Genomic DNA, 41,974 nt, shown 5'->3' on the forward strand with positions numbered 1-41,974 from the left:
CCGCCGGGCCGCGCAGCCGCTGCCGCCCGAGCAGCCGGCCCGGCCGCCGCGGCCCGCGCCGCCCGTGCGGCCGGCCCCGGGTGCCGAAGCACCCACCGAGACCACCACCCGGCTCCGTCCCGTACGGGACGACCGGCAGGCTCCGCACCGCGGCACGCCCGCGCGGCCCGCTCAGGACCGGCCCGCGCACCCCGCGCCCGCCGGCCCTCCGCCCGGTGCCGCCCCGCGCCCCGCTCCGGCGTACGCGTACGACGCCTGGGCCCTGGGCGGCGGCGTGCCCGAGGAGACCCCCGCCGAGACCACCACCCGGCTCCGGCCGATCCGGGAACGCGGCACCGGCCGGGTCGTCGCCGCCGCCGTCTGTGCCGTCCTCGCCCTCGGACTCGTCGGCGGTGCCCTCACCGGCGCCGTGCTCGCCGGTACCGGTGCCGGCGAACCCGCCGAACCGCCCGGCTTCAGCCGGGCCCGCGCGCTCTGGCACGACGCCCCGGTCGACACCCTCTTCCCGCGCACCCTCTCCGGCCCGTCCGCCGGCCCCGGCGGCGCCACCCGCACCTGGAGCCGGATCGTCGTCGCCCCCGACGCGCCCTGCACGGCCGCCGGCCTGCCCCGGGCCCTCCACACCGCCCTGAGCACCGTCGGCTGCGACCGCGTGCTGCGCGCCACCTACACCGACGCCACCTCCTCCCACGTCGTCACCGTCGCCCTCGTCTTCACCCAGGCCGATCCCGCCACCATGCGCACCCTCGGCTCCCGCGCCGCCGACGAACCGGCCCCCGCCCTCTCCGCGCCCGGCACCGTGGCGGCCCGCTTCGGCGACCGCCAGCGGGCCAGCTGGTGGCGGCACGTCCTGACCGACCTGCCCGTCGTCGTCACCGCCGTCTCCGGATTCGCCGACGGCCGCGTCGTCGGCGTGCCCGAGCACGCGGAGCGCGCCATGACGCCGAAGCGCACGACCGCCGTCGCCCAGGCGGGCCTCGGCCACGAGGCCAAGGGCGTCGCCGAGGCCGTCGAACGGTCCCTGCGCACGACCGTCGCCGCCGCCGTCCGGGAGGACGAACGGTGACCGCCCGCCCGGCCCTCCGCCGTTCCGCCGTCGCGGTCCTCGCCGCCGCCTTCGCCGTCCTCCCGGCGACGACCACGCCCGCGTACGCCGACACCATCCGCGCCCGCCAGTGGGGCCTCGAAGCCCTGCACACCGGCAAGGCCTGGCAGACCACGCGCGGCGAGGGCATCACCGTCGCCGTCCTCGACACCGGCGTCGACGCGAGCCATCCCGACCTCGAAGGCTCGGTGCTGACCGGCACCGACCTCGTCGGCTTCGGCGCGGAACGCGGCGACCGCGCCTGGGCCAGGCACGGCACCGCCATGGCCGGCATCATCGCCGGGCACGGCCACGGCCCCGGCGCCCAGGACGGCGTCCTCGGCATCGCCCCGAAGGTCCGGGTCCTGCCCGTCCGCGTCATCCTCGAAGGCACCGACAAGGCCCGGGACAAGGCGCGCAAGACCCGGGGCACCGCCCTCGCCGAAGGCATCCGCTGGGCCGCCGACCACGGCGCCGACGTCATCAACCTCTCCCTCGGGGACGACTCCGAGTCGGCCCACCCGGACGCGGGCGAGGACGCCGCCGTCCAGTACGCCCTCTCCAAGGGCGTCTCCGTGGTCGCCTCCGCGGGCAACGGGGGCGACAAGGGCGACCACATCTCGTACCCCGCCGCCTACCCCGGGGTCATCGCCGTCGCCGCCGTCGACCGCTACGGCACCCACGCCTCCTTCTCCACCAGCCGCTGGTACGCCACCGTCAGCGCCCCCGGCGTCGACATCGTCATCGCCGACCCCGACCGCCGCTACTACGAGGGCTGGGGCACCAGCGCCGCCGCCGCCTTCGTCTCCGGCGCCGTCGCGCTCGTCCGGTCCGCCCACCCCGACCTGACCCCCGCCCAGATCAAGCAGCTGCTCGTCGACACCGCGCGCAGCCGCCCCAAGGGCGGGCGCAGCGACGACAAGGGGTACGGCACGGTCGACCCCGCCGCCGCCATCGAGGCGGGCGGCAGGCTGAAGGGCGCCGATCCCAAGACCGCCGTCGCGGGCTGGAAAGGTCGCTACTTCGGGCCCGGCCCGCAGCCCGCCGCCGACGAGTCGCACCCCGTCGGCCTCCTCGCGCCGCTGGCGGGCGGCGCCGGCGTCCTCTTCCTCGCCGCCGCGGTGGCCCTCTGGCGCGGCGGCCGCACCCGCTGAACGCACCGCCGCCGCGCCCCGCGCGCGGGCGGACGACGAGGGCGGGTCGGCCCTGGTCATCCGGCCCGGGAGGCGGCGGTTAGGCTCGGGGCGTGGCGCTCAAGAACATCCCCGACCCCGGTTTCTCCGACGACGACGGCTCCGCCGACCCGCGGCTCGCCGCGGCCCTCGCGGCCTGGGCGGAGGACCGGACCGCCCACGGGCCGGTCCTGGAGGCGCTGCGCGGCGCCCGGCTGCTCGTCCCCGTCGTCGCCGTCCTCGGCGAGGTGGAGACCGACCCGGAGACCGGGCTCAAGCAGGAGAAGACCAGCGACATGGCGGTGCCGACGCTGACCGCCGGCGACCGGCGGGCGCTGCCCGCGTTCACCTCGATCGCCTCGCTGCACCTGTGGGACCCGGCCGCCCGGCCGGTCGCCGTCCCGCTGCGGCAGGCGCTCGCGGCGCTCGTCCACGAGAAGGCCGACACCCTGGTCCTGGACCTGGCCGGCCCGGTGGCGTACCAGGTGACCGGCTCGGCGCTGCTCGCGCTCGCCGAGGGCCGCAGCAGTACGGACCCGCTGGACGACCCCGCGGTGCGGGACGCGGTCCGGGCCGCCGTCGCCGCCGAGCCCGCGGTGCTCCGGGCCCACCTGGGCCCCGGCACCGCCGACGGCACCCTGGCGCTGGTCCTCGCGGAGGACGCGGCCCCGGCGGAGGCCGCCCAGCGTGTGGCCCGCGCGCTGGCCGCCGACGAAACACTGAGGGCCCGCCTGGTGCGCGGCCTCGACCTGGCACTCCTGCCGGCCTCGGCGACGCCTCCCGGCGAGCCCTTCTTCGTGAGGAACTGACTTCCGTGAGGAACTGGCTTCCGTGAGGAACTGACTTCCGTGAGGAACTGGCTTCCGTAGGGAACTGGCTTCCGCCCCCGCGGCCCTGTCGGACGGGGGCGGTGCGGCACGTCAGCCGTAGACCGGCCCCGTGTACTTCTCGCCCGGGCCCTGGCCCGGCTCGTCCGGGACGAAGCTGGCCTCGCGGAAGGCCAGCTGGAGGGACTTCAGGCCGTCGCGCAGCGGGGCCGCGTGGAAGGAGGAGATCTCCGTGACACCGGCGTCGAGCAGGCCCGCGAGGGCGTGGATCAGCTTGCGGGCCTCGTCGAGGTCCTTGTGGTCGTCGCCCTCCTCGGTGAGCCCGAGCTTCACCGCGGCGGCGCTCATCAGGTTGACGGCGACCGTCACAATCACCTCGACCGCCGGGACCTCCGCGATGTCGCGGGTCATGGCTGCGAAGTCGGGGGTCTCGTCGGACTCGTTCTGGGGCGTCTCGCTCATGCCCCCACGATAAGCGGACGTACGGTTCGCGCCGACCGGCGGGTCCTGCTAACCTTGTGTAACGACCGGCCGGACACGTGCGTGCCCGGCCCGCAAGTGGAGGCTCCGTTCTCCCACCTGGCCGCCCTGAGGGCGGCGGGTCACCGGTCAGGTGGCATCCATCGTTCCGTACGGACGATGGAGCCGCCCGATGTGCGCCCCGCGATGGTTCGCGGCGGTGCTCCGGTTTCATGGAGCCCCGCCTGTGTCCCGTCCGGGGCATTTTTCGTGCACCCGCTCGGTTGGTCTCGACAGTTCTACCGTGACGTGTCCGTCCGCCAAGGCGGTCGCGTGGTGCTACCGAGGAGGATCCATCAGCGCCGAGCCCCGCATCAACGAGCGGATTCGCGTTCCCGAGGTGCGTCTTGTCGGCCCCAGCGGCGAGCAGGTGGGCATCGTCCCCCTTGCCAAGGCCCTGGAGCTCGCGCAGGAGTACGACCTCGATCTGGTTGAGGTCGCGGCGAACGCCCGTCCGCCCGTGTGCAAGCTCATGGACTACGGGAAGTTCAAGTACGAGTCGGCCATGAAGGCCCGTGAGGCGCGCAAGAACCAGGCGCACACGGTCATCAAGGAGATGAAGCTCCGGCCGAAGATCGACCCGCACGACTACGACACCAAGAAGGGTCACGTCGTCCGGTTCCTCAAGCAGGGTGACAAGGTCAAGATCACGATCATGTTCCGTGGTCGTGAGCAGTCCCGCCCGGAGCTCGGTTACCGGCTGCTCCAGCGCCTCGCGGAGGACGTACAGGAGCTCGGCTTCATCGAGTCCAACCCGAAGCAGGACGGCCGGAACATGATCATGGTTCTCGGTCCCCACAAGAAGAAGACCGAGGCCATGGCCGAGGCGCGCGAGGCCCAGGCCGCGCGCAAGGCCGAACGCCAGGGCGGTTCCGCCGCCGCGGAGGCCCCGGCCGAGCAGGCTTCGGCCGACACGTCGGCCGAGAACGCCGAGGCGTGATCCCGCGGGGCTGCCTCACCGGGCAGCCCCAGGGTTCCGCCCGGAACCACCAAACGAAGAATTGACGCTCCCGCTTGTCCGGTGCCCGCACCGGGGGAGCGCCACTGACGAGGAGATAACGGCGCTATGCCGAAGAACAAGACGCACTCCGGTGCCAAGAAGCGCTTCAAGGTCACCGGCTCCGGCAAGATCCTGCGGGAGCGCGCCGGCAAGCGCCACCTGCTCGAGCACAAGTCGTCCAAGCTGACGCGTCGCCTCACGGGCAACGCCGAGATGGCCCCGGGTGACTCCGCCAAGATCAAGAAGATGCTGGGCATCTGATCTGATCTCCCGCCCTCGTCCGACGAGGGCATCCGGCACAGACCGGGACCCATCCGTTTTCCGGGTCGTGTGAACACACCACGGCCCCGCTACAAGGAGTTAAGAAGTGGCACGCGTCAAGCGGGCAGTCAACGCCCACAAGAAGCGCCGGGCGATCCTCGAGCAGGCCTCCGGCTACCGCGGTCAGCGTTCGCGCCTCTACCGCAAGGCCAAGGAGCAGGTCACCCACTCGCTGGTCTACAACTACAACGACCGCAAGAAGCGCAAGGGCGACTTCCGTCAGCTGTGGATCCAGCGCATCAACGCCGCTGCCCGCCTGAACGGCATGACGTACAACCGCCTCATCCAGGGTCTGAAGGCCGCCAACATCGAGGTGGACCGCAAGATCCTCGCCGAGCTGGCCGTCAACGACGCCAACGCGTTCGCCGCGCTGGTCGAGGTCGCGCAGAAGGCCCTCCCGGCCGACGTCAACGCCCCGAAGGCCGCCGCCTGATCTTCCAGGTCGCAGTACTTCTGCCCGGACCCGCAGGCCTCGTGCCTGCGGGTCCGGCGCGTTGACCGCCACCGCTGCCGTCACCGAGCCGTCGTCGAATCAGAGAGCCGCAGGCACATGTCCACCCCCGCCCCCGAGCTGATCTCCCCGCGTTCGCCGCGCGTCGTCGCCGCCCGGCGGCTCGCCAAGCGCAATTTCCGGGGCAAGGACCGCCTCTTCATCGCCGAGGGCCCGCAGGCCGTCCGCGAGGCCGTCGAGCACCGCGGCAGCACCGGACAGCCGACCCTCGTCGAGCTGTTCACCACCGTCGAGGCCGCCGAGCGCTACGCCACGATCGTCGACGCCGCCCGCGCCGCCGGGGCCCGGGTCCACCACGCCTCCGACGCCGTCCTCGCCGAGGTCTCCCAGACCGTCACCCCGCAGGGCCTCGTCGGCGTCTGCCGCTTCCTCGACTCGCCGTTCGAGGACATCATCGCCGCCCGGCCCAAGCTGGTCGCCGTCCTCGCGCACGTCCGCGACCCCGGGAACGCCGGCACCGTGCTGCGCTGCGCCGACGCCGCGGGCGCCGACGCCGTGATCCTCACCGACGCCTCCGTGGACCTGTACAACCCCAAGTCCGTGCGTGCCTCCGTCGGCTCCCTCTTCCACCTCCCGGTCGCCGTCGGCGTGCCCGTCGAGCAGGCCGTCGAAGGCCTCAAGAGCGTGGGCGTACGGATCCTCGCCGCCGACGGCGCGGGCGAGGACGACCTCGACGACGAGCTGGACGCCGGCACCATGGGCGGCCCGACCGCCTGGGTCTTCGGCAACGAGGCCTGGGGGCTGCCCGAGGAGACCCGGGCCCTCGCCGACGCCGTCGTCCGCGTCCCGATCCACGGCAAGGCGGAGAGCCTCAACCTCGCGACCGCCGCCGCCGTGTGCCTGTACGCCTCCGCGCGCGCCCAACGCCCCCGAACCACCTCCTGAAACCTCCACAGGACCCGCCCGCCTAGTAGGGTGACGCTCTCGGGGCCCACTGCGGTACACGGAGGGGTGGGATTACGGGGATGACGGTCGGCACGGGCAGTCCCGCACAGGCACGGAGCGCCGCGCCGCACGCGCCGGAGGCGCCACCGGCGCCCGCATCCGGGCAGCCCGCGCCGCTGCCCGTGTCCGAGCAGCGCGCACCCCTGCCCGTATCCGAGCAGTCCGTACCCGAGCAGCCCGCCGCCCCGGCGTACGAGGGCGACGGTACGGCCACCGGCCCCGCCGCCGGCCCGGGCTGCACGGCCGGCCTCGGGATCGATCCCGACGACCTGCCCGACGGTCTCGTCGTCGCCGACGAGACCGGCCGGATCGTCTGCTTCAACGCCGCCGCCGGCCGCATCACCGCCGTCCCGGCCGCCGCCGCGCTCGGCCGCCCGCTCGACGAGGCGCTGCCGCTGGAGGACCTCAAGGGCAGCCGCTGGTGGGCGCTCACCGACCCGTACGGCGGCCTCGCCACCCGCAGCGGCCAGCCCGAGCGCAACCTGCTGCTGCCCGGCGGGCGCGAGGTGCTCGTCTCCGCCCGCTACGTCCGCGCCCGGCCGGGCGGACCGGTGCGGCGGGTCGTGGTCTCGCTGCGCGGCACGGAGGCGCGCCGGCGCACCGAGCGCAGCCACGCCGAGCTCATCGCCACCGTCGCGCACGAGCTGCGCTCGCCGCTCACCTCCGTCAAGGGCTTCACCGCCACGCTCCTCGACAAGTGGGAGCGGTTCACCGACGACCAGAAGCGGCTGATGCTGGAGACCGTCGACGCCGACGCGGGCCGCATCAAGCGGCTGATCGCCGAGCTCCTCGACATCTCCCGGATCGACTCCGGGCGCCTGGAGGTCCGCCGCCAGCCCGTGGACATCGCCGCCGCCGTCGGCCGGCACGTGCACGCCCACACCACCGGCGGCCAGTCGCCCGACCGCTTCTTCGTCCGGGTCAGGCCCGGCCTGCCCGAGCTGTGGGCGGACCCCGACAAGATCGACCAGATCCTCGGCAACCTGCTCGAAAATGCGGTGCGCCACGGCGAGGGAACCGTCACCATCGAGGTGGCACCCACCACGGCCACCAGCGACGGAGAGAAGGGGACGGAGGTCACCGTGAGCGACGAAGGCCCCGGCATCCCCGAGGAGTCGATGGGCCGCGTGTTCACCCGCTTCTGGCGGGGCAGCAAGCGCGGCGGCACCGGGCTCGGCCTCTACATCGTCAAGGGCGTCGTCGAGGCCCACGGCGGCACGATCACCGTCGGACGCGGTCCCCGTGGCGGGGCCGAGTTCCGATTTATCCTGCCCGTCGGCACCCCGGCACACCTCCTCTGACCCGCACGCGCGTCTCGCCTGACGAGACCGTACGAGGTCGGGAGCCGCTCGGACCGCCCACGGGCTCATTCGCGTCCCCGCGCCCCGTTAGACTCGTCCTTTGGCACGTTTGCGCCCTTGACGTCGAGCTCGGGGCCGCCCAGCCAAGCCAACGGAAGCACGGGAAGAGATGTCGGCACCCAATAAGTCGTACGACCCGGTCGAGGTCGAGGCCTTGAAACCGGAAGAGATCGAGCGCATGCGGGACGAGGCGATCGCCGCCTTCGCCGCCGCAGGCGACCTCGACGCGCTCGCCCACGCGAAGACCGCGCACACCGGCGGCACCTCGCCGCTGGCGCTCGCCAACCGGGAGATCGGCGCCCTGCCCCCGCACGCCAAGGCCGCGGCCGGCAAGCTCGTGGGCCAGGCCCGCGGTGCCGTCTCCAAGGCGCTCGCCGCCCGCCAGGCCGAGCTGGAGGCCGAGCGCGACGCCCGGGTCCTCGTCGAGGAGGCCGTCGACGTCACCCTGCCGTACGACCGGATCCCGGCCGGTGCCCGGCACCCGCTGACCACCCTCATGGAGCGCGTCGCCGACGTCTTCGTGTCGATGGGCTACGAGGTCGCCGAGGGCCCCGAGGTCGAGGCCGAGTGGTTCAACTTCGACGCCCTGAACTTCGTGCCGGACCACCCGGCGCGCCAGATGCAGGACACCTTCTTCGTCCAGGGCCCGGAAGGCACCACGGGCGACGAGTCCGGCGTCGTGCTGCGCACCCACACCTCGCCGGTGCAGGCCCGCACCCTCATCGACCGGGAGCCCCCGGTCTACGTGGTGTGCCCCGGCCGCGTCTACCGCACCGACGAGCTCGACGCCACCCACACCCCGGTCTTCCACCAGATCGAGCTGCTGGCCGTCGACGAGGGTCTGACGATGGCCGACCTCAAGGGCACCCTGGACCACATGGTCCAGGCGCTCTTCGGACCCGACATGAAGACCCGGCTCCGCCCCAACTTCTTCCCCTTCACCGAGCCGTCCGCCGAGATGGACATGCTCTGCTACGTGTGCCGTGGCGAGTCCGTCGGCAACCCGGACCGTCCCTGCCGCACCTGCGGCAGCGAGGGCTGGATCGAGCTCGGCGGCTGCGGCATGGTCAACCCGAAGGTGCTCGTCGCCTGCGGTGTGGACCCCGAGAAGTACAGCGGATTCGCCTTCGGGTTCGGCATCGAGCGGATGCTGATGTTCCGCCACAACGTCGAAGACATGCGAGACATGGTCGAGGGTGACGTCCGGTTCACCCGGCCTTTCGGGATGGAGATCTGATGCGGGTCCCGCTTTCCTGGCTGCGGGAGTACGTCGACCTGCCGGCGACCGCGACCGGCCGTGACGTGCAGGCCAAGCTCATTTCGGCGGGCCTCGAGGTCGAGACCGTCGAGCAGCTCGGCGCCGGCCTCACCGGCCCGCTGGTGGTCGGCAAGGTCCTCACCATCGAGGAGCTGACCGAGTTCAAGAAGCCGATCCGCTTCTGCACCGTCGACGTCGGTCAGGCCAACGGCACCGGTGAGCCGCAGGAGATCATCTGCGGCGCCCGGAACTTCGCCGAGGGCGACAAGGTCGTCGTGGCCCTGCCCGGCGCCGTGCTGCCCGGTGACTTCCGGATCGCCGAGCGCAAGACCTACGGCAGGGTCTCGCGCGGCATGATCTGCTCGGGCGACGAGCTCGGCATGGGCGACGACGGCTCGCACGGCATCATCGTGCTGCCGCCGGAGCACGAGGTCGGCACCGACGCCACCGCGCTGCTCGAGCTGTACGACGAGGTCCTCGACATCGCCGTCACGCCGGACCGCGGCTACTGCCTGTCGATGCGCGGCGTCGCCCGCGAGGCCGCCATCGCCTACGGCCTGCCGCTGCGCGACCCGGCGCTGCTCGACGTGCCCGCGCCCAACGCGTACGGCTACCCGGTCCAGGTCGCCGACCCGATCGGCTGCGACCGTTTCGTCGCGCGCACGGTCGTCGGCCTCGACCCCGAGGCCCGCTCGCCGATCTGGATGCAGCGCCGCCTGCAGAAGGCCGGCATGCGCCCGATCTCGCTCGCCGTGGACGTCACGAACTACGTGATGATCGAGCTCGGCCAGCCGCTGCACGCCTACGACCGCAGCCGCCTCGACGGCCCCATCGGCGTCCGCCGCGCCGCCGAGGGCGAGAAGATCACCACGCTCGACGGCGCCAAGCGCGTCCTCGACTCCGGCGACCTGGTCATCACCGACAACCGCGGCCCCATCGGCATCGCGGGCGTCATGGGCGGTGCCGACACGGAGATCGCCGACCCGGTGACCGACCCCGAGACCGGCGCCCTCGCCGGCACCACCGAGGTCGTCATCGAGGCCGCGCACTTCGACGCGATCTCGATCGCGCGCACGGCCCGCCGCCACAAGCTGTCCTCGGAGGCGTCCAAGCGCTTCGAGCGCGGCGTCGACCCGCAGGCCGCCGCGGCGGCCGCGCAGCGCACGGTCGACCTGCTCGTGCTGCTCGCGGGCGGCACCGCCGAGGCCGGCGTGACCGAGGTCATCGCCCCGTCCGCGCCGCACACCATCACGATGCCGGCGAACCACCCCGACAGGGTGGCCGGCGTGGCCTACGGCCGCGAGACCGTCGTCCGCCGTCTCCAGGAGATCGGCTGCGACGTCTACGGCCAGGACGAGCTCGTCGTCACCGTCCCGTCGTGGCGTCCCGACCTCTACGTGCCGAACGACCTGGCCGAAGAGGTCATCCGCCTCGAGGGCTACGAGAACCTGCCCTCCACGCTGCCCAAGCCCCCGGCCGGCCGCGGTCTCACCGAGCGCCAGCGCGTCCACCGCCGGGTGGGCCGCGCGCTCGCCGGCGCCGGCTACGTCGAGGCGCTGAACTACCCCTTCATCGGCGAGCAGGTCTTCGACCAGCTCGGCCTGGACGCGGACGACGCCCGCCGCCGGGTCGTGAAGCTGGTCAACCCGCTCTCCGACGAGGAGCCCGCGCTCCGTACGACGCTGCTGCCCGGCCTGCTGGGCGCGCTGCGCCGCAACGACGGGCGCGGCAGCCACGACCTGGCGCTCTTCGAGACGGGCCTGGTCTTCCGTCCCACCGAGGGCCAGCCGGCCGTGGCCGTCCGCCTGGGCGTCGACGGCCGTCCGTCCGACGAGGAGATCGCCCGCGTCAACGCCGCGCTGCCCGCGCAGCCGCGCCGCGTGGCGGTCGTCCTGGCCGGCGCGCGCGAGCAGGCCGGCTGGTGGAGCAAGGGCCGCCCGGCCGACTGGGCCGACGCGATCCAGGCGGCGCGCACCGTGGCCGCCGAGGCGGGCGCGGAGCTGCTGATCGACGCCGACCAGCACGCCCCGTGGCACCCCGGCCGCTGCGCCGCGTTCCACGTGGTGATCGACGGCGTGAAGACCCTCGCGGGCCACGGCGGCGAACTCCACCCGCGCGTGGTCAAGGCGCTCGGCCTCCCGGCCCGCACCTGCGCGATGGAGCTGGACCTGGACGTCCTGGAGCGCGCGAGCGCGGGCCCGCTGAAGGCCCCGCGCATCTCCGCCTTCCCGGTCGCCACCCAGGACGTCGCGCTGGTCGTCGACCAGGACGTCCCGTCCGCGGTGGTCGAGCGGCACCTGGCCGACGGCGCGGGCGAGCTGCTGGAGTCGATCCGCCTGTTCGACGTCTACACCGGCGACCAGGTCGGCGAGGGCAAGAAGTCCCTGGCCTACGCCCTCCGCTTCCGCGCCCCCGACCGCACCCTGACGGTCGAGGAGGCCTCGGCGGCCCGCGACGCCGCGGTCGCCACGGCGGCGGAGCACACGGGCGCGGTGCTGCGCGGCGCCTGACGGCGACGCCGTACGGCGAGGAGCGAGCGAAGGGGCCCTGCCCCGGGCCGACCGGCCCGGGGCATACCGGCGGGGAGGGAGGAGGGAAGGATTCCCCTCCCTGGAACAGCCGCCCCCGCCCCAGGGCCCCTTGGCACACCCCGGCCCTCGACCTCTCCGCATGCCGGCACCCGGCCCCTCCGCCCCGCTCCCGCCTGCCGGCACCCCTGCCCCCGGCCCCGCTCCCGCCTGCCGGCGTCCCGCACTCCCGTGCGGGTTCCCGTCCGGTTGCTCACTCCTTCGGGTGAGATCTCCGGTGGGTGTCCCTCCGCGTCCCCGCGCCCCGCGAGAATCGACGCGGCCACAGGGGCGGGCCTGTGTGCCGCAGGGTCTTCGGGCGCTGGCGGGCCTCGGGAAGGGCCGTGGATGTTCCGTGACAGGTCATTGGTTGCCGAAGGCTCCTGGCTTCGGCGTACGGCTCCGCTGCTGGTCCCGGTCGTGTGGGGGGCCGTGGCCGTCGCCTGGCGGCTGTGGTGTCCGCTGGCGCGGGAGCCCGGGCTGCCGATGCGGATCGCCACCAGCGTCGTCTTCCTGACGGTCGGGATCGGGATCGTGCTCGGCGTGCGGTACGGGCTCACCCGCGAGCTGGCGCGGGTGCGGGCCGTCGCCGACGCCACCCAGCAGGTGCTGCTGCGGCCGCCGCCCGCGCGGCTCGACGGGCTCGCGGTCGCCGCGGGGCAATTGTCGGCGTCCCGGGGTGCCGTGGTCGGCGGGGACCTGTACGAGGCGGTGGCCACGCCGTACGGGGTGCGGATCGTGATCGGGGACGTGCGGGGGCACGGGCTCGCCGCGCTCGGGGCGGTGGTCGCCCTCCTCGGGAGCTTCCGCGAGGCCGCGCACGACGAGGCCGAACTGGCCGGTGTGCTCAGGAGGCTGGAGCGGGCGCTCGGGCGGCACCTGTGCGAGCGGGCCCGCGAGGAGCACCCGGCCAGGGGCGGGCGGGCGCCCGAGCATCCCGCGGCCGAGGAGTTCGTGACGCTGCTGCTTCTGGAGATCCGGCCCGACGGCCTCGTCGAGGTCCTGGACTGCGGTCACCCCGGGCCGTACCGGATCGGCGGCCGCCGCGTCGAACCCGTGCCCGTCGGCGAGCCGCTGCCGCCGCTCGGTGCCTTCCCGCTGCCCGCCGACCTCGTGCCGTACCCGGCGACCCGGCTGCTGCCCGGCGAGACCCTGGTGCTCCACACCGACGGTGCCGAGGAGGCCCGGGACCGTCTGGGCCGGTTCTTCCCGCTGCCCGCCGTCCTCGCCGGGGCGGCGCGCGAGGCCCCCGCCGTGCTCGTGCGGCGGGTCCACGCGGCGCTGCTGCGCCACACGGGCGGCCGGCTCGCCGACGACGTCGCCCTGCTCGTCGTCCGCAACGACCGGGTGCGGGTACCGGCGCAGCCCGCCGAACCCGGGCTGCGCCGTACCCGGCCCGCGCCCTCCCCGCACTAGTGTCCGCACCAGTGAGACAGGAAAGGGCAGTTGGCCGGCGCCGTCCGCGCTGCCACGGAGTGTCGGGCAGATCAACAGCACGGACGGCGCACGCGACCGGGCGACCGCACTGTACGAGGGGGAGCCGGCGGCCCGGTCCTCGCCTTTCGGCGAGGGACCCAAGTCAACCCGTACCGGGGCGACTTCGGCAGCGCGCGCGGAACGGAAGAACGAGCACGTCGTTCACACCCCGTGCGAAAGCGTCCTTTCACTAGTCTGAGCGCACCGAATCACCGGAGCGGTCCCATGCAGCCCACGCCCCAGCCCAACACCCTCCTCGACGCACTGCTCGCCGAGGCGGGCATCTCGAACGCCGGCCTCGCCGCGCGCGTGAACCAGGCCGGCCGGGCCCGCGGCCTCGCGCTGCGCTATGAACACACCGCGGTGGCCCGCTGGTTGAAGGGCCAGCGGCCGCGCGGCCAGGTGCCCGACCTGATCTGCGAGGTGCTGGCCGGCCGGCTGCGCCGCCAGGTCACCCTCGACGACATCGGGCTCGGCGTGCCCGGCACGCTGCTGCCCGCCCCCGGCACACCGCTCTCCGGCTTCGTCGACCGGGCCACCGCCCTGTGGCGCTCCGACGAGCAGGGGCGCGGCAACGTGCTCGCCGCGCAGGCGGTGACCGGCACCCCCGCGGTGATGCCGGTGTGGGAGTGGGAGAACCCGCCGGAGGACGTCGACGTCTCCCACGAGGGCCGTACGCGGGTCTCGGCCGCCGACGTCTCGATGCTCACCGCCGCCCGCGCCCACTACGAGCAGATGTACCGCAAGGCGGGCGGCATGGCGACGCGCGCCCGGATCGTCGGCTTCCTCGGCTCCGGGACCGCGCCGCTGCTGCGCGGCGCGTACGGGGACGCGCTCGGGCGGCGGCTGCACCGGGCGGCCGGCGGCCTGGTGGCGGTCGCCGGCATCTGCGCGTACGACTCCGACGCCCAGGGCCTCGCCCAGCGCTACTTCCACCAGGCGCTGCGGCTCGCCAAGGCGAGCGGTGACCGCGGCCTCGGCGCTTACGTGGTGGCCCTGCTCGTCAACCAGTCGCTGTTCATGGGGGAGTACCGCCAGGCCGTGGCGTTCGCGGAGGCCGCGCTGCGCTCGGCGGGGCGGGAGATCACGCCCGCGCTCGCCGCCGATCTGACGGCGATGCAGGCGAAGGCGTACGCGCACCTCGGCGACGGGGCCGCGGCGCTCGCCTGCATCCTGCGGGCGGAGGCGGAGGCCGAGCGGATCAGCCCGGGCCGCGAGCCGGCCGAGACGGGTTACGTCCAGCCCGGTCTGGTCAATGTGCAGGTCGCCGAGGCCCTGCTCAGTCTGGGTGAACTCGCGGCGGCCCACGAGCACGCGGCGGCGGCGGTGGGGACTCCGGCCCACGACCGGGGGCGGGTGCACCGGCTCGCCATGCTGTGCCAGATCGAGCTGCGGCAGGGGGAGCCGGACCGGGCGGCGCGCACGGCCGAGCAGATGACCGAGCAGGCGCGCGGGATGGAGTCGCGGCGGCTGCGGGACCGGCTCCGGCTGGTGCGGGAGCAGTTGCTGGCCAGCGGGGGCGAGGAGGCGCGCCGGGCGGCCGAAATCGTCGACAGTGCGCTGCGCGTGCCCCTGTGAGCGATTCCTTGCGACCTGGCGCCTGCTGCGATATTGCCACCAAGTAATCACCGACCTGTCGGAAGGTGGCAAAAACGTGCAGTGGACGAAACTAAGTGAACAGCCGGTCTACGAGAACCGCTGGTTCCGGGTCAATCTCGCGGACGTCGAACTCCCCGACGGCCGCCGGCTCGACCACTATCTGATCCGGCTCCGCCCGGTCGCCGCCGCGACCGCCGTCAACGACGCCGACGAGGTCCTGCTGCTGTGGCGCCATCGCTTCATCACCGACAGCTGGGGCTGGGAGCTGGCCGCCGGGGTCGTCGAGGACGGCGAGGAGATCGAGGCCGCCGCGGCCCGTGAGATGGAGGAGGAGACCGGCTGGCGCCCCGGGCCGCTGCGCCCGCTGCTCACCGTCGAGCCCTCCAACGGCCTCACCGACGCCCGCCACCACCTCTACTGGACCGAGGAGGCGACCTGGACGGGCCCGCCGCAGGACGCCTTCGAGTCCTCGCGCCTGGAATGGGTCCCGCTCAAGCTCGTCCCCGACATGATCGCCCGCGGCGAGGTCCCGGCCGCGAACATGGCGGCCGGGCTGCTCATGCTGCGCCACCTGAGGCTGGGCTGACCAGGGGGCCGCGAAAAGGGCGGACGGCCCGTACCTGTGCGGTGTACGGGCCGTCCTCTCGGCAGCGGAGCCGAGGTCTTCAGGAGTACGGGTAGAAGCCCGAACCCGTCTTGCGGCCGAGACGGCCGGCGTCGACCATCCGCTGGAGCAGCGGCGGCGCGGCGTACAGCGGCTCCTTGTACTCGGCGTACATCGAGTCGGCGATGGAGGCGATGGTGTCCAGGCCGATCAGGTCGGACAGCTTCAGCGGTCCCATCGGGTGGGCGCAGCCGAACTCCATGCCGTTGTCGATGTCCTCGCGGCTCGCGATGCCCGACTCGAACATCCGGATCGCGGAGAGCAGGTACGGCACGAGCAGCGCGTTCACCACGAAGCCCGAGCGGTCCTGGGCGCGGATCGCGTGCTTGCCGAGGGTCTTCTCGGCGAACAGCTGGGCCCGGCTGATCGTGCCCTCGGAGGTGGTGAGGGCGGGGATCAGCTCGACCAGCTTCTGCACCGGCGCGGGGTTGAAGAAGTGGATGCCGATGACCTGGTCGGGGCGGGAGGTCGCCACCGCCAGCTTCACCAGCGGGATGGACGAGGTGTTGGAGGCCAGGATGGCGTCCGGCCGGGTGACCACCTGGTCGAGGACCTGGAAGATCTCGGTCTTGACCTGCTCGTTCTCCACGACGGCCTCGATCACGAGGTCGCGGTCGGCGAACTCGCCCAGGTCGGTGGTGAAGCTGAGCCGCGCGAGGGTCGCGTCGCGCTCCTCCTCGCTGATCTTGCCGCGTTCGGCGGCCTTGGCGAGCGAGTTGTAGAGCCGCGTGCGGCCGATCTCCAGCGCCTCGCCGGTGGTCTCGGCGACCCTCACGTCAAGACCGCTGCGGGCGCACACCTCCGCGATGCCCGCGCCCATCTGGCCGCAGCCGACCACTCCGACGCGCTCAATGTCGGCCATGGAGTCCGTCACCTCGTGCCTTTCGCTCTCTGCTGGCGGCGGGGGCCCGTGTGATTCCGGTGCGTCCGCCTCGACTCCCCGACGTTACTCCCGACACGCCCGATGATCGATCGTTCTGGGTGGGCATGCTGTCCGATGGGCTGTGACGTATCCGATAGCGAGGGGTGACAAATGCCGCCGATCGGTAGAAGAGGGTTCATGGCCGGGGCGGGGGCCGCGCTCACGGGCCTCGGTCTCGGTCTCGCGGGGAAGCCGGCGGCCGCCTCCGGAAGCGTCGAGAACACGGAAGCCGCGGAGGCCGGGGAGCCCCGGGAAGCGGCGGAGGGGGCGGAGGCCGTGGAGGCGGTCGAGGCCGACGGTGCCGCGTTCCGCGGCATGTGGATCGCCACCGTCACCAACCGCGACTTCCCCTCCCGGCCCGGACTGGGCGCCGCCGAGCAGCGCGCCGAACTCGTCGCCCTGCTCGACCTGGCCGTACGGCGCCGGATGACCGCCGTCCTGTTCCAGGTCCGGCCCTCCGCCGACGCCCTGTGGCCCTCGCCGTACGAGCCCTGGGCCCAGTGCCTCACCGGCGTCCAGGGCGCCGACCCGGGCTGGGACCCGCTCGGCACGGCCGTCACCGAGGCCCACGCGCGCGGCCTCGAACTGCACGCCTGGTGCAACCCGTACCGCGTCGCGAACCACACCGACCCGGCGCGACTGGCGGAGAACCATCCGGTGCGGCTCCACCCGGAGTGGGCGCTCGCCTATGACGGGCGGCTGCTCTACAACCCGGGCCTGCCGGAGGTCCGGCGGCACGTCCAGGACGCCATGCTCGACGCCGTGAGCCGCTACGACGTCGACGCCCTGCACTGGGACGACTATTTCTACCCGTATCCGGTCGCGGGTCAGCGCCTCGACGACGACGAGGCCTTCGCGCGGCACGGGGCGGGATTCGCCGACCGGGCCGCCTGGCGGCGCAACAACATCGATCTGCTCGTCTCCGAGACGGCCGAACGGATCAGGCAGACCAGGCCCGGCGTCGCCTTCGGCATCAGCCCCTTCGGCGTCTGGCGCCACGCCACCACCGACCCGGCGGGCTCCGACACCGCCCTGGCCGTGCAGACCTACGACGACCTGTACGCCGACACCCGGCGCTGGATCACCGAGCGCTGGATCGACTACGTGATGCCCCAGCTCTACTGGCACATCGGCTTCCCGTCCGCCGACTACGCCAAGCTCGTGCCGTGGTGGGAGCGGACCGCGCGCGGCACCGGCGTACGGCTCTACCTCGGAGAGGCGCTGTACAAGGTGGGCGATCCCGCCCAGCCGGCGGCGTGGCAGGACCCGGGGGAGCTCGCCCGCCACGTGGAACTCGCCCGCCGCTACCCGGGCGTCGGCGGGCACTGCTACTTCGCGGCCCGCGAGGTCGCGAAGGACCCGCTGGGCGCGCTCACCGCCGTCCTCGCCGACGACTGACGCCTGCTCGCTTCCCGTGCGTGTCCGACGGAGCGGCCGCCCGGGGGCTACGTGCTCCCGGGCTCCCCGTGGCGGCGTACGACGGTGTCGGGGCCCGGCGACATCAGGGCCTCGTGACCGTCGTCGTCGAACCTGACGCGGTACGGGGGAGAACCGTTCTCGCCCTTCACCTCAAGGACCTCGGCCGTACGGTCGTGCTGACCGACGGTCCGGCCGTGCACCAGCAGTTTGTCGCCCACGCTCGCACGCATCGGCGTGACCTCCTCGCGGCCGGGTTCGCCCCCGGCTCGTCCTGCTGACGAGCCCGCGTCTGCCTACGTCTGCCATTGTGACCTGGCTCTCAGCTCTTCGCCCGCTGGGTCACCGCGATGCAGACCAGCACCGCCACGGCCGCCGCCGGCGCCGCGGGGGCCAGGTCCTCGCCGAGCACGGTCACCGACCAGAAGAGCGTGAGCAGCGGCTGGGCGAGCTGGAGCTGGCTGGCGCGCGGGATGCCGATCACGGCCATGCCGCGGTACCAGACGTACAGACCGAAGAAGGTGGATCCGGCGGCCACCCACACCAGGCCCGCGACGCCGTGCGCGGTGAGGTGCACCGGCTCGTACGACAGGGCCACGGCCACGCCCGCCGTCATCAGCGGGAGGCACAGCACCAGCGCCCAGCCGATCACCTGCCAGCCCGGCATCAGCCGGGCGAGCCGTCCGCCCTCCGTGTAGCCGGCGGCGCACACCAGCAGGGCCCCGAACAGGTAGAGGTCTCCGGTCGACAGCGCGCCGCCGCTCTGCTGGAGCGTGAAGGCGAGCACGACGACCGCTCCGGACACGGCCGCGATCCAGAACGTACGGGACGGGCGCCGGCCCGTGCGGATCGCGGCGAACGTCGCCGTCGTCAGCGGCAGCAGGCCCACCACGACGGCGGCGTGCGAGGTGGTGGAGGTCTGCAGGGCGAGCGAGGTCAGCAGCGGGAAACCGACCACCACTCCGCCCGCGACGACCGCGAGCCCCGCCCAGTGCCGCCGGTCCGGCAGCGGCACCCGGCCCGCGAGCAGGAAGGCGCCCGCGAGGAGCGCGGCGAGCACCGAGCGGACGGCGACGAGCGACCACGGCCCGAAGCTCTCCAGGCCCCACGCGGTGGACGGGAAGGTCAGCGAGAAGGACACCACTCCGAGCGCGGCGAGCAGGGTGCCGCTCCGCGCGGCCGGAGCGGCACCGCCCCGGGCCTCGGCCGCGGAGGCGGCGCCGGCGGGGGCGGGGCTCGCGGGGGCGGGGCTCGTGGGGGCCGTGCCCGCGGGGGTCCTGCCCGCGAGGGCCGTGCCCGCCGAGGTGGCGACCGCTATCGTGTTCGGAGTAGTAGCGCTATTCTGTGCTGTCATGCACGAGCGTAGCAGTGTCGCCGACCTGGCCAACACCCTGAGAGCGGAGCTCAACCGCTACTCACCCGGAGAGAAGCTGCCGTCGAGCCGGGCCCTCGTCGAGCGCCATCGCGTCTCCCCGGTCACCGTCACCCGCGCACTCGCCCAGCTCGCCGCCGAAGGGCTCGTCGTCACCCGCCCCGGCGCCGGCGCCTACCGGGCCGAACCGCGCGCCGCCGCACCCGCCGCCGGTGACACCTCCTGGCAGGAGCTCGCCCTCAGCGCCGACACCGCCACCGAACTCGTCCCGCGCGCCGTCGACGCCTCCGGCGTCCTCGTCACGCTCGCCGCGCCGCCGCCCGGGGTCGTCGAGTTCAACGGCGGCTACCTCCACCCGTCGCTCCAGCCCGAGCGGGCCCTCGCCGCCGCCCTCGCCCGGGCCGGCCGCAGACCCGGCGCCTGGGGCCGCCCGCCCGCCGACGGACTGCCCGAACTGCGCGAGTGGTTCGCCCGCGAGATCGGCGGCAGCGTCACCGCCGCCGAGATCCTCATCACCGCCGGCGGCCAGTCCGCCATCACCACCGCGCTGCGCGCCCTCGCGCCGCCCGGCACCCCCGTCCTGGTCGAGTCGCCCACCTACCCCGGCATGCTCGCCGTCGCCCGCGCCGCCGGCCTGCGGCCGGTACCCGTGCCCACCGACGCCGACGGCGTCCGGCCCGAGCTGCTCGAAGCGGCGTTCCGCGCCACCGGCGCCCGGGTGTTCGTGTGCCAGCCGCTCTTCCAGAACCCCACCGGCGCCGCACTCGCCGCCGGACGCCGGTCCGCCGTCGTCCGCATCGCCCGCGCCGCCGGCGCCTTCGTCGTCGAGGACGACTTCGCCCGCCGCCTCGTCCACGCCGACGCCGGCCCGCTGCCCGGAACGCTCGCCGCCGACGACCCCGACGGCGTCGTCGTCCACGTCTGCTCCCTCACCAAGATCACCTCGGCGAGCCTCCGGGTCGGCGCGCTCGCCGCCCGCGGACCCGTCCTCGAACGGCTCCGCGCCATCCAGGTCGTCGACAGCTTCTTCGTCCCCCGGCCACTCCAGGAGACCGCCCTCGAACTCGTCGGCTCGCCCGCCTGGAACCGTCATCTGCGTGCCGTCTCCCAGGAGCTGAAGAGCCGTCGCGACACGATGACCGGCGCCCTCGCGCACCACCTGCCCGAGTTCGCCCTGCCGCACATCCCGTCCGGCGGCTACCACCTGTGGCTCCGGCTCCCCGACACCCTCCCCGAAGCCGGTCTGCTCGCGGCCGCCCTGCGCGCCGGAGTCGCCGCCGCTCCCGGCCGCCCCTACTTCTGCGCCGAGCCGCCCGCCGGCCACATCCGGCTGAGTTTCGCGGGTGTCGCGGGCGCCACGGAGATCGCGGAGGGCGTGCGGCGGCTGCGCGCGGCCGTCGACGAGCTCACCGCGTGACCCGCCGGGCGCGCGGAAGGCCCCCGGGGCCGGCCGCGCGCCCGGCCCACGCCCGGGGCACATTCGCCTGACACGGGACGGCGCTCCTGGCAGCCTGTCGCCATGAACCACACCGCCGCCTCCGGCGCCGCCGTCATGCACGGGGCGTACGAGATCTCAGCCGACCCGGCCCGCATAGACGCCGCCCGCGTTCACCACTGGCTCTCCACCGACGCCTACTGGGCCATGGGGCGACCTCGGGAGAAGCAGGACGCGGCCATCGCCGGCTCCCTCAACTTCGGCGCGTACGACCGCGAGAGCGGCGCCATGGCCGCGTACGCCCGGGTCGTCACCGACTACGCCACCTTCGCCTGGCTCTGCGACGTCTACGTCGACCGGAGCGCCCGCGGCACCGGCCTCGGCACCGCCCTCGTCGCCGCGGTCCGCGACCACCTCGAGCCGTACGGGCTGCGCCGCATCATGCTCGCCACCGCCGACGCGCACGGCGTCTACGAGAAGGTCGGTTTCACGCCACTGCAGAATCCGGACAAGTGGATGGCACTCGGACAGCACTGAGCCGGGACCCCTCGCGCCCCCGTCATCGACCCCTTGACCTGCGGGGCCACCGGCCTCACGATCGCGGCCATGGGTCTTCGGGTCACGCTCGTCGCGGCGGCGCGCAGCTCCTCCCTGCTCGCCGAACGCTTCGACGACGACCGGCCGCTCGACGAGGCCGGCTGGTACGAGGTGCAGCTCGCCGCGCCGCGGCTGATTCCGCTCGGTGCCGCCGAGCTCCGCTACTGCTCCCCGACGCCCCGCAGCCGCGCCACCGGCACCGCCCTCGGCTACGCGCCGCTCGCCCAGCCGGCCCTCCGCGACTGCGACATGGGCCGCTGGCGCGGCCTCACCCTGGCCGAGGTGGCCGCGCTCGAACCCGCCGCGGTCGACGCCTGGCTCACCGATCCACGGACCGCGCCACACGGTGGAGAAACGCTTCTGTCGTTCATCACGCGGGTCGGCGGCTGGCTCGACACCCGCCCCGCCGACGACGGCGCCATCGTCGCCGTCGCCGAGCCGGCCGTCGTCCGCGCCGCCCTCGTCTACGCGCTGAAGGCCCCGCCCGCCACGTACTGGAACGTCGACGTGCGCCCGCTGTCCACGGTCACCCTCACCGGCCGCCCCGGACTGTGGCACCTTCAGCTGGCGGCGGCCGTGTCCTGACCGGCTAGCCTGGTGGCACGATGAACCGTCTGACCACGTCATGGGGCACTTTCCCGCTCACCCGCTTCCCCGCCGACCCGCGTGACCCGCTGCGCGCCTGGGACGCGGCGGACGAGTACCTGCTGAACCACCTCGCCGAGTCCGGCACCGGTCTGTCCGGGGCCGTCGCCGTGGTCGGCGACCGGTGGGGCGCGCTGGTCACCGCGCTCGCCGCGGCCCGGACCGCCGCCGGCGCCGGGCAGCTGACGCAGATCTCCGACTCGTACCTCGGGCGGAGCGCCACGGCGGCGAACCTGGCCCGCTCGGGCGCCGCCCCCGACGCGGTCACGCTGCTCACCACCCAGGACCCGCCGCCGGAGCGGGTCGACGTGCTGCTCGTACGGGTGCCCAAGAGCCTCGCGCTCCTGGAGGACCAGCTGCACCGGCTCGCTCCCGCCGTGCACGAGGACACCGTGATCGTCGGCACCGGGATGGTGAAGGAGATCCACACCTCGACGCTGGAGCTGTTCGAGCGGATCCTCGGGCCCACGCGGACGTCGCTGGCGGTGAAGAAGGCCCGGCTCATCCACACGACGCCCGGCGCCGCGGCGGAGCGGCGCGCGGCGGGAGCCAACCCGTGGCCGCTGCGGTACGCGCTGCCGGGCGACGCTCCGGCCGGGCTCGCCGGCCGCACGGTCGTCAACCAGGCGGGCGTGTTCTGCGCCGACCGGCTGGACATCGGGACGCGGTTCTTCCTGAAGCACCTGCCGGCCGGCATCGGACGGGCCCGGGTGGCCGACCTCGGCTGCGGCAACGGGGTCGTCGGGCTCGCCGTCGCCCTCGCCGAGCCCGAGGCCGAGCTGCTGTTCACGGACGAGTCCTACCAGGCGGTCGCCTCGGCCGAGGAGAACTTCCGCACGCACGCCGGGGACGGACGGAAGGCCGAGTTCACCGTGGGCGACGGGCTCGCGGACGTGGCCCCCGAATCGGTCGACCTCGTCCTGAACAACCCGCCGTTCCACAGCCACCAGGCCACGACCGACCACACCGCGCGGCGCATGTTCGCCGACGCCCGCCGGGCCCTGCGGCCCGGCGGGGAGCTGTGGGTGGTCGGCAACCGGCACCTCGGCTACCACGTCACCCTGCGGCGGATCTTCGGCAACAGCGAACTGGTCGCGAGCGACCCGAAGTTCGTGGTCCTGAAGGCCGTGAAGACGGCCGGGAAGCGGACCGGGAAGCGGACCGGGGAGCCGGACGGCGCCCGCTAGGGCACGCGCCCGGCGCGGCAGGGCGGGCAGGGCGCGGCAGGGTCCGGCCCCCGACCCCCGATCCCCAGGCCCCCGGCCCCCGGGTCCGGGCATCAGGCCAGGCTGACCAGCTCCCGGTAGCCCTCGTTCCACAGGTCCTCCTCGGCGTCCGGGAGCAGCAGCACCCGCTCCGGGCGCAGCGCGTCGATCGCGCCCTCGTCGTGGGTGACCATGACGATCGCGCCCGGGTACGTGCCGACGGCGGCCAGGACCTCGTCGCGCGAGGCCGGGTCCAGGTTGTTCGTCGGCTCGTCGAGCAGCAGCACGTTCGCGCCCGAGTGGACCAGGCCCGCGAGCGCGAGCCGGGTCTTCTCGCCACCGGAGAGGACCCCGGCCGGCTTGTCGGCGTCGTCGCCCCGGAAGAGGAAGGCGCCGAGGACGCGACGGACCTCGCCGTCCGTGAGGTGCGGGGCGGCCGCGGCCAGGTTCTCCCGGACCGTGCGGTCCGGGTCGAGCGTCTCGTGCTCCTGGGCGAAGTAGCCGACGCGCAGGCCGTGGCCGTGCACGACGCGACCGGAGTCCGGGGCTTCCTGGCCCGCGAGCAGCCGCAGCAGTGTCGTCTTGCCCGCGCCGTTCAGACCGAGGACGACGAGCCGGGAGCCGCGGTCCACCGCCAGGTCGACGCCGTCGAGGACCGGGCGCCCGCTCCCGTAGCCCTTGGTGAGGGAGACGGCGCCGAGCGGCGTGCGGCCGCACGGGGCCGGCTCCGGCAGCCGGATCCGCGCCACGTGCTCGGCGCGCCGCACGTCCTCCAGGCCGGCCAGGAGCCGGTCGGCGCGGCGGGCCATGCTGCGGGCGGTGACCGAGGTCGACGTGCGGGCCTTCATCTTGTCCGCCTGCGCGTGGAGCGCGGCCGCCTTGCGCTCGGCGTTGGCGCGCTCGCGGGTGCGGCGGCGCTCGTCGGCCTCCCGCTGGGTGAGGTAGGCGGCCCAGCCGGTGTTGTGGACGTCGATGGCCGCCCGCTGCGGGTCGAGGTGGAAGACCCGGTTGACGGTCGCCTCGATGAGGTCGAGGTCGTGACTGATGACGACCAGACCGCCCTGGTGGGCGGCGAGATGGCCGCGCAGCCAGCCGACCGAGTCGGCGTCGAGGTGGTTGGTCGGCTCGTCGAGCAGCAGGGTGCCCTCGCGGCCGTGCCCGGCGAAGAGGATCCGGGCCAGCTCGACGCGGCGCTTCTGACCGCCGGAGAGCGTGCCGACCGGCCGCCCCATGGCCTCGGCGGGCAGCCCGAGCCCCGCGGCCACGCGTGCCGCCTCGGCCTCGGCCGCGTAACCGCCGCACGCCTCGAAGGCCGCCTCGGCGCGGGCGTAGGCGTCCATCGCGCGGTCGTCGGCGTGCTCGGCGAGCCGCTCGGCGGCCTCGCGCAGGCGCCGCACGGCGACGTCCATGCCGCGGGCGGACAGGATCCGGTCGGTGACCGTCACGGCGGGATCGGCGGCGCGGGAGTCCTGCGCCAGGTGCGCCACGGGACCGGTGCGCAGCACGCTGCCGGCGGCCGGGGCGCGCAGCCCGGCCAGGGTGTGGAGGAGGGTCGTCTTGCCGGCGCCGTTGCGGCCGACGAGCCCGACGCGGTCGCCGGGCGCGATGTGGAAGGAGACGCCGGACAGGAGGAGGCGGGCGCCGACGCGCACGTCGACACCACGAACGGTGATCATGGGATTACGCTCCGAACAAGCTCAAGGACACACGGATGGCGTGGAAGTGGGTCCTTGGCTAGGAAATTCGGGGCGTAGACATGTGCTCCAGGCTACGGGGACGGGGCGGCCGGACGCATCCGGTTTTCTCCCGGAGCGGCCTGGTCGCCTTCCGCTGCTCCCCGCCGGGTGGCTCCGGCCGCCTTCCCGGCGGCTCCCGGAAAGCACCTCACTGCTCGGGAAAGCGCAGGCCGAGGGCCCGGACCCGGTCCTCGCCCGTCGTGATGGCGAGCACCGCTATCCGCCCCTCGCGCAGGGTGAACGCGACCGCCGTGACCGGCCGTCCGCCGTCGAAGGCGACCGCCCCGAGCGCGCCGCCGACCAGCGCCGCGCGGGCCGTCCGTCCCGTGTGCCGGGACAGCGCGGACGCGGCTCCCTCGGCGACGGCGGGCGCGCCGACGGCCGTGCCGTGCTCCGAGCGTGCGACGACCTGGGGGTGGAGGACGGCGGCGAGCGCGCGCGGATCCCGGTGGTGCACCGCGCTCAGGAACACGTCCACGACGGCCCGGTCCCGCGCGGGGTCCCCGGCGCGGCGCGCGGGCAGAAAGGTCTCCTCGTCCATCGGGTCTCACTCCTGGTGTGCCGGGGGCGGGTCGGTGCCGTGAGGCCGGCTGCTGCGGGCCGCTGCGGTCGGTGCACAGGAGTGACGTCGTGGTGCACGCCGATGTGACACGGCGCCGGCCGGGGCAGGCGAGGGGGCTTTGCATAAACCTGCGCTCGTGCGTATAGTCATGCCATCCATGAGGAGGGTTTCGATGACGGTACGAGCAGCAGTCGCGGGCGCGAGCGGATACGCGGGCGGAGAGCTCCTGCGCCTCCTCCTGGCCCATCCCCACGTCGAGATCGGCGCCCTGACCGGCCACTCCAACGCCGGCCAGCGGCTCGGCGGACTGCAGCCGCACCTGCTGCCGCTCGCCGACCGGATCCTGGAGGAGACCACCGCCGAGGCCCTCGCCGGGCACGACGTCGTCTTCCTCGCCCTGCCGCACGGCCAGTCCGCCGCCGTCGCCGAACAGCTCGGCCCGGACACCCTCGTCGTCGACATGGGCGCCGACTTCCGGCTGAAGGACCCGGTCGACTGGGAGGCCTTCTACGGCTCCCCGCACGCCGGCACCTGGCCGTACGGCCTCCCCGAACTGCCGGGCGCCCGCGCCGCGCTGGAGGGGTCCAAGCGCATCGCGGTGCCCGGTTGCTACCCCACCGCCGTCTCCCTCGCGCTCTTCCCCGCGTACGCGAACGGGCTCGCCGAGGCGGAGGCCGTGATCGTCGCCGCCTCCGGCACCTCCGGCGCCGGCAAGGCCGCCAAGCCGCACCTGCTCGGCAGCGAGGTCATGGGCAGCATGTCCCCATACGGCGTCGGCGGCGGCCACCGCCACACACCCGAGATGATCCAGAACCTCAGCGAGGCGGCGGGCGAGCGGGTCACCGTCTCCTTCACCCCCACCCTCGCGCCGATGCCCCGCGGCATCCTCGCCACCTGCTCGGCCACCGCCAGGCCCGGCGTGACCGGCGAGACCCTGCGCACCGCGTACGAGAAGGCCTTCGCGGACGAGCCGTTCGTCCACCTGCTCCCCGAGGGGCAGTGGCCCGCCACGGCCTCCGTCTACGGCTCCAACGCGGTGCAGATCCAGGTCGCCCACGACCCGGCGGCGAACCGGATCATCGTGATCAGCGCCATCGACAACCTCACCAAGGGCACCGCCGGCGGCGCGGTGCAGAGCATGAACATCGCCCTCGGACTTCCCGAGACGACCGGACTTTCCACGATGGGAGTCGCTCCATGAGTGTCACCGCAGCGAAGGGATTCACGGCCGCGGGCATCGCGGCCGGGATCAAGGAGAACGGCAACCCGGACCTGGCCCTCGTGGTCAACACCGGGCCGCGCCGCGCCGCCGCGGGAGTCTTCACCTCCAACCGTGTCAAGGCCGCGCCCGTCCTCTGGTCCCAGCAGGTCCTCGCCGACGGCGAGCTGACCGCCGTCGTCCTCAACTCCGGCGGCGCCAACGCCTGCACCGGCCCGAAGGGCTTCCAGGACACCCACGCCACCGCCGAGAAGGTCGCCGACGTCCTCACCGCGAGCGGCACGGAGACCGGCGCGGGCGAGGTCGCCGTCGCCTCCACCGGACTCATCGGCGTCCTGCTCCCCATGGACAAGCTCCTGCCCGGCGTGGAGAAGGCCGCGGCCGAGCTCTCCGTCCACGGCGGCGAGAAGGCCGCCATCGCCATCAAGACCACCGACACCGTCCACAAGACCGCCGTGGCGGCCAAGGACGGCTGGACCGTCGGCGGCATGGCCAAGGGCGCGGGCATGCTCGCCCCCGGCCTCGCCACCATGCTCGTCGTCCTCACCACCGACGCCGACGTCGACGCCAAGGGCCTCGACGCCGCGCTGCGGCAGGCCACCCGGCTCACCTTCGACCGGGTCGACTCCGACGGCTGCATGTCCACCAACGACACCGTCCTGCTGCTCGCCTCCGGAGCCTCCGGCGTCACCCCCGCCCAGGACGAGTTCGCCCAGGCCGTCCAGGAGGTGTGCGCCGACCTGGCCCGCCAGCTCATCGGCGACGCCGAGGGCGCCAGCAAGGACATCCGCATCGAGGTGATCAACGCGGCCACCGAGGACGACGCCGTCGAGGTCGGCCGGTCCATCGCCCGCAACAACCTCCTCAAGTGCGCCATCCACGGCGAGGACCCCAACTGGGGCAGGGTGCTCTCCGCCATCGGCACCACCTCCGCCGCCTTCGAGCCGGACCGGCTCAACGTCGCCATCAACGGCGTCTGGGTGTGCAGGAACGGCTCCGTCGGCGAGGACCGCGAGCTCGTCGACATGCGGTACCGGGAGGTCGTCATCACCGCCGACCTGGCCGCCGGCACCGAGTCCGCCGTCATCTGGGCCAACGACCTCACCGCCGACTACGTCCACGAGAACAGCGCCTACTCGTCATGACCAACGCCACGCGGAAGCACACCGCGCTCCCCAAGGCCCAGACGCTCATCGAGGCGCTGCCCTGGCTCACCCGGCACCGCGGCAAGACCGTCGTCATCAAGTTCGGCGGCAACGCCATGATCGACGAGGATCTCAAGGCCGCGTTCGCCCAGGACGTCGTCTTCCTGCACCACGCCGGCCTCAGGCCGGTCGTGGTGCACGGCGGCGGCCCCCAGATCAGCGCGGCGCTCGACCAGGCCGGCCTGGTCAGCGAGTTCAAGGCCGGCCTGCGGGTCACCACGCCCGAGGCCATGGACGTCGTACGGATGGTGCTCGCCGGCCAGGTCCAGCGCGAGCTCGTCGGCCTGCTCAACCGGCACGGCCCGCTCGCCGTCGGCATCACCGGCGAGGACGCCCACACCATCACCGCCGCGCAGCACCGGCCGCTCATCGAGGGCGAGCAGGTCGACATCGGCCGGGTCGGCGAGATCACCGCCATCGACACCGGCGCCATCCAGGCGCTCCTCGACGACGGACGCATCCCCGTCGTCTCCTCCATCGCCCGCTCCCAGGACGACGACCATGTCTACAACGTCAATGCTGATACGGCGGCTGCGGCACTCGCTGCTGCGCTGGGCGCCGAGACGCTGATGGTCCTGACCGACGTCGAGGGCCTCTACGAGGACTGGCCCCACAGCGACGAGGTCATCAGCCGGCTCACCGCGAGCCAGCTGGAGAAGCTGCTGCCCGAGCTCTCCAGCGGCATGGTGCCGAAGATGGAGGGCTGTCTGCACGCCGTGCGCAACGGCGTCACCACGGCCCGCGTCATCGACGGCCGGGTCCAGCACTCCATCCTGCTGGAGATCTTCACCGACGAGGGCATCGGCACGATGGTCGTGCCGGACGGACAGGGGGACCGATGACCGGCAACACGGAGCTGACCCGGCGGTGGCAGGGTTCGCTCATGGACAACTACGGCACGCCCCGGCTGCCGCTGGTCCGCGGCGAGGGCGCCAGGGTCTGGGACGCCGACGGCAAGGAGTACCTCGACTTCGTCGGCGGCATCGCCGTCAACGCGCTCGGCCACGCCCACCCGGCCGTCGTCGAGGCCGTGTCGAAGCAGATCGCGTCCCTCGGCCACGTCTCCAACCTGTTCGTCGCCGAGCCGCCCGTCGCGCTCGCCGAGCGGCTCCTGAGCCTCTTCGGCCGGCCCGGCAAGGTCTTCTTCTGCAACTCGGGCGCCGAGGCCAACGAGGCCGCGTTCAAGATCGGCCGGCTCACCGGCCGCTCCCACATGGTCGCCACCGACGGCGGCTTCCACGGCCGGACCATGGGTTCCCTCGCGCTCACCGGCCAGCCCGCCAAGCAGACGCCCTTCCTGCCGCTGCCCGGCGACGTCACCCACGTCCCGTACGGCGACGTGGAGGCGCTGCGGGCCGCGGTCACCGAGGACACCGCCTTCGTGATCATCGAGCCGGTCCAGGGCGAGAACGGCGTCGTCGTCCCGCCGCCCGGCTACCTCAGGGCCGCCCGGGAGATCACCCGCGCCACCGGCACCCTGCTCGTCCTCGACGAGGTGCAGACCGGCATCGGCCGCTGCGGCCACTGGTTCGAACACCAGGCCCACGAAGGCGTCGAGCCCGACGTCGTGACCCTCGCCAAGGGCCTCGGCGGCGGACTGCCGCTCGGCGCGACCGTCGCCTTCGGCAAGGCCGCGGAGCTCTTCGCGCCCGGCCACCACGGCACCACCTTCGGCGGCAACCCGGTCGCCTGCGCCGCCGGACTCGCCGTCCTGGACACCCTCGGCGCCGACGCGGCCCTCGACCACGTGAAGGCGGTCGGGGAGCGGCTGCGCCAGGGAATCGAGGCTCTGGGCCACCCGCTGGTCTCCCACGTCCGTGGTGCGGGCCTCCTGCTGGGTATCGTGCTCACCGGGCCCCTCGCACCCCAGGTGCAGCAGGCGGCCCAGGACGCCGGCCTCCTGGTCAACGCGCCCGCCCCCGACGTCGTACGGATCATGCCTCCGCTGGTCCTCACCGACGCCGAGGCGGACGCCTTCCTCCAGGCGCTGCCCGGGGTCCTGGACGAGGCGAACGGGCAAGGACGAACCGGAGAATGAGACGACGATGACCGACGCGCAGGAGAACGAGCACGGCGGGCCGTCCGTTCCGCAGACCCGCACCGCACGCCACCGCAGGATCGTCGACATCCTCAACCGGCAGCCGGTGCGCTCGCAGAGCCAGCTCGCCAAGCTCCTCGCCGACGACGGGCTGAGCGTCACCCAGGCGACGCTCAGCCGCGACCTCGACGAGCTCGGCGCGGTGAAGATCCGCAACACCGGCGGAGAGCTCATCTACGCCGTGCCCAGCGAGGGCGGCTTCCGCACTCCGCAGGCGCCGCTCGGCGAGTCCGCCAAGGAGGAGCGCATGCGGCGCCTCTCCGGCGAACTGCTGATCTCCGCCGAGGCCTCCGCCAACCTGGTGGTGCTCCGCACGCCGCCGGGCGCCGCGCAGTTCCTCGCGTCGGCCATCGACCAGGCCGAACTCCACGCGATCCTCGGCACCATCGCGGGCGACGACACGCTGCTGCTCATCTCCCGCGACCCGGTCGGCGGCCAGGCGCTCGCCGACCACCTGCTCCGCCTCGCGCAGAAGGAACGCTAGGAAGTTCCGGAACGGGCCCCTCAGGGCCCCTGCCTCAGTACCGCGTGATCGCCGTCGGCCCGCCCCGCGTGCCGACGGCGATGTGCGGCCGGCGGCCCGGGTCCGCCCAGGCGAGGATCCGGCGCATCGCGCCCGCCGGCACGGACACGCATCCGGCCGTGGCCCCGCGGCCGTTGACGTGCAGGAAGATCCCGGCGCCGCGCCCGCGCACCGGACGGTCGTAGTTGAACCCGATCACCAGCGCGTGCGCGTACTGCGCCCGGTACGCGACGAGGTGCTCGGCCTCGGCGGCCCGGCAGTCCCGGGGCAGCCCCTCGACCCAGCGGTTGTACGCGCGTGACCCGTTGTCCTGGCACCACCAGGACCGGTCCGTCACCCGCGCGTAGCGGTAGGCGGTCCCGGTGGGCGCCGGTGCGATCCCGAAGGCGTACGGCAGGCCGTACAGGCCGGTCGGCGTGGTGTTCGTGCCCTGCCGCCGGGTCGTGCCCTCGGCGAGCCCCTTCGCCCCGAACCGCGCGGGCGCCGACCCCGCCTTCACCCACCTCCGGCCGCGCCGGTCCCACCACGAGACGGTGCCCGTCGTGGCGGCCGGATCCGCGGCCTCGGCGGTGATCAGCTGCGAGCCGCCGCCGGTGTCCGCCATCCGCTCCGGGAGCGGTACGGGCCCGGGCGCGGCGGCCAGCGCCGCGGCCAGGGCCCCGAGTGCGAGAAGGGTGCGCATGGCGCGACGCTAGGCGCCGGGCGGGCCCGTCGCGAGGCTACTGGGCCGGGTGGGGGAGCGGCGGCAGCGGCAGCGGCAGACCGGGCAGCCCGTCGATGCTGGACGCGATGTGCTCCTTCTTGGCGAAGTACGCGTCGAGCGAGGCGTCGTCCTCCCGCGCGAAGCGCTTCGCGTGCAGGTCGCGGTCCTCGTCGTAGGTCATGAACGGCACGGCGTAGCCGCAGGTGTCCCGCACGAGTTCGGCGTGCACGACGACGATCGCCCGCAGTCCGTGCGGCTCCGGGTCGATCCGGTCGAAGTGCCCCATGAGCTCCGCCCAGCGCGGGTCGTCGCGGAACACCGGCTCCCCGCGTCCGTGGATCCGCACGATGTTCGGCGGCCCCTGGAAGGCACACCACATGAGCGTGATCCGCCCGTTCTCCCGGAGGTGTGCCACGGTCTCGGCGTTGGACCCGGCGAAGTCCAGGTAGGCGACGGTGTGTTCGTCGATGACGGCGAAGGAGCCGGACAGCCCCTTGGGGGAGAGGTTGATGGTGCCGTCACCCGCGAGCGGCGCGGTCGCGGTGAAGAAGACCGGCTGGTCCTCGATGAAGGCGCGGAGACGTCCGTCGATGCGTTCATACGTTTTTCCCATGGCGCCATTCTCGTGACGAGAGCCCGGCCTTCGTCGCGCGGGTCGCTCAGGTCCGCCAGAACCTGCTGGGGCCGCCCTGCGAACGCGGTGCCGGTTCCTCGATGCCGAGGGCGCTGCGGACCCGTAGGCGAAGGACCGGATCGGGGTCGTCGAGCAGCCGCCGAACCGTCTTCTCGTACGCCGCCGAGCCGTGCTCGCGCAGCAGGAGCAGCGCCCGGACGCGGACGTGCGGCGGCCGGCCCGGGCCGGTGCGGCGCAGGAACTCCTCCTCCGGCAGGCGGTCCGCCCAGGGCAGCAGGGCGCGGGCGGCCTCCCGTACGACGCCCGCCGCGGGGTCGTCGAGCAGGGGCAGCAGCCGGGTGAAGTCGGCGACCTCGAACGTGCGCAGGCCGGCGACGGCGGAGGAACGGACCAACGCCCGCTCGTGCCCGGTCAGTTCCCACAGCGCCTCCGCGTCCCGCTTCGGGTCGCCGCACTCGGCGAGTCCGAGCGGCGCCCGGTCGGGCACGGTCGCGGGATCCGCGCAGGCGGCCCGGTAGAGCGCCACGGGGTCGTGGCCGTCCTGGCGGAGCACCCACCGGGCGCAGGCCCGCACCATCCCCGACCGGTCGTGCAGGAACGGTTCGGCCTCGGCGGCCCGGCCGGCCTTCCGCAGTGCGGTGACCCCGGCCGAGCGCACCCGGCCGGAGCGGGCGGCGAGCAGCAGGGGCAGGGTGTCGTCGGGGACGCCCGCGGCGAGGGCCGCGGTGGCGGCGATGTCCTGGACGGCCATGTCGCCGTCGTACGCGGCGGTGCGGGCCAGCTCGGCGGGGGTGAGCAGCCCGCGCTCGACGGCGATGCCGAAGGCGAACCGCCGGGTGGTCCGGTCCTGGCTCAGGAGCAGGGCGGAGACGGTGGCGGCCGGCGCGGCGCGCAGCGCCTCGTCGAGGAGCGCGGCCGCCGTCCCGCCGCGCATCCGGCGCCGGATCCGGAGGATCACCGGGGCGGTGAGCGCCAGCGTGCCGGAGTCCGCCCCGCGCAGGGCTTCGGCGAGGACGGTCTCGGCCTTCTCGCGCACGGGAGCGGCCCAGTCGGTGGTGCGGATCGCGACGAGCGGCAGCACGGCGGGCCGCCCGGCGGCATGGGGGAGGGCGGCCTCCCGGATCAGCCCGCTGGGGTCGCACAGGGCGAGCGCGAGCCCCGCCTCCGTGGGCGCCGGGGAGCGCAGCACCGCCCGCAGGGCGGCGGGGAGCCGGCCCGTGCTCGTCCAGGGGTGCGCCGGGCGCTCGATCTCGCCGTAGCCGATCGCGATGCGGATGCCCTCGTCCAGCGCGGTCCACGCCTCCGGGCGCGTCACGTCCACGACGCGGGCGAGCTTCCGCGCGCCGCTCGCCAGCCCTCGTATCGCCGCGTCCAGCGGTGTGTCCTCGCTCCTCATGCGCGGAGCGTAGAGCCCGCGCGTCCCCTCCTGCCTGGGGTTTTCCACCGCTTCCGGCACCTCGTTGACAAAACATACGGAGGACTGCATAGTTATACCCATCAGTGGTTGGAAGGTTAGGAGAAACCCGTGACCGAGCGCGTCGTACTCGCCTACTCGGGCGGTCTGGACACCTCCGTCGCCATCGGCTGGATCGCCGAGGAGACGGGTGCCGAGGTCATCGCCGTCGCCGTGGACGTCGGCCAGGGCGGCGAGGACCTGGACGTCATCCGCAAGCGCGCGCTCGCCTGCGGTGCGGTCGAGGCCGAGGTCGCGGACGCCAAGGACGAGTTCGCCGACGAGTACTGCCTCCCGGCGATCAAGGCCAACGCCCTCTACATGGACCGCTACCCGCTGGTCTCCGCCCTCTCCCGGCCGGCCATCGTCAAGCACCTGGTCGCCGCCGCGAAGAAGCACGGCGCCTCGATCGTCGCCCACGGCTGCACCGGCAAGGGCAACGACCAGGTGCGCTTCGAGGCCGGCATCCAGGCCCTCGGCCCGGACCTGAAGTGCATCGCCCCGGTCCGTGACTACGCGATGACCCGCGACAAGGCCATCGCCTTCGCCGAGAAGGCGAACCTGCCGATCGCGACCACCAAGAAGTCCCCGTACTCCATCGACCAGAACGTCTTCGGCCGCGCCATCGAGACCGGCTTCCTCGAGGACATCTGGAACGCCCCGATCGAGGACATCTACGAGTACACCCAGAACCCGGCGGTCGCCCGCGAGGCCGACGAGGTCGTCATCTCCTTCAAGGAGGGCGTCCCGGTCGCCATCGACGGCAAGCCCGTCACCGTCCTCCAGGCCATCCAGCAGCTCAACGAGCGCGCCGGCGCCCAGGGCATCGGCCGGATCGACATGGTCGAGGACCGCCTCGTCGGCATCAAGTCCCGCGAGGTGTACGAGGCTCCCGGCGCGATCGCCCTGATCACCGCCCACCAGGAGCTGGAGAACGTCACCGTCGAGCGCGAGCTGGCCCGCTACAAGCGGCAGGTCGAGCAGCGCTGGGGCGAGCTCGTCTACGACGGCCTGTGGTTCTCCCCGCTGAAGCGCGCCCTGGACGGCTTCATCAACGAGGCCAACCAGCACGTCACCGGCGACATCCGGATGACCCTGCACGGCGGCCGCGCCGTCGTCACCGGCCGGAAGTCCGCGGAGTCGCTCTACGACTTCAACCTCGCCACCTACGACACCGGCGACACGTTCGACCAGTCGAAGGCCCAGGGCTTCATCGACATCTTCGCCCTCTCCGCGAAGATCGCCGCGAAGCGTGACCTCGCCTGAGCGCGACTCGTTCGACAGCCGCCTCCCCGATCGTTCCCTCGGCGGGGAGGCGGCCGCACATCCAGAGACTGTCCTGAGGAGCACAGCAGTGAGCAGCAACAACGGTGACGTCCGGCTCTGGGGCGGCCGGTTCGCCGACGGCCCCGCCGAGGCCCTGGCGAAGCTGTCCGCGTCCGTCCACTTCGACTGGCGGCTCGCGCCGTACGACATCGCCGGTTCCCGTGCCCACGCGCGCGTGCTCCACAAGGCCGGTCTCCTCACGGAGGACGAGCTCACCCGCATGCTGGCCGGTCTCGACCAGCTGGAGGCGGACGTCGCCGACGGTTCCTTCGTGGGCACCATCGCCGACGAGGACGTCCACACCGCCCTGGAGCGCGGTCTCCTGGAGCGCCTCGGCGCCGAGCTCGGCGGCAAGCTGCGGGCCGGCCGGTCCCGCAACGACCAGGTCGCCACGCTCTTCCGGATGTACCTGCGCGACCACGCCCGGATCATCGGCGGGCTGATCGCGGACCTCCAGGACGCCCTCGTCGGCCTCGCCGAGGCGCACCCGGACGTCGCCATGCCGGGCCGGACCCACCTCCAGCACGCCCAGCCGGTGCTCTTCGCCCACCACGTCCTCGCCCACGTCCAGGCGCTCAGCCGGGACGCCGAGCGGCTGCGGCAGTGGGACACCCGGACCGCCGTCTCGCCGTACGGCTCCGGCGCGCTCGCCGGTTCCTCGCTCGGGCTCGACCCGGAGGCGGTCGCCAAGGACCTCGGCTTCGAGCGGGGCTCGGCGGGCAACTCCATCGACGGCACCGCCTCGCGGGACTTCGTCGCCGAGTTCGCCTTCATCACGGCGATGATCGGGGTGAACCTCTCCCGGATCGCGGAGGAGATCATCATCTGGAACACGAAGGAGTTCTCCTTCGTGACCCTGCACGACGCCTTCTCCACCGGCTCGTCGATCATGCCGCAGAAGAAGAACCCGGACATCGCCGAGCTGGCCCGGGGCAAGTCCGGCCGGCTCATCGGCAACCTGTCCGGTCTGATGGCGACGCTGAAGGCGCTGCCGCTCGCCTACAACCGTGACCTCCAGGAGGACAAGGAGCCGGTCTTCGACTCCTGCGACCAGCTGGAGGTCCTGCTGCCCGCCTTCACCGGCATGATGGCGACGCTCACCGTCAACCGGGAGCGCATGGAGGAGCTGGCCCCGGCGGGCTTCTCGCTCGCGACGGACATCGCCGAGTGGCTGGTCAAGCAGGGCGTGCCGTTCCGGGTGGCGCACGAGGTGGCCGGCGAGTGCGTCAAGGTCGCCGAGGCGGAGGGCAAGGAGCTGGACGAGCTGACGGACGAGCAGTTCGCCAAGATCTCCGAGCACCTCACCCCCGAGGTCCGCACGGTCCTCAACGTCCCCGGCGCCCTCGCCTCCCGCAACGGCCGGGGCGGCACGGCCCCCTCGGCGGTCGCCGCCCAGCTGGTCGAGGTCAAGGCGGATCTGGTGATCCAGCACGCCTGGGCCACCGCCAAGAACTGAATCGCACCCCCTAGAGCGCCGCCGCCCAGTCCGCGAGCGCGTCGAAGTCCGGCCGGAGCAGCCCGAGCCGGGGGTCGACGTGCAGCAGCAGGGCGGCGGCCAGGTGGTTCTGCTCCACGTACTCGTGGTCGTACGACGTGATGTCGTCGTCCACCCACGCGAACGGCCGCCCCTGCGCGTACTCCAGGATGTACTGGGTCTTCCAGAACGTTCCGCGCGGGGCGGCCCCGTGCATTTTCGGCCAGTCGACGAACGGCAGCTCGGGCAGCCCGAGCTGCGGCCCGATCCACACGTTCGCCTCGCCCTTCCACGTCGTCGCCCACACCAGCTCGTACGCGTCCGCCAGCGCGAGCAGCTCCCGGCCGTGGTCGGGGTTGAGCCACACGCGCAGCGGCCTGTTCTCGAACCAGCCGTCCGGCCGCATCCGGTGGGTCCTGTACCCCTCGGGCCGGCGCTCGGCCTGGGCGGCGTACGGGTTCAGCGGCCCGTCCACGTCGATCAGCAGCAGCGGCTTCGTCATGTCCACAGCATTCCTGTCCCGCCCCATGTGAGGCATCGAAATTTCGCGTGAGACATTCATGTCTCAAGCGGTGTATGGTTGTCTCATGTCAGTCAACCGCACCCAGGTGCTCCACGCCGCCGCAGCCCTGCTCTCCCGCAAGGCGACCGCCACCATGGACGAGGTCGCGCGGGCCGCCGGGATCGGCCGGGCCACGCTGCACCGGCACTTCGCCGGGCGGGACGCGCTGGTGCGGGCGCTCGAGCAGATGTGCATCGAGGAGACCGAGGCCGCGCTCGACGCGGCCCGGATCGACGAGGGGCCGGCCGACGAGGCCGTACGCCGGCTGATCGGCGCCTCGGAGCCCGTCGCACCGCTGCTGGCCTTCCTCGTCACCGAGAACCAGCTCTTCGAGGGCGACCAGCAGAACGCGGGCTGGGCCCGCCTCGACGCCCGGATCGCCGGACTCTTCCGGCGCGGCCAGGAAGAGGGCGTCTTCCGGATCGACCTGACCCCCGCCTGGCTCAGCGAAGCCTTCTACGGGCTCGTCGGCTCGTGCGCCTGGGCCGTCGCCGACGGGCGGGTCGCCGCCAAGGACTACCAGTACATGATCGCCGAGCTGCTGCTCGGCGGAGCGCGCAGGAGCGTGGAGAAGTGATCACCGACAGCGTCACGAGGGCGAAGCAGCTCGAAAGCCATACCGAGGGCGTGCGCCGTCCCGGCCGGTGGCTCGCCCTCGCCGTGCTCGTCCTGGCCGTGCTGCTCGTGGCGGTCGACGCCACGGTGCTCGGTCTGGCGACCCCCTTCCTCTCCGAGGACCTCAAGCCGTCCGGCACCCAGCTGCTGTGGATCGGCGACGTCTACTCCTTCGTCATCGCCGGCCTGCTGGTCTCCATGGGCAGCCTCGGCGACCGCATCGGCCGCAAGAAGCTGCTGCTCAGCGGAGCCGTCGCCTTCGGTGCCGTCTCCGTGCTCAACGCCTACGCCAGCAGCCCCGAGATGATGATCGTGGCCCGCGCCCTGCTCGGTGTCGCCGGCGCCACCCTCATGCCGTCCACCCTCGCCCTGATCCGCAACCTCTTCCACGACCCGCGCGAGCGCAGCCTCGCCATCGGCATCTGGGGCGCCATGGCCTCGGCCGGTGCCGCCGTGGGCCCGGTCGTCGGCGGATTCCTGCTGGAGCACTTCTGGTGGGGCTCGGTCTTCCTCATCAACCTGCCCGTCATGGCCGTCCTGGTCCTCGTCGGCGCCCGGCTCATCCCCGAGTCGAAGAACCCGCGCCCGGGCCCCTGGGACCTGCCCAGCGTCGGCCTCTCGCTCGTCGGCATGATCGGCGTCGTCTACGCGGTCAAGGAGCTGGCCGCTCACGGCGTCACCGTGGACGTCGCCGTTGCCGCCCTCCTCGGGGCCGGCGCGCTGACCTGGTTCGTCCGCCGCCAGCTCCGGCTGCCGGCCCCGCTCCTGGACATGCGCCTGTTCCGCAACCGCGGCTTCTCCGGTGCCGTCCTGGCCGACCTGCTGACCATCCTCGGCCTGTCCGGGCTGGTGTTCTTCCTGTCCCAGTTCTTCCAGCTGGTCCAGGGCCGCCAGCCGCTGGAGGCCGGGCTCGCCGAACTGCCCGCCGCCATCGGCGCGGTGACGGCCGGTCTGGTCGCGGGCAACGTCGCCCGCCGGTTCTCCGTGCGGTCCGTCGTCGCCGGCGGTCTCGCCGCCATCGGTCTCGCCCTCGCGGTGCTGACCACGCTCGGACAGACGACGGGCTACCCGCTGCTCGGCGCGAGCCTCCTCGTCGTCGGCGTCGGCGCGGGCTTCGCGTTCACCGTCACCGCCGACGTGATCCTCTCCAGCGTCCCCAAGGAGCAGGCCGGTGCCGCGTCCGCGGTCTCCGAGACGGCGTACGAGCTGGGCGCGGCCCTCGGCATCGCGGTGCTCGGCTCCATCGTCACCGGCGTCTACCGGAGCTTCACCACCCCGGCCGGCGTCCCGGCGGACACCGCCGCCGCCGCCCACGACTCGCTCGGCGGCGCCGTCGAGGCCTCCGCGGGCCTCGACCCGGCCCAGGCCGGCGCGCTGGTCTCGGCCGCCCAGGACGCCTTCGTCGACGGGCTGCGCATCGCGGCCGGCGCCGGCGCGGCGGTCCTCCTCGCGACCGCGGTCGCGGCCTGGTTCCTGCTGCGCGGCCAGAAGCTGGCCGACGGCGTCGAGCACTGACGCCCGCCGGTACGCGCGAAGGGCGCCCCCGATCCACGGGGGCGCCCTTTCGCGTGGCCGGCGTCAGACGGCCGGACGGGCGTTACGCGGCTTCCTTCGCCTTGGTGGCGTACATGTCGACGTACTCCTGGCCCGACAGCCGCATGACCTCGGCCATCACCGAGTCCGTCACCGCCCGCAGCACGTACCGGTCGCGGTCCATGCCGTCGTAGCGGGAGAACTCCATCGGCTCGCCGAAGCGGACCGTCACCCGGCCCGGGCGCGGGAAGCCCGCACCGCCCGGCTGGACCTTGTCGGTGCCGATCATCGCGAACGGCACCACCGGCGCGCCCGTCATCAGGGTGAGCCGGGCGATGCCGGTGCGGCCCCGGTAGAGGCGGCCGTCGGGGGAGCGGGTGCCCTCCGGGTAGATCGAGAAGATCTTGCCCTCCTCCAGGACCCGGCGTCCGGTCATCAGCGCGGCCACACCGCCGCGGCCGCCGTCGCGGTCCACCGGGATCATGCCGACGCTGGTGAAGAACCAGGCCATCAGCCGGCCCTTGACGCCCTTGCCCGTCACGTACTCGTCCTTGCCGATGAAGAACACCTGGCGGTCCAGGCAGATCGGCATGATCATCGAGTCGATGAAGGTCAGGTGGTTCCCCGCGAGGATCACCGGCCCGGTGCCCGGGACGTTCTCGGCGCCCTCGACGCGCGGGCGGAACATGAGGCGCAGGACCGGACCGAGGACGGCCTTCACGATCGCGAGACGGGACAACGGTTCCTCCGGTGTCGGGCGGGCGGCTCGTGCGGAGCCGACAAGTGCAGATCGCGACGATACTCGCGGGTCACGGCGCGTCGCACATCGGGTTCACGGAGTGGATACGCGGTGTTGACGTGTGTTTCCGCCATGTTCCCCGCAGGTCTGCCGTTCGTAGGGGGTCTTTGCCTAGCGTCGGGACGGTAGTTGACAGGTGCGGGACATCACACGGGACATCACCATCGAAGGAGTGTTCATGACACAGCCCGAGCGCCGGACCCCGGCCCGACGAGCCGTCCTCGGAGCCGCCGGAGCAGCCGTCCTCGGCGGCTCGACCGTCCTCGCCGGAGGCACCGCGCAGGCCGTGCAGTCCGCCGTCGCCGCCGACACCGACCCGGGGGCCGGGGCCGCGGGCCGGGGGCACGGCTATCGCTCGCTGCCCGTCCCCACCGTCATCGCCCACCGCGGCGCCAGCGGCTACCGCCCCGAGCACACCCTCGGCTCCTACCAGCTCGCCCTCGACATGGGCGCCCACGTCGTCGAACAGGACCTCGTCCCCACCCGGGACGGCCACCTGGTCTGTCGCCACGAGAACGACATCACCGGCACGACCGACGTGGCCGACCACCCGGAGTTCGCCGCCCGCCGCACCACCAAGACCGTCGACGGCACCACCCTCACCGGCTGGTTCACCGAGGACTTCACGCTCGCCGAGCTCAAGACCCTCCGGGCCAAGGAGCGCATTCCGGCCACCCGCCAGGAGAACACCCTCTACGACGGCCGCTGGACGGTCCCCACCTTCGAGGAGGTGCTGCGCTGGGCCGAGGAGGAGGGCCGCCGCCGCGGCCGCGAGGTCTGGCTCCACGTCGAGACCAAGCACCCCACCTACTTCCGCTCCCTCGGCCTCGGCCTCGAGGAGCGGCTCGCCCGGCTCCTGCGCCGTTACGGCCGCCACCGCGCGCACTCCCCGGTCTTCCTCCAGTCCTTCGAGCCCAGCAGCATCCAGCGCCTGGCCCGCCTCGTGGACGCCCCGCGCGTCGTGCTGCTCTCCGCCGCGAGCAGCCGCCCCTGGGACTTCGTCCAGGCCGGCGACCCGCGCACCGTCGCCGACCTCGTGAAGCCCGAGGGCCTGCGCTGGATCGCCTCGTACGCGCAGGGCATCGGCCCCACCCTCGACCTGATCCTGCCCCGCGACGCGAGCGGACGGCTCGGCGCCGAGACCACCCTGGTGCGCGACGCGCACGCCGAGGGCCTGATCCTCCACCCGTACACCCAGCGCAACGAGAACACCTTCCTGCCGGCCGAGTACCGGCGGGGCACCGACCCCCAGGCGTACGGCGACGCCTTCGGCGCCCTCCGGCGGTTCTTCGCCACCGGGATCGACGGGATCTTCTCCGACAACGCCGACACGGCGCTGCTCGCGGCGGCGGACTTCCGCGACCGCTGACCCCGCCCGGGCCCGTCCCGGCTCGGTCCGCCGGACACCCTCCCGTCCTCGCGCGGCCCGGCCGTACCCCCGACCGGGTGGTTTACGGCCGGGCCCGCAACCGGGCCCGGACCGCCCCGCATCGTGCCGGGCATGACCTCCCGCGAAACCCTCCTCGCCACCCTCACGCCGCTGCTCGCCGCCGAGTCCCGGGCGGAGGCGCCGGCCGCCGGCGTCGAGGCCGGAGACCTCGAACAGGCCGTCTGGCTGCGGCTCCTGGAGCGCCTCCAGGAGGAGGGCGCCCCCGAGCACCCCGCCGACTGGCTGCGCCGTGCCGTACGGACCGAGGCCCGCCGCGCCCGCCGGGCCCGCCTCCGGGAACGGCCCTACCACGACGAACCGGCCCACGAGGCCGGACGGTCGCCCGAGAGCCACGCCCTGGTCGCCGAGCGCCGCCGCGCGCTGCGCGCCGCCGTCCGCCGCACACCCGGCCACTGCCCGCGGCTGCTCACCGCGATGCTCCATCCCGGCGACCCCACCTACCGGGAAATCGCAGGGGCGTTGGGTATCTCACAGGGGAGTCTGGGGCCGATGCGTTCCCGTTGCCTGGGATGCCTGCGCAGAATGCTGGCTGCGGAGGTTCCCGGCGCGGGCGCGCGGGGAAGGGTGCCGTAGACCCACGGCGGACCAGATGAGCGGGAGGCATGCGCACATGGGCATGAGCGTGACCATCTCAGCGGCGGACGCGACGCAGGACGCGGAGAGCATCCTGAAGCTGCAGTACCTCTGCTACCAGCGCGAGGCCGAGATCTACCAGGACTGGTCGATCGAGCCGCTGACCCAGTCGCTGGACGCCCTGCGCGCCGAACTCGGCGAGGGCCGCGCCTTCGTCGCCCGCCTCGGCGACGAGATCGTCGCGTCCGTGCGCGGCCGGCTCGACGAGGACGGCACCGTACGCATCGCCAAGCTCATCGTCCACCCGCGCATGCAGCGGCACGGCATCGGCGGCCGGCTCCTCGACGCCATCGAAAGCCACTACGCGGCCGAGCCCGCCCCGGCCGCCAAGCGCTTCCAGCTCTTCACCGGCCACCGCAGCGAGGGCAACCTGCGGCTCTACCGCAGCAAGGGCTACGCGCAGGTCGCCACCCACGAGGTGGGCCCGAAGCTCACCCTGGTCACCCTGGAGAAGGCCGCCTAGTGACCTGGTTCGGAGATCCTGTCGCAGTAGCGGCAGATGCGGTCGAGGATCTGGTCGGCGGTCTTGGTCCATGTGAAGGGCCGGGCGTCG

Annotated in this window: 41 protein-coding genes; 30 read left to right on the plus strand and 11 right to left on the minus strand. The window is 73.6% G+C overall.

Translation table 11 applies throughout. The features are described from left to right. The 3 genes from ACFWJO_RS34310 to ACFWJO_RS34320 all read left to right on the plus strand — a co-directional run. Positions 1 to 1,066 (plus strand): hypothetical protein (locus tag ACFWJO_RS34310; RefSeq protein ID WP_386871634.1); only part of this gene is annotated, 1,066 nt, incomplete at its 5' end. Then, positions 1,063 to 2,238, plus strand: a complete 1,176-nt coding sequence (mycP, locus tag ACFWJO_RS34315; protein ID WP_386871636.1) for a type VII secretion-associated serine protease mycosin — start codon at positions 1,063 to 1,065, stop codon at positions 2,236 to 2,238. The genes ACFWJO_RS34310 and mycP, both read left to right, overlap by 4 nt. 92 nt (positions 2,239 to 2,330) lie before the next feature. Then, a complete protein-coding gene (locus tag ACFWJO_RS34320) occupies positions 2,331 to 3,065 on the plus strand; it encodes an SseB family protein (RefSeq protein ID WP_386871638.1) in 735 nt (244 codons plus the stop codon). Positions 3,066 to 3,176: 111 nt separating this feature from the next. On the opposite strand, the gene ACFWJO_RS34325 is transcribed toward ACFWJO_RS34320, so the two are convergent. Further along, a complete protein-coding gene (locus ACFWJO_RS34325) occupies positions 3,177 to 3,545 on the minus strand; it encodes a DUF1844 domain-containing protein (protein ID WP_384414681.1) in 369 nt (122 codons plus the stop codon). Between the two features lie 301 nt (positions 3,546 to 3,846). Between ACFWJO_RS34325 and infC the strand changes: the two genes are divergently transcribed. The 10 genes from infC to ACFWJO_RS34375 all read left to right on the plus strand — a co-directional run bounded on the left by infC (position 3,847) and on the right by ACFWJO_RS34375 (position 15,226). Further along, positions 3,847 to 4,542 (plus strand): translation initiation factor IF-3, encoded by a 696-nt coding sequence (gene infC / locus ACFWJO_RS34330; protein WP_386871640.1) that lies wholly within the window; start codon positions 3,847 to 3,849, stop codon positions 4,540 to 4,542. A 126-nt stretch (positions 4,543 to 4,668) separates the two neighbouring features. Then, positions 4,669 to 4,863: a 50S ribosomal protein L35 gene (gene rpmI / locus ACFWJO_RS34335; RefSeq protein WP_041128339.1), complete on the plus strand. Its 195-nt coding sequence runs from the start codon at positions 4,669 to 4,671 to the stop codon at positions 4,861 to 4,863. A gap of 106 nt (positions 4,864 to 4,969) precedes the next feature. Beyond that, the gene (gene rplT, locus ACFWJO_RS34340; RefSeq protein ID WP_019884941.1) at positions 4,970 to 5,356 is read left to right on the plus strand and encodes a 50S ribosomal protein L20; all 387 of its coding nucleotides are present in this window, start codon (positions 4,970 to 4,972) and stop codon (positions 5,354 to 5,356) included. 117 nt (positions 5,357 to 5,473) lie between these two features. Then, the gene (locus ACFWJO_RS34345; RefSeq protein WP_386871643.1) at positions 5,474 to 6,319 is read left to right on the plus strand and encodes a TrmH family RNA methyltransferase; all 846 of its coding nucleotides are present in this window, start codon (positions 5,474 to 5,476) and stop codon (positions 6,317 to 6,319) included. Between the two features lie 80 nt (positions 6,320 to 6,399). Then, positions 6,400 to 7,680, plus strand: a complete 1,281-nt coding sequence (locus ACFWJO_RS34350; protein WP_386871645.1) for an ATP-binding protein — start codon at positions 6,400 to 6,402, stop codon at positions 7,678 to 7,680. 169 nt (positions 7,681 to 7,849) lie between these two features. Beyond that, a complete protein-coding gene (gene pheS / locus ACFWJO_RS34355; protein ID WP_386871647.1) occupies positions 7,850 to 8,977 on the plus strand; it encodes a phenylalanine--tRNA ligase subunit alpha in 1,128 nt (375 codons plus the stop codon). Then, entirely contained in the window at positions 8,977 to 11,508 is a 2,532-nt protein-coding gene (pheT, locus tag ACFWJO_RS34360; protein WP_386871649.1) for a phenylalanine--tRNA ligase subunit beta, read from the plus strand. The genes pheS and pheT overlap by 1 nt, the downstream gene beginning before the upstream one ends. A 405-nt stretch (positions 11,509 to 11,913) precedes the next feature. After that, on the plus strand, positions 11,914 to 12,981 hold the full coding sequence (locus ACFWJO_RS34365) for a PP2C family protein-serine/threonine phosphatase (RefSeq protein ID WP_386871651.1): 1,068 nt from the start codon (positions 11,914 to 11,916) through the stop codon (positions 12,979 to 12,981). Between the two features lie 285 nt (positions 12,982 to 13,266). Further along, on the plus strand, positions 13,267 to 14,619 hold the full coding sequence (locus ACFWJO_RS34370) for a transcriptional regulator (RefSeq protein ID WP_386871653.1): 1,353 nt from the start codon (positions 13,267 to 13,269) through the stop codon (positions 14,617 to 14,619). A gap of 76 nt (positions 14,620 to 14,695) precedes the next feature. Continuing rightward, positions 14,696 to 15,226 (plus strand): NUDIX domain-containing protein, encoded by a 531-nt coding sequence (locus ACFWJO_RS34375; protein ID WP_386871655.1) that lies wholly within the window; start codon positions 14,696 to 14,698, stop codon positions 15,224 to 15,226. A gap of 79 nt (positions 15,227 to 15,305) precedes the next feature. On the opposite strand, the gene ACFWJO_RS34380 is transcribed toward ACFWJO_RS34375, so the two are convergent. Beyond that, positions 15,306 to 16,166 carry a 3-hydroxybutyryl-CoA dehydrogenase gene (locus ACFWJO_RS34380; RefSeq protein WP_386871657.1) on the minus strand — a complete coding sequence of 287 codons (861 nt, stop codon included), beginning with the start codon at positions 16,164 to 16,166 and terminating at the stop codon, positions 15,306 to 15,308. 198 nt (positions 16,167 to 16,364) lie between these two features. Here ACFWJO_RS34380 and ACFWJO_RS34385 point away from each other — a divergent pair, with 198 nt between their 5' ends. Then, positions 16,365 to 17,624 (plus strand): glycoside hydrolase family 10 protein, encoded by a 1,260-nt coding sequence (locus ACFWJO_RS34385; RefSeq protein WP_386871659.1) that lies wholly within the window; start codon positions 16,365 to 16,367, stop codon positions 17,622 to 17,624. A gap of 47 nt (positions 17,625 to 17,671) precedes the next feature. On the opposite strand, the gene ACFWJO_RS34390 is transcribed toward ACFWJO_RS34385, so the two are convergent. Beyond that, positions 17,672 to 17,875: a DUF1918 domain-containing protein gene (locus ACFWJO_RS34390; RefSeq protein WP_386871661.1), complete on the minus strand. Its 204-nt coding sequence runs from the start codon at positions 17,873 to 17,875 to the stop codon at positions 17,672 to 17,674. Between the two features lie 89 nt (positions 17,876 to 17,964). Next, positions 17,965 to 18,996 (minus strand): DMT family transporter, encoded by a 1,032-nt coding sequence (locus ACFWJO_RS34395; protein WP_386871663.1) that lies wholly within the window; start codon positions 18,994 to 18,996, stop codon positions 17,965 to 17,967. Here ACFWJO_RS34395 and ACFWJO_RS34400 point away from each other — a divergent pair. From ACFWJO_RS34400 to ACFWJO_RS34415, 4 genes are all read left to right on the plus strand, one after another. Then, the gene (locus tag ACFWJO_RS34400) at positions 18,995 to 20,431 is read left to right on the plus strand and encodes a PLP-dependent aminotransferase family protein (protein WP_386871665.1); all 1,437 of its coding nucleotides are present in this window, start codon (positions 18,995 to 18,997) and stop codon (positions 20,429 to 20,431) included. The genes ACFWJO_RS34395 and ACFWJO_RS34400 overlap by 2 nt on opposite strands. Positions 20,432 to 20,533: 102 nt before the next feature. Next, a complete protein-coding gene (locus tag ACFWJO_RS34405) occupies positions 20,534 to 20,986 on the plus strand; it encodes a GNAT family N-acetyltransferase (protein WP_386871667.1) in 453 nt (150 codons plus the stop codon). Positions 20,987 to 21,055: 69 nt separating this feature from the next. Continuing rightward, the gene (locus ACFWJO_RS34410) at positions 21,056 to 21,631 is read left to right on the plus strand and encodes a histidine phosphatase family protein (protein ID WP_384416439.1); all 576 of its coding nucleotides are present in this window, start codon (positions 21,056 to 21,058) and stop codon (positions 21,629 to 21,631) included. A 20-nt stretch (positions 21,632 to 21,651) separates the two neighbouring features. Next, a complete protein-coding gene (locus ACFWJO_RS34415) occupies positions 21,652 to 22,878 on the plus strand; it encodes a methyltransferase (protein ID WP_386871669.1) in 1,227 nt (408 codons plus the stop codon). 92 nt (positions 22,879 to 22,970) lie between these two features. On the opposite strand, the gene ACFWJO_RS34420 is transcribed toward ACFWJO_RS34415, so the two are convergent. Both ACFWJO_RS34420 and ACFWJO_RS34425 read right to left on the minus strand, forming a co-directional pair. Next, positions 22,971 to 24,572: an ABC-F family ATP-binding cassette domain-containing protein gene (locus ACFWJO_RS34420; RefSeq protein WP_386871671.1), complete on the minus strand. Its 1,602-nt coding sequence runs from the start codon at positions 24,570 to 24,572 to the stop codon at positions 22,971 to 22,973. A gap of 208 nt (positions 24,573 to 24,780) precedes the next feature. Further along, positions 24,781 to 25,173 (minus strand): hypothetical protein, encoded by a 393-nt coding sequence (locus tag ACFWJO_RS34425; RefSeq protein WP_386871673.1) that lies wholly within the window; start codon positions 25,171 to 25,173, stop codon positions 24,781 to 24,783. 193 nt (positions 25,174 to 25,366) lie between these two features. On the opposite strand from ACFWJO_RS34425, the gene argC reads away from it, so the two are divergent. From argC to ACFWJO_RS34450, 5 genes are read left to right on the plus strand one after another with little or no spacing between them, the layout of a single operon-like run. Beyond that, positions 25,367 to 26,395 (plus strand): N-acetyl-gamma-glutamyl-phosphate reductase, encoded by a 1,029-nt coding sequence (argC, locus tag ACFWJO_RS34430; RefSeq protein ID WP_386871675.1) that lies wholly within the window; start codon positions 25,367 to 25,369, stop codon positions 26,393 to 26,395. Further along, positions 26,392 to 27,558, plus strand: a complete 1,167-nt coding sequence (gene argJ, locus ACFWJO_RS34435; protein ID WP_384416453.1) for a bifunctional glutamate N-acetyltransferase/amino-acid acetyltransferase ArgJ — start codon at positions 26,392 to 26,394, stop codon at positions 27,556 to 27,558. The genes argC and argJ overlap by 4 nt, the downstream gene beginning before the upstream one ends. Further along, a complete protein-coding gene (argB, locus tag ACFWJO_RS34440) occupies positions 27,555 to 28,460 on the plus strand; it encodes an acetylglutamate kinase (RefSeq protein WP_386871677.1) in 906 nt (301 codons plus the stop codon). The genes argJ and argB overlap by 4 nt, the downstream gene beginning before the upstream one ends. Next, on the plus strand, positions 28,457 to 29,656 hold the full coding sequence (locus ACFWJO_RS34445; protein ID WP_386871679.1) for an acetylornithine transaminase: 1,200 nt from the start codon (positions 28,457 to 28,459) through the stop codon (positions 29,654 to 29,656). The genes argB and ACFWJO_RS34445 overlap by 4 nt, the downstream gene beginning before the upstream one ends. A gap of 7 nt (positions 29,657 to 29,663) precedes the next feature. Further along, positions 29,664 to 30,200, plus strand: a complete 537-nt coding sequence (locus ACFWJO_RS34450; protein WP_046911235.1) for an arginine repressor — start codon at positions 29,664 to 29,666, stop codon at positions 30,198 to 30,200. 34 nt (positions 30,201 to 30,234) lie between these two features. Here the strand turns inward: ACFWJO_RS34450 and ACFWJO_RS34455 are convergent, their stop codons facing one another. Genes ACFWJO_RS34455 through ACFWJO_RS34465 form a run of 3 tightly spaced genes read right to left on the minus strand, consistent with a single transcriptional unit; the run spans position 30,235 to position 32,972 of the window. Continuing rightward, positions 30,235 to 30,921, minus strand: coding sequence for a L,D-transpeptidase (locus ACFWJO_RS34455; protein ID WP_386871681.1), 687 nt, complete (start codon positions 30,919 to 30,921; stop codon positions 30,235 to 30,237). 37 nt (positions 30,922 to 30,958) lie between these two features. Further along, a complete protein-coding gene (locus tag ACFWJO_RS34460; protein ID WP_386871683.1) occupies positions 30,959 to 31,555 on the minus strand; it encodes a pyridoxamine 5'-phosphate oxidase family protein in 597 nt (198 codons plus the stop codon). 46 nt (positions 31,556 to 31,601) lie between these two features. Beyond that, positions 31,602 to 32,972 carry a hypothetical protein gene (locus ACFWJO_RS34465; RefSeq protein ID WP_386871685.1) on the minus strand — a complete coding sequence of 457 codons (1,371 nt, stop codon included), beginning with the start codon at positions 32,970 to 32,972 and terminating at the stop codon, positions 31,602 to 31,604. Positions 32,973 to 33,101: 129 nt separating this feature from the next. Between ACFWJO_RS34465 and ACFWJO_RS34470 the strand changes: the two genes are divergently transcribed. Next, complete coding sequence (locus ACFWJO_RS34470; RefSeq protein ID WP_386871687.1) at positions 33,102 to 34,295, plus strand: argininosuccinate synthase; 1,194 nt, start codon at positions 33,102 to 33,104, stop codon at positions 34,293 to 34,295. Positions 34,296 to 34,383: 88 nt separating this feature from the next. Further along, on the plus strand, positions 34,384 to 35,811 hold the full coding sequence (gene argH / locus ACFWJO_RS34475) for an argininosuccinate lyase (protein ID WP_386871689.1): 1,428 nt from the start codon (positions 34,384 to 34,386) through the stop codon (positions 35,809 to 35,811). 10 nt (positions 35,812 to 35,821) lie between these two features. Here the strand turns inward: argH and ACFWJO_RS34480 are convergent, their stop codons facing one another. After that, positions 35,822 to 36,331, minus strand: coding sequence for an HAD domain-containing protein (locus ACFWJO_RS34480; protein ID WP_386871691.1), 510 nt, complete (start codon positions 36,329 to 36,331; stop codon positions 35,822 to 35,824). A gap of 85 nt (positions 36,332 to 36,416) precedes the next feature. Between ACFWJO_RS34480 and ACFWJO_RS34485 the strand changes: the two genes are divergently transcribed. After that, positions 36,417 to 36,968 (plus strand): TetR/AcrR family transcriptional regulator, encoded by a 552-nt coding sequence (locus ACFWJO_RS34485; protein ID WP_386871693.1) that lies wholly within the window; start codon positions 36,417 to 36,419, stop codon positions 36,966 to 36,968. Beyond that, the gene (locus ACFWJO_RS34490; protein WP_386871695.1) at positions 36,965 to 38,521 is read left to right on the plus strand and encodes an MFS transporter; all 1,557 of its coding nucleotides are present in this window, start codon (positions 36,965 to 36,967) and stop codon (positions 38,519 to 38,521) included. Before ACFWJO_RS34485 ends, ACFWJO_RS34490 begins: the two co-directional genes overlap by 4 nt. Before the next feature lie 82 nt (positions 38,522 to 38,603). Here ACFWJO_RS34490 and ACFWJO_RS34495 read toward each other — a convergent pair whose 3' ends face one another. Then, complete coding sequence (locus tag ACFWJO_RS34495) at positions 38,604 to 39,278, minus strand: lysophospholipid acyltransferase family protein (protein ID WP_386871697.1); 675 nt, start codon at positions 39,276 to 39,278, stop codon at positions 38,604 to 38,606. Positions 39,279 to 39,516: 238 nt separating this feature from the next. On the opposite strand from ACFWJO_RS34495, the gene ACFWJO_RS34500 reads away from it, so the two are divergent. From ACFWJO_RS34500 to ACFWJO_RS34510, 3 genes are all read left to right on the plus strand, one after another. Next, positions 39,517 to 40,707, plus strand: a complete 1,191-nt coding sequence (locus ACFWJO_RS34500; protein ID WP_386871699.1) for a glycerophosphodiester phosphodiesterase — start codon at positions 39,517 to 39,519, stop codon at positions 40,705 to 40,707. 132 nt (positions 40,708 to 40,839) lie between these two features. After that, a complete protein-coding gene (locus tag ACFWJO_RS34505) occupies positions 40,840 to 41,361 on the plus strand; it encodes a sigma-70 family RNA polymerase sigma factor (protein ID WP_386871701.1) in 522 nt (173 codons plus the stop codon). A 37-nt stretch (positions 41,362 to 41,398) separates the two neighbouring features. Beyond that, positions 41,399 to 41,884 (plus strand): GNAT family N-acetyltransferase, encoded by a 486-nt coding sequence (locus tag ACFWJO_RS34510; RefSeq protein WP_386871703.1) that lies wholly within the window; start codon positions 41,399 to 41,401, stop codon positions 41,882 to 41,884. Positions 41,885 to 41,974 lie beyond the last annotated feature (90 nt).

Origin of the sequence: Streptomyces sp. NPDC127092, assembly GCF_042722475.1 — a bacterium.
GTDB lineage: Bacteria > Actinomycetota > Actinomycetes > Streptomycetales > Streptomycetaceae > Streptomyces.

Excerpts from the sequence above, each read along its gene's own strand:
- ACFWJO_RS34325 (WP_384414681.1), bottom strand. The coding sequence starts at position 3,545 with ATGAGCGAGACGCCCCAGAACGAGTCCGACGAGACCCCCGACTTCGCA.
- rpmI (WP_041128339.1), top strand. The coding sequence starts at position 4,669 with ATGCCGAAGAACAAGACGCACTCCGGTGCCAAGAAGCGCTTCAAGGTC.
- ACFWJO_RS34345 (WP_386871643.1), top strand. The coding sequence starts at position 5,474 with ATGTCCACCCCCGCCCCCGAGCTGATCTCCCCGCGTTCGCCGCGCGTC.
- ACFWJO_RS34350 (WP_386871645.1), top strand. The coding sequence starts at position 6,400 with ATGACGGTCGGCACGGGCAGTCCCGCACAGGCACGGAGCGCCGCGCCG.
- pheS (WP_386871647.1), top strand. The coding sequence starts at position 7,850 with ATGTCGGCACCCAATAAGTCGTACGACCCGGTCGAGGTCGAGGCCTTG.
- pheT (WP_386871649.1), top strand. The coding sequence starts at position 8,977 with ATGCGGGTCCCGCTTTCCTGGCTGCGGGAGTACGTCGACCTGCCGGCG.
- ACFWJO_RS34365 (WP_386871651.1), top strand. The coding sequence starts at position 11,914 with ATGTTCCGTGACAGGTCATTGGTTGCCGAAGGCTCCTGGCTTCGGCGT.
- ACFWJO_RS34370 (WP_386871653.1), top strand. The coding sequence starts at position 13,267 with ATGCAGCCCACGCCCCAGCCCAACACCCTCCTCGACGCACTGCTCGCC.
- ACFWJO_RS34380 (WP_386871657.1), bottom strand. The coding sequence starts at position 16,166 with ATGGCCGACATTGAGCGCGTCGGAGTGGTCGGCTGCGGCCAGATGGGC.
- ACFWJO_RS34385 (WP_386871659.1), top strand. The coding sequence starts at position 16,365 with ATGGCCGGGGCGGGGGCCGCGCTCACGGGCCTCGGTCTCGGTCTCGCG.
- ACFWJO_RS34390 (WP_386871661.1), bottom strand. The coding sequence starts at position 17,875 with ATGCGTGCGAGCGTGGGCGACAAACTGCTGGTGCACGGCCGGACCGTC.
- ACFWJO_RS34400 (WP_386871665.1), top strand. The coding sequence starts at position 18,995 with ATGCACGAGCGTAGCAGTGTCGCCGACCTGGCCAACACCCTGAGAGCG.
- ACFWJO_RS34395 (WP_386871663.1), bottom strand. The coding sequence starts at position 18,996 with ATGACAGCACAGAATAGCGCTACTACTCCGAACACGATAGCGGTCGCC.
- ACFWJO_RS34405 (WP_386871667.1), top strand. The coding sequence starts at position 20,534 with ATGAACCACACCGCCGCCTCCGGCGCCGCCGTCATGCACGGGGCGTAC.
- ACFWJO_RS34410 (WP_384416439.1), top strand. The coding sequence starts at position 21,056 with ATGGGTCTTCGGGTCACGCTCGTCGCGGCGGCGCGCAGCTCCTCCCTG.
- ACFWJO_RS34415 (WP_386871669.1), top strand. The coding sequence starts at position 21,652 with ATGAACCGTCTGACCACGTCATGGGGCACTTTCCCGCTCACCCGCTTC.
- ACFWJO_RS34420 (WP_386871671.1), bottom strand. The coding sequence starts at position 24,572 with ATGATCACCGTTCGTGGTGTCGACGTGCGCGTCGGCGCCCGCCTCCTC.
- ACFWJO_RS34425 (WP_386871673.1), bottom strand. The coding sequence starts at position 25,173 with ATGGACGAGGAGACCTTTCTGCCCGCGCGCCGCGCCGGGGACCCCGCG.
- argC (WP_386871675.1), top strand. The coding sequence starts at position 25,367 with ATGACGGTACGAGCAGCAGTCGCGGGCGCGAGCGGATACGCGGGCGGA.
- argJ (WP_384416453.1), top strand. The coding sequence starts at position 26,392 with ATGAGTGTCACCGCAGCGAAGGGATTCACGGCCGCGGGCATCGCGGCC.
- argB (WP_386871677.1), top strand. The coding sequence starts at position 27,555 with ATGACCAACGCCACGCGGAAGCACACCGCGCTCCCCAAGGCCCAGACG.
- ACFWJO_RS34445 (WP_386871679.1), top strand. The coding sequence starts at position 28,457 with ATGACCGGCAACACGGAGCTGACCCGGCGGTGGCAGGGTTCGCTCATG.
- ACFWJO_RS34450 (WP_046911235.1), top strand. The coding sequence starts at position 29,664 with ATGACCGACGCGCAGGAGAACGAGCACGGCGGGCCGTCCGTTCCGCAG.
- ACFWJO_RS34455 (WP_386871681.1), bottom strand. The coding sequence starts at position 30,921 with ATGCGCACCCTTCTCGCACTCGGGGCCCTGGCCGCGGCGCTGGCCGCC.
- ACFWJO_RS34460 (WP_386871683.1), bottom strand. The coding sequence starts at position 31,555 with ATGGGAAAAACGTATGAACGCATCGACGGACGTCTCCGCGCCTTCATC.
- ACFWJO_RS34465 (WP_386871685.1), bottom strand. The coding sequence starts at position 32,972 with ATGAGGAGCGAGGACACACCGCTGGACGCGGCGATACGAGGGCTGGCG.
- ACFWJO_RS34480 (WP_386871691.1), bottom strand. The coding sequence starts at position 36,331 with ATGACGAAGCCGCTGCTGCTGATCGACGTGGACGGGCCGCTGAACCCG.
- ACFWJO_RS34485 (WP_386871693.1), top strand. The coding sequence starts at position 36,417 with ATGTCAGTCAACCGCACCCAGGTGCTCCACGCCGCCGCAGCCCTGCTC.
- ACFWJO_RS34500 (WP_386871699.1), top strand. The coding sequence starts at position 39,517 with ATGACACAGCCCGAGCGCCGGACCCCGGCCCGACGAGCCGTCCTCGGA.
- ACFWJO_RS34505 (WP_386871701.1), top strand. The coding sequence starts at position 40,840 with ATGACCTCCCGCGAAACCCTCCTCGCCACCCTCACGCCGCTGCTCGCC.
- ACFWJO_RS34510 (WP_386871703.1), top strand. The coding sequence starts at position 41,399 with ATGGGCATGAGCGTGACCATCTCAGCGGCGGACGCGACGCAGGACGCG.